The 57,671-nt window shown below is 33.2% G+C and carries 52 protein-coding genes, 1 tRNA gene and 1 pseudogene (2 of these 54 running past the window's edge); 29 read left to right on the forward strand and 25 right to left on the reverse strand.

Features of this window, described 5'->3' with window-relative positions; translation table 11 throughout:
- Both STERM_RS01750 and STERM_RS01755 read left to right on the forward strand, forming a co-directional pair.
- Positions 1-215, forward strand: partial view of a bifunctional metallophosphatase/5'-nucleotidase gene (locus tag STERM_RS01750; RefSeq protein ID WP_012859834.1) — the 3' portion only. 1,525 nt of this gene lie to the left of the window's left edge; 215 of the gene's 1,740 nt are visible here — the last part of the coding sequence; the start codon falls outside the window, past its left edge; its stop codon occupies positions 213-215.
- Between the two features lie 618 nt (positions 216-833).
- Positions 834-1,718, forward strand: a complete 885-nt coding sequence (locus tag STERM_RS01755; protein WP_012859835.1) for an SDR family NAD(P)-dependent oxidoreductase — start codon at positions 834-836, stop codon at positions 1,716-1,718.
- A 180-nt stretch (positions 1,719-1,898) separates the two neighbouring features.
- Here the strand turns inward: STERM_RS01755 and STERM_RS01760 are convergent, their stop codons facing one another.
- Positions 1,899-3,635: a carboxylesterase family protein gene (locus STERM_RS01760; protein ID WP_012859836.1), complete on the reverse strand. Its 1,737-nt coding sequence runs from the start codon at positions 3,633-3,635 to the stop codon at positions 1,899-1,901.
- A 315-nt stretch (positions 3,636-3,950) separates the two neighbouring features.
- Between STERM_RS01760 and STERM_RS01765 the strand changes: the two genes are divergently transcribed.
- On the forward strand, positions 3,951-5,072 hold the full coding sequence (locus STERM_RS01765) for a hypothetical protein (RefSeq protein WP_012859837.1): 1,122 nt from the start codon (positions 3,951-3,953) through the stop codon (positions 5,070-5,072).
- 134 nt (positions 5,073-5,206) lie between these two features.
- On the opposite strand, the gene STERM_RS01770 is transcribed toward STERM_RS01765, so the two are convergent.
- The 9 genes from STERM_RS01770 to yhfZ all read right to left on the reverse strand — a co-directional run bounded on the left by STERM_RS01770 (position 5,207) and on the right by yhfZ (position 14,148).
- Positions 5,207-6,415, reverse strand: coding sequence for a phosphopentomutase (locus STERM_RS01770; protein WP_012859838.1), 1,209 nt, complete (start codon positions 6,413-6,415; stop codon positions 5,207-5,209).
- A gap of 3 nt (positions 6,416-6,418) precedes the next feature.
- A complete protein-coding gene (locus STERM_RS01775) occupies positions 6,419-7,582 on the reverse strand; it encodes an alanine racemase (protein ID WP_012859839.1) in 1,164 nt (387 codons plus the stop codon).
- Between the two features lie 15 nt (positions 7,583-7,597).
- Positions 7,598-8,692, reverse strand: a complete 1,095-nt coding sequence (locus STERM_RS01780; RefSeq protein ID WP_012859840.1) for an aminotransferase class V-fold PLP-dependent enzyme — start codon at positions 8,690-8,692, stop codon at positions 7,598-7,600.
- Positions 8,693-8,729: 37 nt separating this feature from the next.
- Positions 8,730-9,770 (reverse strand): amidase family protein, encoded by a 1,041-nt coding sequence (locus STERM_RS01785; RefSeq protein ID WP_012859841.1) that lies wholly within the window; start codon positions 9,768-9,770, stop codon positions 8,730-8,732.
- An 81-nt stretch (positions 9,771-9,851) separates the two neighbouring features.
- Positions 9,852-11,153, reverse strand: coding sequence for a YhfT family protein (locus STERM_RS01790; RefSeq protein WP_012859842.1), 1,302 nt, complete (start codon positions 11,151-11,153; stop codon positions 9,852-9,854).
- Between the two features lie 28 nt (positions 11,154-11,181).
- A complete protein-coding gene (locus STERM_RS01795) occupies positions 11,182-11,547 on the reverse strand; it encodes a DUF2620 domain-containing protein (RefSeq protein WP_012859843.1) in 366 nt (121 codons plus the stop codon).
- A gap of 27 nt (positions 11,548-11,574) precedes the next feature.
- The gene (locus tag STERM_RS01800; protein ID WP_012859844.1) at positions 11,575-12,447 is read right to left on the reverse strand and encodes a phosphotriesterase family protein; all 873 of its coding nucleotides are present in this window, start codon (positions 12,445-12,447) and stop codon (positions 11,575-11,577) included.
- A 22-nt stretch (positions 12,448-12,469) separates the two neighbouring features.
- Entirely contained in the window at positions 12,470-12,820 is a 351-nt protein-coding gene (locus STERM_RS01805) for a PRD domain-containing protein (RefSeq protein ID WP_012859845.1), read from the reverse strand.
- Between the two features lie 416 nt (positions 12,821-13,236).
- Positions 13,237-14,148 carry a GntR family transcriptional regulator YhfZ gene (gene yhfZ, locus STERM_RS01810; protein WP_012859846.1) on the reverse strand — a complete coding sequence of 304 codons (912 nt, stop codon included), beginning with the start codon at positions 14,146-14,148 and terminating at the stop codon, positions 13,237-13,239.
- A gap of 322 nt (positions 14,149-14,470) precedes the next feature.
- Here yhfZ and STERM_RS01815 point away from each other — a divergent pair, with 322 nt between their 5' ends.
- Entirely contained in the window at positions 14,471-15,232 is a 762-nt protein-coding gene (locus tag STERM_RS01815) for a Cof-type HAD-IIB family hydrolase (protein WP_012859847.1), read from the forward strand.
- Between the two features lie 76 nt (positions 15,233-15,308).
- On the opposite strand, the gene STERM_RS01820 is transcribed toward STERM_RS01815, so the two are convergent.
- Positions 15,309-15,893 (reverse strand): lysozyme inhibitor LprI family protein, encoded by a 585-nt coding sequence (locus STERM_RS01820; RefSeq protein ID WP_012859848.1) that lies wholly within the window; start codon positions 15,891-15,893, stop codon positions 15,309-15,311.
- Between the two features lie 380 nt (positions 15,894-16,273).
- Between STERM_RS01820 and STERM_RS01825 the strand changes: the two genes are divergently transcribed.
- Positions 16,274-17,368 carry an ABC transporter ATP-binding protein gene (locus tag STERM_RS01825; RefSeq protein WP_012859849.1) on the forward strand — a complete coding sequence of 365 codons (1,095 nt, stop codon included), beginning with the start codon at positions 16,274-16,276 and terminating at the stop codon, positions 17,366-17,368.
- A gap of 129 nt (positions 17,369-17,497) precedes the next feature.
- Here the strand turns inward: STERM_RS01825 and STERM_RS01830 are convergent, their stop codons facing one another.
- Positions 17,498-18,154, reverse strand: a complete 657-nt coding sequence (locus STERM_RS01830) for an HD domain-containing protein (RefSeq protein ID WP_012859850.1) — start codon at positions 18,152-18,154, stop codon at positions 17,498-17,500.
- A 2-nt stretch (positions 18,155-18,156) separates the two neighbouring features.
- Positions 18,157-19,005 carry a zinc metalloprotease HtpX gene (htpX, locus tag STERM_RS01835; RefSeq protein WP_012859851.1) on the reverse strand — a complete coding sequence of 283 codons (849 nt, stop codon included), beginning with the start codon at positions 19,003-19,005 and terminating at the stop codon, positions 18,157-18,159.
- 208 nt (positions 19,006-19,213) lie between these two features.
- Here htpX and STERM_RS01840 point away from each other — a divergent pair, with 208 nt between their 5' ends.
- The 3 genes from STERM_RS01840 (at position 19,214) to STERM_RS01850 (ending at position 21,450) form a co-directional block, all read left to right on the forward strand.
- Positions 19,214-19,990, forward strand: coding sequence for an APH(3') family aminoglycoside O-phosphotransferase (locus STERM_RS01840; protein WP_012859852.1), 777 nt, complete (start codon positions 19,214-19,216; stop codon positions 19,988-19,990).
- A 125-nt stretch (positions 19,991-20,115) separates the two neighbouring features.
- Positions 20,116-20,931 carry a M48 family metallopeptidase gene (locus STERM_RS01845; protein WP_012859853.1) on the forward strand — a complete coding sequence of 272 codons (816 nt, stop codon included), beginning with the start codon at positions 20,116-20,118 and terminating at the stop codon, positions 20,929-20,931.
- Positions 20,932-21,249: 318 nt separating this feature from the next.
- On the forward strand, positions 21,250-21,450 hold the full coding sequence (locus STERM_RS01850) for a hypothetical protein (protein ID WP_012859854.1): 201 nt from the start codon (positions 21,250-21,252) through the stop codon (positions 21,448-21,450).
- Positions 21,451-21,490: 40 nt separating this feature from the next.
- Here STERM_RS01850 and STERM_RS01855 read toward each other — a convergent pair whose 3' ends face one another.
- A complete protein-coding gene (locus tag STERM_RS01855) occupies positions 21,491-22,120 on the reverse strand; it encodes a helix-turn-helix domain-containing protein (protein WP_012859855.1) in 630 nt (209 codons plus the stop codon).
- A 678-nt stretch (positions 22,121-22,798) separates the two neighbouring features.
- Entirely contained in the window at positions 22,799-23,389 is a 591-nt protein-coding gene (locus STERM_RS01860; RefSeq protein WP_012859856.1) for a hypothetical protein, read from the reverse strand.
- Positions 23,390-23,958: 569 nt separating this feature from the next.
- Between STERM_RS01860 and asnB the strand changes: the two genes are divergently transcribed.
- On the forward strand, positions 23,959-25,545 hold the full coding sequence (gene asnB / locus STERM_RS01865; RefSeq protein ID WP_012859857.1) for an asparagine synthase B: 1,587 nt from the start codon (positions 23,959-23,961) through the stop codon (positions 25,543-25,545).
- Positions 25,546-25,640: 95 nt separating this feature from the next.
- Complete coding sequence (locus tag STERM_RS01870) at positions 25,641-26,012, forward strand: nuclear transport factor 2 family protein (RefSeq protein WP_012859858.1); 372 nt, start codon at positions 25,641-25,643, stop codon at positions 26,010-26,012.
- Between the two features lie 609 nt (positions 26,013-26,621).
- Here the strand turns inward: STERM_RS01870 and STERM_RS01875 are convergent.
- Entirely contained in the window at positions 26,622-27,728 is a 1,107-nt protein-coding gene (locus STERM_RS01875; RefSeq protein ID WP_012859859.1) for an anaerobic sulfatase maturase, read from the reverse strand.
- 184 nt (positions 27,729-27,912) lie between these two features.
- Between STERM_RS01875 and STERM_RS01880 the strand changes: the two genes are divergently transcribed.
- Complete coding sequence (locus STERM_RS01880) at positions 27,913-28,680, forward strand: exodeoxyribonuclease III (protein WP_012859860.1); 768 nt, start codon at positions 27,913-27,915, stop codon at positions 28,678-28,680.
- A gap of 101 nt (positions 28,681-28,781) precedes the next feature.
- On the opposite strand, the gene STERM_RS01885 is transcribed toward STERM_RS01880, so the two are convergent.
- Positions 28,782-29,354, reverse strand: a complete 573-nt coding sequence (locus tag STERM_RS01885; RefSeq protein ID WP_012859861.1) for a tyrosine-type recombinase/integrase — start codon at positions 29,352-29,354, stop codon at positions 28,782-28,784.
- Positions 29,355-29,602: 248 nt separating this feature from the next.
- On the opposite strand from STERM_RS01885, the gene STERM_RS01890 reads away from it, so the two are divergent.
- The gene (locus tag STERM_RS01890; RefSeq protein ID WP_012859862.1) at positions 29,603-30,130 is read left to right on the forward strand and encodes a hypothetical protein; all 528 of its coding nucleotides are present in this window, start codon (positions 29,603-29,605) and stop codon (positions 30,128-30,130) included.
- Between the two features lie 56 nt (positions 30,131-30,186).
- Here the strand turns inward: STERM_RS01890 and STERM_RS01895 are convergent, their stop codons facing one another.
- From STERM_RS01895 to STERM_RS01905, 3 genes are all read right to left on the reverse strand, one after another.
- Entirely contained in the window at positions 30,187-32,802 is a 2,616-nt protein-coding gene (locus STERM_RS01895) for a tetratricopeptide repeat protein (protein ID WP_012859863.1), read from the reverse strand.
- A gap of 144 nt (positions 32,803-32,946) precedes the next feature.
- Entirely contained in the window at positions 32,947-33,936 is a 990-nt protein-coding gene (locus tag STERM_RS01900) for a 3',5'-cyclic-nucleotide phosphodiesterase (protein WP_012859864.1), read from the reverse strand.
- Positions 33,937-34,096: 160 nt separating this feature from the next.
- Complete coding sequence (locus tag STERM_RS01905) at positions 34,097-35,002, reverse strand: SAM hydrolase/SAM-dependent halogenase family protein (protein ID WP_012859865.1); 906 nt, start codon at positions 35,000-35,002, stop codon at positions 34,097-34,099.
- A gap of 199 nt (positions 35,003-35,201) precedes the next feature.
- Here STERM_RS01905 and STERM_RS01910 point away from each other — a divergent pair, with 199 nt between their 5' ends.
- The 7 genes from STERM_RS01910 to STERM_RS01940 all read left to right on the forward strand — a co-directional run bounded on the left by STERM_RS01910 (position 35,202) and on the right by STERM_RS01940 (position 42,708).
- Positions 35,202-35,618, forward strand: a complete 417-nt coding sequence (locus tag STERM_RS01910) for a hypothetical protein (RefSeq protein ID WP_012859866.1) — start codon at positions 35,202-35,204, stop codon at positions 35,616-35,618.
- 132 nt (positions 35,619-35,750) lie between these two features.
- Positions 35,751-37,196, forward strand: coding sequence for a UDP-N-acetylmuramoyl-L-alanyl-D-glutamate--2,6-diaminopimelate ligase (locus STERM_RS01915; protein WP_012859867.1), 1,446 nt, complete (start codon positions 35,751-35,753; stop codon positions 37,194-37,196).
- 306 nt (positions 37,197-37,502) lie between these two features.
- A complete protein-coding gene (gene kdsA, locus STERM_RS01920) occupies positions 37,503-38,348 on the forward strand; it encodes a 3-deoxy-8-phosphooctulonate synthase (protein ID WP_012859868.1) in 846 nt (281 codons plus the stop codon).
- 10 nt (positions 38,349-38,358) lie between these two features.
- Positions 38,359-39,441 (forward strand): pyridoxal-phosphate-dependent aminotransferase family protein, encoded by a 1,083-nt coding sequence (locus tag STERM_RS01925; protein WP_012859869.1) that lies wholly within the window; start codon positions 38,359-38,361, stop codon positions 39,439-39,441.
- Positions 39,442-39,514: 73 nt separating this feature from the next.
- Positions 39,515-41,245, forward strand: a complete 1,731-nt coding sequence (locus STERM_RS01930) for a phosphoenolpyruvate carboxykinase (RefSeq protein WP_012859870.1) — start codon at positions 39,515-39,517, stop codon at positions 41,243-41,245.
- A 183-nt stretch (positions 41,246-41,428) separates the two neighbouring features.
- Positions 41,429-42,313 (forward strand): prolipoprotein diacylglyceryl transferase, encoded by an 885-nt coding sequence (gene lgt, locus STERM_RS01935; protein WP_012859871.1) that lies wholly within the window; start codon positions 41,429-41,431, stop codon positions 42,311-42,313.
- 11 nt (positions 42,314-42,324) lie between these two features.
- Positions 42,325-42,708: a pyrophosphohydrolase domain-containing protein gene (locus tag STERM_RS01940; RefSeq protein WP_012859872.1), complete on the forward strand. Its 384-nt coding sequence runs from the start codon at positions 42,325-42,327 to the stop codon at positions 42,706-42,708.
- A 49-nt stretch (positions 42,709-42,757) separates the two neighbouring features.
- Here STERM_RS01940 and STERM_RS01945 read toward each other — a convergent pair whose 3' ends face one another.
- Positions 42,758-43,195: a VOC family protein gene (locus STERM_RS01945; RefSeq protein WP_012859873.1), complete on the reverse strand. Its 438-nt coding sequence runs from the start codon at positions 43,193-43,195 to the stop codon at positions 42,758-42,760.
- A 375-nt stretch (positions 43,196-43,570) separates the two neighbouring features.
- Here STERM_RS01945 and STERM_RS01950 point away from each other — a divergent pair, with 375 nt between their 5' ends.
- The 6 genes from STERM_RS01950 (at position 43,571) to STERM_RS01975 (ending at position 48,821) form a co-directional block, all read left to right on the forward strand.
- Positions 43,571-44,884, forward strand: a complete 1,314-nt coding sequence (locus tag STERM_RS01950; RefSeq protein ID WP_012859874.1) for an OmpP1/FadL family transporter — start codon at positions 43,571-43,573, stop codon at positions 44,882-44,884.
- A 40-nt stretch (positions 44,885-44,924) separates the two neighbouring features.
- Positions 44,925-45,001, forward strand: a tRNA-Arg gene (locus tag STERM_RS01955).
- Between the two features lie 283 nt (positions 45,002-45,284).
- Positions 45,285-45,551: a transposase gene (locus STERM_RS01960; protein ID WP_012859875.1), complete on the forward strand. Its 267-nt coding sequence runs from the start codon at positions 45,285-45,287 to the stop codon at positions 45,549-45,551.
- Positions 45,552-45,945: 394 nt separating this feature from the next.
- On the forward strand, positions 45,946-46,755 hold the full coding sequence (locus STERM_RS01965; RefSeq protein WP_012859876.1) for a Cof-type HAD-IIB family hydrolase: 810 nt from the start codon (positions 45,946-45,948) through the stop codon (positions 46,753-46,755).
- A gap of 59 nt (positions 46,756-46,814) precedes the next feature.
- Positions 46,815-47,591: a Cof-type HAD-IIB family hydrolase gene (locus STERM_RS01970; RefSeq protein ID WP_012859877.1), complete on the forward strand. Its 777-nt coding sequence runs from the start codon at positions 46,815-46,817 to the stop codon at positions 47,589-47,591.
- Positions 47,592-47,993: 402 nt separating this feature from the next.
- The gene (locus STERM_RS01975) at positions 47,994-48,821 is read left to right on the forward strand and encodes an SDR family oxidoreductase (protein ID WP_012859878.1); all 828 of its coding nucleotides are present in this window, start codon (positions 47,994-47,996) and stop codon (positions 48,819-48,821) included.
- Between the two features lie 583 nt (positions 48,822-49,404).
- Here the strand turns inward: STERM_RS01975 and STERM_RS22455 are convergent.
- The 4 genes and pseudogenes from STERM_RS22455 to STERM_RS02000 all read right to left on the reverse strand — a co-directional run bounded on the left by STERM_RS22455 (position 49,405) and on the right by STERM_RS02000 (position 52,842).
- Positions 49,405-50,501, reverse strand: a pseudogene (locus STERM_RS22455) (IS3 family transposase).
- Between the two features lie 189 nt (positions 50,502-50,690).
- Entirely contained in the window at positions 50,691-51,191 is a 501-nt protein-coding gene (locus STERM_RS01990) for a GNAT family N-acetyltransferase (RefSeq protein ID WP_012859880.1), read from the reverse strand.
- 10 nt (positions 51,192-51,201) lie between these two features.
- Positions 51,202-52,122, reverse strand: a complete 921-nt coding sequence (locus STERM_RS01995; protein WP_012859881.1) for a hypothetical protein — start codon at positions 52,120-52,122, stop codon at positions 51,202-51,204.
- A gap of 99 nt (positions 52,123-52,221) precedes the next feature.
- Complete coding sequence (locus STERM_RS02000; protein ID WP_012859882.1) at positions 52,222-52,842, reverse strand: Crp/Fnr family transcriptional regulator; 621 nt, start codon at positions 52,840-52,842, stop codon at positions 52,222-52,224.
- A gap of 689 nt (positions 52,843-53,531) precedes the next feature.
- Here STERM_RS02000 and STERM_RS02005 point away from each other — a divergent pair.
- The 4 genes from STERM_RS02005 to STERM_RS02020 all read left to right on the forward strand — a co-directional run.
- On the forward strand, positions 53,532-53,894 hold the full coding sequence (locus STERM_RS02005; RefSeq protein ID WP_049768963.1) for a type II toxin-antitoxin system PemK/MazF family toxin: 363 nt from the start codon (positions 53,532-53,534) through the stop codon (positions 53,892-53,894).
- Between the two features lie 649 nt (positions 53,895-54,543).
- Entirely contained in the window at positions 54,544-55,731 is a 1,188-nt protein-coding gene (locus STERM_RS02010; protein ID WP_012859884.1) for a hypothetical protein, read from the forward strand.
- Entirely contained in the window at positions 55,728-56,990 is a 1,263-nt protein-coding gene (locus tag STERM_RS02015; RefSeq protein WP_012859885.1) for a hypothetical protein, read from the forward strand. Before STERM_RS02010 ends, STERM_RS02015 begins: the two co-directional genes overlap by 4 nt.
- Positions 56,981-57,671, forward strand: partial view of a hypothetical protein gene (locus tag STERM_RS02020; RefSeq protein WP_012859886.1) — the 5' portion only. Its footprint extends 26 nt past the window's final position; the window shows 691 of its 717 coding nt (coding positions 1-691); it begins with the start codon at positions 56,981-56,983; its stop codon lies off the right edge, out of view. Before STERM_RS02015 ends, STERM_RS02020 begins: the two co-directional genes overlap by 10 nt.

Genomic DNA, 57,671 nt, shown 5'->3' on the forward strand with positions numbered 1-57,671 from the left:
TAAGAGACCTTATAATTAAATACATAACTGAGGAAAAAAACGGAAAAGTTACTCCTGTGCTCAAAAATAACTGGAAAATAGTAAATTATAATTTTAATAATCCGTTACTGGAAAAACTAAAAGAAAAAGTAATAAGCGGTGAAATAAAAATACCTGCTTCTTCTGACGGAAGAACATTAAATGTAAAATCAATAAAAGAAAGTGAAGTAAAATAAATAGAATTTAAATTTCCTCCGGAATTTTCCGGAGGATTTTTTTGTCTTTTTTAGACTGAAAATACTTTGTTTATTGAATTCAAAACTTTTTACGGTTTGCTGATTGACTATATTATGCTTTAGGAATATAATAGAAAATGATATCAATTTTTTTTTAATTATTATTGAAAGTAAGAGGTGTTGAGATTTTTAAAATCAGGGGTGGTTATACTGTGGATTATAAACTGAAAATTAATTTTCAGCCTGTAGAAATGCTGGAAGAAAGGGGATGATTTGATATCGCTGTAAACAGAGTCTATTATTATATATATCAGACTTTTCTGCATTATAAGGAGACTAAGAATTTAGAATGGGAGTTTTTAAAGTTTAAGAAAAGTCAGTATAAAGTATTTGGCAGATCAAAGTTGGAACATTTACTGGGATCACATGAAATAATGGATTTTTAGAGTTTAATGATAATTTTAGTATTTTGAAAAAAGCCAGAACACAGGCTAATTATAATCTGAATTGTAGATATAACAGAGAAAACTATAAAAAAAGTTTTGAAAAAATGGCAGAGGATTTAAAAAAAATAAGAATCTCGAGTATATGAAATCAATGGTGAAAGGAAGTATTATTATGAAAACAATAATTATAACAGGTGCAAATTCAGGATTAGGATTTGAATGTGCTAAAAATATACTTTTGGAAAATCCGGGATACTTTATTGTTATGGCTTGCCGAAGTATCGAAAAGGCTGAAAAATCTAAGTCAGAATTAATAAAAATGACCAAAAATGAGAATATTGCTGTAATGGAGTTAAACTTATCATCACTTAATTCTGTGAGAAAATTTGCTGAGAATTTCAAACAAGCCGGATATCCTCCATTATTCGGGATTGTGTGTAATGCCGGGATATCAAATAGCAATGTGGGTGTAACTGAAGACGGATTTGATATAGTTTTCGGGACTAACCATCTGGGACATTTTCTGTTAACTGTATTGCTTCTTCCGTTAGTAGAGGAAAATGGACGGATTACTGTTGTGAGCAGTGACATGCATAATCCGCCGAATGGTTTGACTTATCGGGGTGCAGAAGAACTGGCTCATCCTGCTTCCAAAATAAACGATATATATTCACAGAGTAAATTATGTAATTTATATTTTACATATGAACTAGCAGGAAGACTGTCTGAAATGGGCAGAAAGATTACTGTAAATGCTTTTAATCCCGGGCTGCTTACGGATACTAATTTTCATGTGAATAGTACCCGTAGTTTTAGTGAAGATTTTATGAAGAAGGTTGCAGACAGAATAGGATATTTATCAGAATCCGGAAAAGCACTGGCTGATATGGTAACAAAGCCTTATTATGGGGAAAATACCGGGAAATATAATGACAGAGGAGAAGAAATACCGTCCTCAGAGCTTTCTTATAATGCGGAAAATGCTAAAAAATTATGGGAAAGTTCTGTAAATTATACTAAATTACAGAAAAATGAGACTCTGGACGGTCTTTTATAATTACAGTCAGGCAATAGAAATTTACAGCAACTGCCCGTAAATAATCAAATATTAGAAAAAAACAATATATAGACTAATTCTAGTAATATATTGTTTTTTTACTTAAGTATTTTTCCAATAATCAATATGCCGGGCTTTTATTGTATTATATTATCGGGAAAGTAATACAGAATTTCTGTATTACTCAGGCCACAGCTGTTTATTTCTGTATTTTTTATCTAATCCTCCGCTAAACCATCTTCCGTTTAATACCTCTGAAATTATTTTCTTTTTGGCTTCTTTTGTTATGGTATTATCTCTATCCATTTCATTCAAGACATCTTTATATGTAAATTCCTTTTTCCCCATATAACTATATGCCTGCTTAGTATCAGCGTCCAGATACAACAGAGATTTTCCCAGTTTTTCGTTTTCTTTAGACCATTTATCCCAGTATACAAGGTTTTCTCCATTTGGATTCCCTGTTCTTATGAAGTTATAAAGATATTTTTTGAATATAAGGCTGAGCTCCTGTGCTCCGGCAGAGTTATAAGCGTCTCCTGCCAGCCATGTATAATTTTGGCTGTCAGTATCCAGCAAAGGAACAAATACCCCGTGGAAAGCTCCGTATAAAGCCATTTTTTCTCCGACTGCCTCTTTATTATCACCGAATTTTATTTCCATACCGTAAATGTCTGCTTTGTAGTTAGGGAACATTTTTTCCGTGGAATCTTCTACATTAAATAATCCATATAATTTTCCGCCGTATTTGCTGGCAAAATTGAATTCCTTAAGTCCTTTTCCGCTTATTTGATCATCTTTAAAATATTGCCCGAAATACGGGTCAAATTTTGCAAACATTGAAAATTCACTGCTGCCTGTTAACATCAGCAGAGGAACCGGATTATAGTTTTTTGTTTCAAAACCATTTTCAGGAATGACATTTCCGTCATTATAAAGATGTGGGAATACACTCATTCTGATACCGGCATTTCCCATAAGAGGAGCCAGTCTTTCTGCTTTAATTCCGTAAAGGTAAGTCTTTACAGCCGGATCTTTAGTGAGAAGCCACTTATATGCCTCCTGCTCATTTTTTTTGATATTATCCTGAACTGCTAAAGGTGCAATAGCTTTAGCAAAAACCTTTTCACTGGCAGCTTTGTCCGCTATTGTCATTCCGCCGCTGAATGACACAGCTTTTTGAAATTTTCCCTGAAATGTTGGAGAAATCAGCATAGCCATTACATCTCTTCCTCCTGCTGAAAATCCTGAAATAGTTATATTTTCAGGATTCCCCCCAAAATTCGCTATATTATTTTTTGTCCAGTCAAGAGCTTTGGCCATATCGAGCAATGCGTAATTTCCCGAATCTTCCTCATTATCTCCGGTATTCAGTGCAGGCAGGGGATTAAAGCCAAGAGGTCCAAGCCGGTAGTTTACAGATATAAAAATAGCGTCCAGATCATTTACTAATGCATTTCCTGTAATTTCCCCGGATTTCCCGCCCTGATTATTACCACCATGTATATATAAAATTACTGGAAGGTTTTTTGAATCGGTATTTGGACGGTAAATATCCAGATTCAGACAGTCTTCGGAACCGGTAATCCCGTCTCCGGATGCCTGAAGTGCAATATTTCCCGGCTTTTCGGTGTTCAGAATTCCTGACCACTTATCCGGATTTACGGGCTTTTTCCATCTTAATTCATCTGTGGGGGCTTTGGCATAAGGAACTCCTGTCCAGATCAGAACATTGTGTTCTGTATCAATTTTACCCTTTATTACTCCAAATTCAGTATTTCTGACAGTATTTTCCCTAAAAATGGATGTTTGCACATTAATAGTGCTTTTAGCTGATTGAGAGACAGTTTCGGCACTTGTAGCAGTAACCGACACTAATAACAATATTGCCAGAAGTTTTAAAAATTTTTTTTTCATGAGACCTCCTAAAATATTTTATTAATTTATTATACAAAAAGTAAAATATAGATTAATTACTATGGTTTATAAAAAGTTAATTTTTATAATATTTACTATATTAGTATACTCTTAAAATAACAGTTTGTAAAATTTTTTAGTAAATAAAAAAATGAAAAAAAGTATAATTGATTATGTGTGAACCTAATAAAAAGCGGCATTTATCCAAAAGGCAGATATGAAAAAACAGATGCAGCAAATTTATGTTAATTTGTTAAAAAGAAAAATATATTATATAATTTATATGATTAATGTAAAAAAATAAAGGAGAAAGCAATGAATTTTGAAAACGGAACAATTCTTGAAATAAAACCTTCAAACAGGAATAAAAATATATTTGCAGTATTTTGTGACAGTCAGGTACTATATTTAGCCGATGTTTCAAATGGAAAAACTGTTAAAACCGGGGTTTTTGAAAATATAAAAATGTTTTCAAAACCTGTAAATATGGATTTTTATTATCCGTATATATGTATTTCTGAAAAATACGGGTTAAATGCATCGGTAATTAATATAGAAACAGGAAAAATACAGAAATTTTCAAGAGAAGATTATCATGCTGATGTTTCAGTATATTCAACCGGATTTATTGAAAGAGACGGGAAAATTCTTTTGATACACCAGACTCAGTGGAACCGTCTTGATATAACAGATCTTGAATCTGGTGAAATTCTGACGAAAAGAGATATAAAAATAGAACTGACACCTGATAAACATAATAAAAAAACCGGAGAAATAATAAAGGGCAAGAGAAAATCAGAAAATTATCTTGATTACTTTCACAGTTCTCTTCATATTTCACCAGACGGAAAGAATTTCCTTTCAAACGGCTGGGTTTGGTCGCCAGTTGATAATATAAGATGCTTTAATGTGAGGGAATTTTTTTCAAAATATGAATTATGCAGTTTTGGTATAGAATATGCAAACGGCTATAATTGGGACAGACCCTGTACTTTTATTGATAATGATACTTTTGTGATAATTGCAGATGATCATACAAAGGAGCTTGATGAGGAAGAGCTTAAAGAATATGAATACAGACAGCTTCAGTTTTACAGACTGAATGATATAACTGATGATAAATGGCTGAAAAGCTTTAAAACAATAAAAACGGATATTTTTGAATGCGATCCTGTTTATGGTGAAGTAAACGGCGAGCTTTATTTTGACAAAAAATTAAATAAATTAGTGGCTTTAAATGACAGAGAAGCATATTTAGTAACTTTAGAGGGAGAAATTACAGAAAAAATCCCGGATATAAAATATGACTCAGCTTCAGATAAAAAAGAGGATATATTCAGAAATGCCAAAAGATGGAAGTACTCATCAGAGCATCATTTTTTCTACAGATTTTCAGCGACTGAAAATACAATGAAGATAAAAGAAATTATAATATAAAAAGGAACTCTTTTCAGAGTTCCTATGAAGGAGTTTATGAAGAAAAAATTATTTTCTTTTGATAGGTCTAGTATAATGGTCTACACTTAGTATAATCTTTTATTTATCTTTAGTTTTAGTTTGAGTAAAAATTTTTAGAGTTTATTAAGAAAGCTTTTTCCGTTTTGCGGCATTTTTATGTTAAAATATTCCGCAGCAGTGGCACCGATATCAGACAGGGAGTCTCTTACTCCTATAAATGTATTCTGCATATCTTTCTTGTAAATCAGCAGGGGAACATTCTCTCTTGTATGTCTTGAGTGTCCTATAGTAGGATCGTTGCCGTGATCCGCTGTAACTATAAGAATATCGTCATCTGTAATTTTTTCCATGATTTTTTCTATATATTTATCGGAAAGTTCCAGAATCTCTGCATATCTTGCAGTATTTTCAGCGTGACCTGCAAGATCTGTTTCCTGAATATTCACGCAAATAAATCCTTCATTTATTTTATCTATTTCATCAAGTGTAATATCAAAAATAGTTTTGGTATCAACCAGTCCCATATAACTTTTACCATGGTCATTTTCCACTATGTCAGCCACTTTTCCAATGAGTATAGCATTTTGCCCGTCTTTTCCCATAATAGTGGGAACCTGTGTTTCAGGGTCTATTCCGTAACCAAGATGTCTCACCATATAGCCTTTTTCATAAACTCTTGATTTTGGGGCATTTATTCCCATATAAGTTCCTTCTTTTTCCTCAGCGGCAGCTTTTATACTTTCAATGCTTGAATTTTCCCCGGCAAAAACTATTACTCTTGCCACCTCCACATTTTGACGTACGATTCTTCCCACTTTCAGTATTTCATCGAAAGTAAGCTCTGAAAGTGTAGAAGTAACATTATAGACCTGTCCGAGATCTGTTTCCAGATTATCGCCGACTGCGATACAGCCGTTTACGAGGAGGTATTTCAGGTTATTACCTACTTTTTCTACTTTATAGCCTTTTTCCAAAAGAGCATTATATACTTTTTCGAGATAAAAACTAAAAGGCTTCATTAACGGTTTTCTTGGAAGAGTTCCCATGATTTCCTGATGTCCGAAGAAGGTATCTCCGCCGTAGTGCATTAATTTTGCTTTTCCGTAAGTGCAAAAGCTGCTTTTTTTCATTGCTCCGACTTCTTCTCCAAGTGCATTCATAATTCCCAGTTTTTCCAGATTATCAAGCTGTAGCTTAGGGAATTTTTCAAGGATATGTCTGCATGTATTAGCTCCGATATCTTCCGGTCTTACCTCAGGAACATCATCCATATATCCCACGCCAAAGCTGTCCAGAACTATTACAATAAATCTTCTTTTCATAAATTACACCTCGATTCTCTCTCCTAAAGCTGTATATCTGCCTATTATTTGAGGTTTTCCGCTCTGTATTCCTTCTACAAGGATAATATCGCTTCTTGTAACAAAGAACTGAGTTCTGAAACACCCTAAAACAGTGTCACCTATTTTTTGTTCTTTTGATAAACCCAGATAATAATCAATATTATTGGGATCAAAATCTTCTGTATTTACTTTTGTCAGGTTTTCATATGAAGAGCCTGTAAGAACATTTTTCATATGTGACCTTCTATAATGACCGCCTGCGAAAAAATATGATTTTCCTCTGAAATTATGAGATATTTCGGAAACATATACATAAGCAGGCTTTTCTACAGCCTTTCTGTTAACATGAAATGGAGTAGTCCCGGTAAGTGCGTGTCCCGGTTCACCGTGAGTACCTTCATTTTCCTTTATCATTTTTATATTTTCAATACATGTAGAGGAAGGAAGATTCAGCTCCTTTACCTTGATATTGAATTTTTCTTTCAAAATATTATATGCTTTTAGTATTACTCCTATGTTTTCTGTTTTTTCTATAGTATTATTTGTCTCATTATATAAAAAACAAGGAAAAGAAGTAAGACCGTTAATTCTCACATTTTTTAAAGTCAGTATTTTTTTTGTAATATCCTCCAGATCACAGAGATCGACTCCGGCCTCCTGTCCGGGATAAATACTTGATTTTTCATCTAAAATCCTGAACATTATATCCTGTATTATACCCAGCTTTTCAGCTTCCTCTGATATCTCACAGGCTTTTTCAAAGGAATAGACTGTCATAATTTCAGTGCCGTATTTCAGGACTTTTCCAATCATTTTAGACGGAATCTGTACAAGGTGTCCTGTATTCCCCAGCTTCAGATTATTTTTCATCAATACTTCAGTCTCTTTAAAGTCTACGGCCACAGCACCTGAATACCCTAAATCTTCCAGAATTTTAGCAAGATAAGGATTTCTTCCAATTTGTTTTGTCATATAATACAGGTTTATATTATGTTTATCACTTTCTGCTTTTATTAGTTCTGCGTTTTCTTTAAATATATCCACATCAATAATATAAGAGTCTGGCATTATTGTCCCGTTAGTATGCAGTGATAAAGCTGTCTGTATAAGTTTGGGATTTTTTTCTATCAAAATATCTATAAACAAACCAAACACTCCTTTTTATAATTTTTTATACGCATTTTCCAGTATTCTTATTATTGTCTCAAAACCTGCTCTGTTTGGATTTATCCGAATCATTCGTTTAGCCAGTGCGGGATCACTTTTTAGAAAGGTTCCGGATACTCTGTAAAACAAAGGGGCTATTTCATATTTGGATTCGGCACCTACCGGATTAGGGAGAGCACCTAGTTTTTCTGCTTCTGTTAATAACTTTTCTGCAATTTCATCGTAAAATTCTATAAGAAGCACTTTAGACTGTGCATTAGCGAGAAAAGCTTGTTTTATATAAGGATACTTAAGATTATTATTCAGCTCGGACACAAGCTTTTCATTTTCTTCGGCCTGAATTGCCAGTGCAACAGGTGCGTATACAAGACCTCTCAATACTTCCATTGCCTCGTGTCCCTGTACCTGTCCTCCGCCGGAGTAGTTTTTACTTCTGATTTTATCTATTAATTCTTTTTTTCCGATAAGACATCCGATACCTTCGGGGCCTAATAGCTTAAACATAGAGAAGGCTGAGAGATCAGCTCCTGAATCAATGCCGTTTTTTTCTGTTTTCAGTATGGCATAGTTGTCGTCAATAATAACAGTAATATTGCTGTCTGCTGTTCTGATGGTTTTTATCAGCTCCGCCAGATTATATGAATCTTCGGGTTTTTGTCTTGTATGCTGTATTAAAACCATGTCTATGGAATTTGATTTAATCATATTCTCTGTTTCTTTATAATTATTAAAATCAGTCCGCAGTACATTAAGACCCATAGATTCAATAGTAGTTTCCGTAGTAGGATAAACAGGCGCATCATGGACAAGCAGTGTATCTCCGGGGTGCAGTATAGTCAAAAAACCCCATCGCAAAGCATTTGTGCCGGCTCCTCTGAGAAGGATACAGGCTTCGGCTGAGAAAAACTCTGCCAGTATATCTTCGACTGTTTTTGTTCTCATGGGTTTATTAATTCCCTGAGTTACTCCTAGATCACCGAGAGTCAGGGATTCTGATCCGGTCATATGTCTGGTAATAATATCTACGAGTTTGAACTGTTTCTTTTTTGCTTCTTCTAAATTAATTGATTTTAAAGGAAAAGTCTGCATAGCTTGTCTCCTTGTAATTTGTTTTTATCTTAATTCTTTATTCAAAGATAATACTGTCATTTTCCAGAAAGTCTGAAAAATATCTTTTAAAAAGTTGATTTTCAGAACCTTTAAGAATAGCTGCAGCTTCAAATAAAGGCTTTATATATTCTTTCCCTGTTTTAGCAATAATAATAAATCCGGATGATAATTCATCAGATGGAACGGTAATGGCTGATAAATTCATCATATTTATTACCTTTCCTGCCCTTTTATTAGACAGGAATTGATATTCTTTTGACTTTTTGCCAAGATTTCCCATTATGGAATCTCCGTAAAAGGTGATATCTATTAATTCTTCCCTGATTATTAAAATATCATATTTTTCAAATACCTTTTGAAATATAGACATCAGTTCTGTTCTGTCATCTGTATTTTTAAAATGATCTGTGATAAATTCTTTGTTTTTAATATTTTCAAATATGGCATAATTTTTCAGATCCTCTGTGACTGCTATTTTGTAATCAGAATATGAAGAAATAATATCAGCATCCAGCAGTATAAGGACAGCTGTATGTATAGTTTCCAGATCTCTTGCCAAAAATCCTATACCTGCGGAAAATGTAAGGCCGTCAGTAGAATTTTTGATTTTTTTTGATTTCAGCCCGGTACCGCTTCCCGCAAATGAATAAAGATTCAGGGAAAGTGCGGGGTAAATAACTGATCCGCCGCCGTCTGTTCCTATTCCGAGATCATTGATTCCCAGAAAAACATTTATTGCAGTCCCGCTGGAAGAACCTGTCATAGCTCTTCCTGTGAGCGGGTTTGTCAGATTGGTATCGACAGCACGTCCGTTATCTGCTGTTTTATCTATAGTATGCCAATAAAATTTTTTACTTTTTGTAAGTTTTTGTATTATTTTCCTGTCAATATCAGATGTATTTTTTACTCCCAATAATTTTATTTCTTCATTATTTTCACACAGGGTTTCAGTTATTTTATCTATAATGGATAAGTTTTGTATGACTACACTTTTGCCTGTATACTCTTTTCCTTTTAAAAAAGAATAAAATAATTTTTTCAGATATTCTTTTTTCAAATATAGTCACTTCCTGTCAATAATGGATTTTTATTTTGCTGTCATTGATACATATTCTTATTTAACAAAAATAAATACAGCTTACGCCGGTGTAAATAAGTGTGCATAGAAAAGAAGATTCAGCACTATTCCTGTAATGATAGCACCTACCGGTCCTATTGCCATTTTTATTATTTTTCTTCCCAAAACTTCATTTAGGAAGTAAACTACTACAAATATGAAAAAGCCGGTATATCCTCCCATTTTGATTACTGCAAATACAGAACCTATTAATAAGGATAAATCCATAAGATTTTCCATAGATGTTCTGATATTATCAGATGCATGTCTTATAGACGGAAAATGTTCAAGAAACTTTCCGATTCCCCTAAGGAGAAGAACTTCCAGTGTAATGACAACTGCACCGCCGATTCCTGCGATAATCCAGTGAGGAGCAAGATATCCCACAGGGAATATAAATGTAAGTCCTACTACACCATAAACACCGGTAGCAAGAGCAGTAGTGGCAATTAATGGCACAAACCCCAGTCCTCTCAGGAAGTCACCAAGTGCAGCCTGATGTATAAGATCTTTGGCAACAGCCGGATCAGTGGCTTTTGCCGCTTCTGCAAGAGGATAAATAGAAATTTCCGAACCGGCAAAGTACCCGAGATTAGCAATAATAGCAATCAAAGCACCAATTACAGCCAGAACGGGAAGATTTTTGAATACTCTTTTTGTTCTCTGTTCAAATATAGATTCTTCATCCTCATCTTTTTCTACCTGAACTTTATTTTTAGAATCTTCAATAATAGCAAATGCAAGAAGCATAACAATTCCTATGAACATTTCTATAGATTCAGGGTAAAGCTTTGTATATTTTACGACTAATACTCTTGTTAATAAAACTACAACAGCTGCAATAAGTCCTTTTTTCCACTTGAACTGATAAAAGATGGCAAGTATAGGAAATAATGCAAATGCTGCTATAACCGGTGTTCCAATTTCACCCAGAGCACCTAAAAAGTCAACCGGCAGTGCAGTAAGACCTTTATTTACGATGTCAAGGCTGGTAACTACCAGAATACCCCATAATGCCCCGAGTCCGAATGATATACTCTTTTTCGGAGAAGCGACTCCTATAATGTCAGTTGGCAGAAATAAAAGCCACGGATTCAAAAGTCCTGTTGTCAGTGTAAATGAAATACCTATAGATGCGATAAAACCTACGCTTAATCCAAAAGCGATTGATGAAGCTTCGCTTCTTTTCATTCTTCCCTCTGTAAGCTCAGGGAGTATAGGTCTGATTCCGTCATGAAATACTGCTTTGGCAGTATGTGCTGCAAATGATGTGAAGCCTGTTAATAAGGCTACAAATATGATTTTATAAATATTGATAGTCATATTTTTCTTCCTCCTAAAATAATCTTTCTTATTTACTCTCTAAAATACTTTCCAATAAAACCGGAACTGTTTTTTCGATATTTTCCACAGACATACCGAAAGCTACTTTACCTTCAGCAAGAAGCTTTTTGATCTGGTCTTTGTCAGGTGCACTTCCTCCGGCTTTGGCAACAGTGGAACACTTTCCGTAGCCTATCATACCTATAAGGATGGAGATCGCAGCTCCTCCTCCGCTGTTGCAGGCTCCGAAATAGTAGTCAAGCTCTCCCTTTTTGATTTTTTTTGCTGCATCCATATCAGTAGTAACTAATACTTCAAAATTTCCGTTTCCGTTTTCAATTATTGTCTTTTCCGTAAGATCCTTTTTTAATCCGGCAACTCCAATTCTAATCATTGTAATCTCTCCTTTTATTATTTGTATTTATGAAAAAATATTTTCCGGGTTTGTAATAAGCATTTTATTAATGTCAGCTTTGCTGATTCCTGCTTTTTCCATCATAGGGACAAATGTATCCAAAAGATGTGAATACCCCAGTCCTCCGTTTTTTTTGAAATGTGATTTTCTTGTGATATCCATAGAAAGTACTATTTTATCGCCGTATCCTCTTTTTATCAGTTCTTTTATTGCTTCTGCCCTTTTTTCATCAAGAAGATAGCTGTTTTTTCCTATAGTATCAAATGCAGTGTATACACCGTAGTCAAGCAGTCTTAGCATATAGTCCAGATCATTGCTGAGATCAGTATGTCCTATAATTACTTTTTCAAAATTAACACTGTATTCCTTCAGAATTTTTATCTGCTCAAGTCCCATTGAACCAATGGAGGTATGAGTGGATAGTACCTTTCCTGTTTCATTCTGAGCTATTCCTGCTGCCTGAAATAATTTTTTTTCTGTTTCTGTAATGATATTCTGCGAGCTTCCGATTTCTCCTATTACTTCCGGTTTTATTCCCGTACCGTCAATTCCGTTTTTGATTTCATTAATCATAATTTGGGCAAGTTCTTTATCAGTTTTTTGAAATACTGTTTCCGGAAAAAACGGCTCGATATAAAATCCTGTAGAGTAGATAAAATTCAGCCCTGTTTGTTTTCTTACATCCTCCATATATTCCATATTTCTTCCCATACCGATATTAGTGACCTCTACGATGTTTCTGACTCCTTTTTCTTTTATTTCCCTGAGTTCGGATATCATTGTTTCCTTATCATCAAGCAGAGTATCATCACTGTTTTTGATTTTTGAAAGATCTATGTAGATATGTTCATGTATATAAGTAATTCCTTTTTCGAGCATTGCCTGCACCTCCTTGGTAATATTACTGTTCCATTAATAAACAACCGTTAATGACTAGATATTCCTTTTCATTTTTCGGAATTTCATGTTCAATGATATTTTCTATGATTTCTGCAAATCTTAAAGCATTTTCAAAGTTTTCACTTTCCTTGATTTCCTCGAAGATTGCATTCTCTACATCAGTAGTGGCTTCATTGTTTTTGATTCTCATAATTGCCATTGAAACATGGGTAATAAACATCTGTCCTGATTCTGTACTCAGATCCAGAGTAAATTCTTCGGATACTTCATTCATAATTCTTTTTACTTTTTCATAAGTTTCCTGATCAATAAGTTCTGCTTCGACTAAAATATCCAGTCTTTCCGTTTCCATAATTCCTCCTAAAATATCTTAATATTACAGTATTCGCGAAAACAGTTAATACTGTCCGGAATACACACCTAAAAACTAAAATTATATATAATAGTAAAGTTAGTGTCTAAATTTACATTTTGAAGAATGAAAAATACAGTGAGAGTATAAATTTTCTTACTTCCCTTGGTATAGTTTCAATCTTCATTTTTTTGAAAATTCATTTTTAAAAAAATATAATTAATATCATGCGCAGATAGCTAAAATTTTACACAGATAAAAAAGCTATATTTTTAGCGATTCAGCAAAAATGTTTTCTGCCGTTTTCTAATAAAGTTTCGTTCTTTAATTTTCATTTTTTTGAAAATTGATTTTAAAAAATATATTCGATGTTTTATACAATAATTAAAATTTGGCATAAACAAAGGGCTATATTTTTAATAGCTTGGGTAAAGTTTATCTTCTAATATATCTTTCTGCATTTGCAGTATAAATTCTCTTTCAATAACTTTATCGGCTATATTTTTCAGTGCGCTGTCATTTTGCTTTACTACGAGTACAGCTTCATTTGCAAGATTTACCTGTGTTTTATTTTTCAGCTCTTCATATTGAATATTCATATTCTGCTCTTTTATTTCATCCAGATTCCACACAGTAGCATCAATAATACCTCTTTTCAGCAGTTCAGGAATCTTGTTATAATTTATTTTTACCAGCTCAATATCATCATTACCCTTGAAATAATCCTTAGTCAGCAGGTACTGATCTTTGGAATCAGGATCAATTCCTACTTTTTTTATGACAGTATTTTCATTTTTGAAAAGAACGTGTTTATCCACATAGGTATTTTCCCCGAACTCATAAGCAATTTCTATTTTTTTTCCGGATTTTATTGCCTGATTTGCTGCAAGCTTTGATACTATGGCAAAATCATAAAGTCCTTTTTCCAAAAAATTAATTCTGATGTCAGCTCCGCCCATATGGGCAAAGTAAAAAGGAATTTTTTTGTCTGAAAAGCATTTTTTTAGCCCTGTAGCCAGTCCCTCATATCTTTTGGAATAAGGAAGCGGCATAACACATACAACAGTGCTGATACCTGCATAATTTAAAAGCTTTTCGTATTTTATGTTTTTTACCGTAGTTCCCATATGACCTTTTCTTTCAAGAGTCACCATCTTTTCGTCTTCCAGAAATTTAATAGCTTTTTGGATAGTACCAACCGAAAGTTCAAATTTTTTAGAATATTCAGGTATGGAGTCCATTCTGTCTCCGATATTTATTTCGAGAAATGCTTTGGCAATGTTAATGATTGCCTGTCCGTTTTTCTTTAAAAGTACTATTTCCTTCATATATAAGCCCCTTTAAAATTTATTTTCATTTTTTTGAAAATTGATTTATACTATATGATACCATAATTTTTGAAATTGTCAATATTGAAATATAGTTCCCTGAATTACTGTAAAATTAAGATCAAAAAAAATAAGGATGCTTAAAATGCCGGATTAAAACATAAAAAATCAGAATTTTTTGATAAAAAGGAAGAATCAGGATAAAATTTTAGATTTCAGCATTACAGGCGAGAAATTAATTATCATAAAAAGATAAAATGTGTTATAACTTAAATGTGAAAGTCTGAATATTCATAATTTATACTTTTAGGGAGTGATTTAAGTGGAACTATTTGTGACAGATCTTGACGGGACACTGCTGTATAAGGAAAATGAAGTGAAGGAGTCAACAGCGGAGCTGGTAAAAGAGATGCAGAAGAACGGAATTAAGGTGGCAACAGCAACGGGAAGAATTCTCAGAGGGGTGAGATTTCTTAAGGAGGAGCTGGGGCTGAATCTGGATTATTATGTACTTGGAAACGGTTCTGTGATAACAGACAGCAATTTTAATATTATATATAAAAGAACTATTGATTATAAAATAATAAGAGCTGTATACGAATATCTTGAAAATATACAGCTGAAAGGGTTCAGAAATGCTTTGACAAATGAAAATGTCTACTGTCTTACAGGTAAGCCTGAGAATGACAGACCGTTTTTTCATGAGTCCAGTATAGATGAGATAGCAGACAAAGAAGTAGTTTCCTTTGTGACTAACTATGAAGGCAGAGATATGAAAGCTATAGAAGAAATAGCTGCTGATATGAAGCAGAAGTTTACTGAAGTGGAAGTATTTCAGAATAAGCATTTTATAGATGTGGCACCAAAAGGGGCTTCTAAGGCAGCGGGTATAAAAACTGTGATGGAAAAGCTGGGAGATATAAAAAAGCTTTATACAATAGGCGACTCATATAACGATATACCAATGCTGAAGATGACAGAAAATTCCTTCACTTTTCAAAGTTCTCCGGAAGCAGTCAAAAATAGAGCGGGAACTGTAGTAAGTGACTTTGATGAGTGCATAAAAAAGTATGTCTTGAAATAACAGGATTTTTTATATAACGGTATAAAAAAATACGGATATGATAAATTATTTATCAAAATCCGTATTTTTATTATATTTATTTTACTTTATCGTATAATTCTGCGAGTTCGTATGTTCTGTCCATAGTAAGGTTATAAAATAAATCTGCATTAACAAGATGGTCTCCTGATTCATTCAGCTTAGCATCTCTCTGCTTTATCCATTTTCTCTGTTCAGTTCTCAGCTCTTCCTGCTGTGAAGGTGTAAGTTTTTTCATTAAGGCTTGATATACGGCATTTAATTCATCATCCCATGCACCGCCCCATTCATTAATCTGATCGGTATTTTCATAATCAAGATCTCCGCCGGTATATGATCTGTGTATAGGTTTCATACGGATTGCTAAATTATCAGAATATTCATTATTCTTAGCTTTTTTTTCTTTCAGCTCTGCCAGAGTAACTTTGCTTTCCTTTGGCTTTTCTGTTTTCTTCTCTGTCCTTGCAGTATCTCCTGTTTCTTTATCTTCCTCATCATCCGTTTTTTCACTTTTGGCAGTTTCGACAGCTGTGGTCTTAGAGCCATTTACAAAAACTGCGTAAGCGAGGCTCCCTACTGCTAAAAGAAGAAATAAAAAAATACCTGCTATTATTACAATTAGTGCAGTATTGTTTCTTCTCATTCATACTCTCCTTAAAAATAGTTTTTTATTATTATATGAAAATATAATTCATATAATTATATCACATTATTATACAGAATCAAGAGAAATTTAATATAGATTATTAAAAAATGTAAAATGCGGCAACGATGAAAATGATCAGGGAGTAAGAAAAAATTTCAAAAAGTTAAATAAGAAATTTTTTTAGAAGTTAAACAAGAATAGTTTGTATAGTCTTTTTAAAAAAAGTAAAAAAAGTTATGCGAAAAAGGATACAATTATTCTGAAAAAATTTTTTTTCAAACTATAATTATATTGAATTCAGAATATTAAGAGCAGTTTATATATTTCATATGAAGAAAGTATATTTATAGTATGTGAAGATAACGGAGGTTTAGAATATGGCAAATGTAACATTAAAAGGGGTAGAAAAACAGTATCCAAATGGATTTAAAGCAGTACACGGGATAAATCTTGATATTAAAGACGGGGAATTTATGGTCTTTGTTGGTCCCTCGGGATGTGCTAAATCAACTACGCTTAGAATGGTAGCAGGTCTTGAAGAGATCACGGGAGGGGAAATATATATCGGTGATAAGCTCGTTAATGATGTGGCACCAAAAGACAGAGGAATAGCAATGGTTTTTCAGAACTATGCCCTTTATCCGCATATGAGCGTTTATGATAATATGGCTTTCGGGCTGAAGCTAAAGAAAACACCGAAAGCAGAAATAGACAAAAGAGTAAGGGATGCAGCAGAAAAGCTTGAAATAACAGACCTGCTGGACAGAAAACCAAAGGATATGTCAGGAGGGCAAAGACAAAGGGTAGCACTTGGAAGAGCAATAGTAAGAGAGCCGGAAGTATTCCTTTTTGACGAGCCTTTAAGTAATCTTGATGCAAAGCTGAGAGTATCCATGAGGGTAAGAATAAGCCAGCTGCACAAAGAGCTGGGGTCGACAATGATTTATGTGACACATGATCAAGTAGAGGCAATGACAATGGGAGACAGAATATGTGTCTTAAGAGAAGGAAAGATCATGCAGGTGGATACGCCGTTAAATCTGTATAACCATCCAGCGAATAAATTCGTAGCAGGCTTTATAGGATCACCGACAATGAATTTTTTGAACGGAGTAATAGAAGAAAAAGACGGGAAGCTGTTAATGAAGGTAAAGGGAACAGAGCTGGAATTTCCGGAGAGCATGAGAGAGAAGATAAAAGGACATACAGGAAAAGAGGTGTCATTTGGAATAAGACCGGAACATATCTCACTGGGAAAAGAAGGAGAGCAGAATGCACTGAGAGGGAATATACTGGTAAAAGAACAGATGGGAAATGAAGAGATAGTGTATTTTGAGAGTGAGGGAAACCAGATAACGGCAAGGCTGACGCTGAATCAGGAGGAAAGTCTGAGCCTGAAGGAGAGCGGAATATTTAAAATAGATATGGAAAAATGTCATTTATTTGATATAGATACTGAATTAGCCTTTTAAAACTAATAATATTATAAAGGAAAAGTTCTCCAAATGAGCAAAAGGACTGCGTTTAGCAGTCCTTTTAATTAATCCGGAAATATTTTGTTTTATGTTAATTAATTAGTTATTATATCAAAGCTTTCTGATCTAAAGCTCCCCGTTCCATTCGGAATAAAATTCATCCAGAAAGGAGCGCATAAACTCATGACGTTTTTCAGCCTTCTCTTTTCCAGTTTTTGTATTCATTTTATCTTTTAGAAGCAGTAATTTTTCATAAAAATGATTAATTGTACTTCCGCTTTTATTTTTATATTCTTCAAATGTATTGTGTATCTCATGTGAAACATCAGGATTATACATTTCTCTTTTCATAAAACCGCCGTAGGCAAATGCTCTTCCGATTCCCATAGCTCCTATTGCGTCCAGTCTGTCTGCATCCTGTACAATCATACCTTCTTTTGTAGTAATTGTATTTTTTACGTTGGCACCTTTGAAAGAGATGTTTTTTATAATATCTGAAACATGTTCAATGATTTTTTCGTCTACATTTAGATCGGCAAGAAAGATCCCGGCTATTTCGGAACCCTTATCGAGATTTCCGTCATTAAATTTCCAGTCTGCTATATCGTGGAGCAAGGCCGCAAGCTCTATAATGAAAATATCGCAGTTTCCCTCTTTTTCGGCGATGTCCAGTGCATTATTATATACTCTCAGAATATGCCACCAGTCATGTCCCGAGCCTTCATCTTCAAGCTTATTTTTTACATATTCTTTTGTTTTATCTATAATTTCTATATTAGTCATGATTATCTTTCCGCCATCTGTTCAAGTCTTTTTATTCTTTCGCTTGTAGGAGGATGTGTTCTAAAAAGATTTGCAAAGGCAGCACCTGCATTAGCAAGAGGATTTACAATAAACATATGCGAATATGAAGGATTATTATGCTGCATAGGCACTCTTCGCCCGTATGCCTCCAGTTTTTGAAGGGCGTTTCTCAGATAGAGAGGATTCCCCGAAACCTCTGCACCGAATTGATCAGCAAGAAACTCTCTTTTTCGTGAAATACTCATCTGAACGATCATGGCTGCAACCGGAGCAAGTAAAACAAGAAGGAATGCAAAAGGATTCGCTCCCCTGTCATTGTCAGAACGTCTTCCGCTGCCGGAGTACATGGCAAATCTGCTCATGATAGAAATAGCACCTGCAAATATTGCGGCAATAGTACTGATAAGAATATCCCTGTGCTTGACATGCCCGAGTTCATGACCGATAACTCCGCTCAGCTCGGCATCATCCATAGTTTCCAAAAGACCCGCAGTGACAGCAACTGCTGCATGCTCGGGATTTCTTCCCGTAGCAAAAGCATTTGGCTGCATTTCAGGTATAAGATAAATCTTAGGCATAGGAAGATCAGCATTTCTTACAAGCGATCTTACTATATTGTATACTCTCGGATTGCTGTTTTCAGTGATCGGCTGTGCATTGTAATTGGCGAGAACCATCTTATCGCTGTTCCAGTAACTGAAAATATTGATACCCGAAGCAAGAACAAGACCAATGACTGCTCCGCTCTGACCTCCGATAAAATCACCGATAAACATGAAAATTAATATCAGAATAAACATCAAAAAGAATGTTTTTATTTGATTACCCATATAGAGACTCCTAATCTTAAATATTTTATTATATTATAATCCATAATTGAATCCTAAGTCAAGACAGATGAAGAATTAAGTAAACAAAAAATAAAACCCTGTCAGACCTATTATATTTTTATAAACACGGTATTGAATGTGTATATTTCATATGCTATAATTTTATAAAGATTCATAAAATTTAGTAAATATAAATTTCGGAGGTGGTTTGCTGAATAAAGAGAAATTGCCTTATGATTTGAGAGAAAAAATTTCAGATATGTTTTTTACCCGGATTGATACTGGTGAATCCGGTGCAAAGGTATTTAAAGTATCATCTGATACAGCTTCTTATTATCTGAAAATAGAAACAGCCGCTGGAGAGCTGGAAGAAGAATATCAAAAAACCAGATGGCTCCAGGGAAAGCTCGAGGTTCCGGATATTTTATATTTTGGTGAAGAGAACAAAAATAAGTACATGCTTCTGACTGAAATAAATGGAAGGATTCTCTGTGATAAAGAACACATTAGGAATCCGGAAGCAGCAATAAAGTTACTCGCTGAAGGACTCGTGAAACTTGGCGGAGTTGATACAGACAGCTGTCCTTTTGATAACAGGCTTGAAAAAAAACTGGAGAAGGCTGCGGAGAATGTGAGATTAAACAGGGTAAACATGACAGACTGGGAAGAAACAACAAAATTTTCCAATCCTGAATCTCTTCTGAATTACTTATATAAAAACAGACCGCCGGAGAATGAAGTTATATTTACTCATGGTGATTACTGCCTTCCCAATATTATTGCGGAGCTGGATGAAATTACTGGATTTATTGATTTAGGAAGAGCGGGTATTGCAGATATATGGCAGGATATAGCATTATGTATGAGGTCAATGCACCGCAATTTTGGAACCCGGAAGTATGAAGAACTGCTGCTGGAATATCTTGGGAGAAAACAGGATAAGGAAAAGCTGGAATATTATATTCTGCTGGATGAGATGTTTTAATTTGCATATTATCTAAATAGTGAAACTACAGGTATAAAATGCGGGAGGAACAAAATTAAAGATTGACAAAAGCAGTAAAAAATAATAAAATATTAAAAGAAAATAAAAAATCAGGAGGTATATGAGTGAAAAAATTTAAATTATTATTGTTAACACTAATAAGCGTATTTGTATTGATATCATGCTCAAGTGCGCCTATTACAGGAAGACAGCAGCTGAAGTTTGTTGATGACGAGAAGCTTGCTAGTGAATCATCGGCCGCTTACAGTGAATTTATAGCACAGGTAAAACAGCAGAATCTGCTTGCCAATAGTACAAATGACGGAAAGAGAGTAACAGCTGTAGGGAATAAGCTGGCAGTAGCAGTAGAGAAGTATCTGAGAGAAAACGGACAGGCTCAGAAAGTGGACTACTTAAATTGGGAATTCAATTTAATAAAGTCAGATGATGTAAATGCATTTGCTATGCCTGGCGGGAAAATAGCATTTTATACAGGAATTATGCCTATAGCAAAAAATGATGCAGGAATAGCAGCTATAATGGGACATGAAATAGGTCACGTTATTGCAGGGCACCATGCTGAAGGGAAAAGTAATGAAACTGCAGCAGGAATTGTAATGATTGGAAAACAGGTAGCAGATATAGTAACAGGAGGAGCAACATCAGTAATAAGCAATGATTTGGTTGGTCAGGGGCTTAGCCTTGGACTGCTAAAATTTAACAGAACACAGGAATATGAAGCAGATAAATACGGAATGATTTTTATGGCAATGGCAGGATATAATCCAGAAGAAGCTCTTGCTGTATGGGAAAGAATGGCAGCCGGCGGATCATCAGGCGGTCCTGAAATACTTAGTACACACCCTAATACTGAAAACAGAATCAAAAAAATGAAAGAATTTTTACCGGAAGCAATGAAGTATTATAATCAAAGTAAATAAATAAAAAAAGCCGTTTACAAAATATTACAATTTTGTCCAGCGGCTTTTTATTTAATTATTATAGGGGATTGGACACATATAACTACAGTTTTAAAAAGTTTATAGTGTATATACAAAAACAAATAAAAAACAAAAAAATAACTAAGAGGTTAAATGTTATAATTCATTCAATACAACAGAGAGGAGGAAAATTTTTTAATTTGTCTGATGTGTTGCAGCTGGATGTTTTGAAAGCATGAACAGACAGAGGTAATATAAGACACTGGTTTAAGAACGACTTTTATGCCTTTAATGATATAGATTAAGAAATCAAAAAAAATGAAAAAGCTAGATGATGGAATAAGAGAAATTTATGAAGTTTTAGAAACATTAAATGAAGGAAAGAAAGAAAAATTCAATATATTTTCCAAAGACGAGGATATCGTAGTGGAAGAATTGGAAAAACTGAAATTCAGTTACTTTAAAAAAGGATTCCTTGCATGTTTGTTACATGAAGAGGAAAACTCTGTTTCAAAATAAAATTTTAAGATAAAAAAAATGGGCTGTAAAAAGCTCATTTTTATAAATTATAATTAATTATAGCAACAACTTTTCCCAGAATTTTTACATCATTCAAATTATTGAATACAGTAATTTTTTTATCAAAATAGTTTATTAAAACAATAGTTTTATCTTTTTTGTAATAATTGCTTATAAAGATATCATCCTGATTTTTAAAGATACCCACGTCTTTAATATTAAGAATTTTTATTTCAGGATTAAAGATGACAACATATTCCTTGTTTATTTCCACAGCCTTGCAAACTTTTGAAACATAAGGAAATTTAAGAAAATCCTTTGAATATGTACTATTGATACTGTTAAACTTACTGAAAGGAATTATTTCGATTTCCTCCTTTTCAAGTTCTTTTTTAGTCGATAGGGTAGTATAGTAATTTAAAATATCGTCTTCTGTTATGTAATTGATTAAATTATATAAAGTTAAAAGATTAATAGAGTAAAAGTCTGCAAGAGATTTTAAAATCATGGGATTAATACGCAGAATGGTCCCTTGCTCAAGTCTGCTCAATGTAGCAGAGTCTACCCCTGTAGCCTTCTCAAGCTCTTTGAAGGTAAGCTCTTTTTTATGACGTAATTCTTTCAAAATATCCCCTAATTTCAAAGCATCGTTATATGTAACCTTAAACATAGTAATTCCCCCTGTGACGCAATATTTATTAAAATATAACATTTTAAGTGTTGTAAATAATCAATAAAAACATAAAAAAAGATTTTAGTCAATCGAAAAAGAATAATTAATATAAATTAATAACAATGATAATTTTTAAATTATTTTATATAAATGAATTTGTTATACAAAAATTTAGATAATACTCAAACAAAATAAAAAAAATGTTTTTGATCATTGACAAAAAAAGAAAAAAAGGTTATAAATTATTTAGCAGCAAAAGAAAAAAATTATATTTTTAAAACTGAAATAAGTTAAATTAAGTTTTATCCGTGCATAATTTATTTCATTTTTTATTAACAAATTCAGAAAAGAATTCCAGCATATAATTTTTTTATTTAGTAAAGAAAGCCTCCGAAATTTAATTAATATAGTATTGAACTAAAGTCAGGCTGGAAAAAGAAAAATAAAGTGTTATAAAATAACACTTGTAATATATTACTTAATTTTAGTAAGGGTTATGAAGATTTTGTAATACATAAAAGCGGATAAAAAATTGCAGCAAATAAAAATAGAACCGGAAAATAAGGTTCTGTTTTTATTTTACTATAATCTTTGTTTGAAAATAAAAAAAGACACTTTACTTTATGGTAAAATGTCATAACAGTTCATAGTAAAATATTTTTCCGAAAACAGAAATTACTGAAAAAACTTTCTGTCCTGAATAACTGTAAGCTGGTCTTCGGAAAGAAGCCCGGCAATTTTATCATTTCTTGCTCTTTTTAGATTATTATATTGATCTGTAAAATCATCATTTGCGGGATTCTGTTCAATAAGGTCATCTATATTTCTCTGGAATTCATTTTCATATCTGAGAATACCGGCCTTCTGATCATGTGTAAGATTAAGCGAAGTGATAATATCAGCAATTTTGTTGTTTCTTTCTTCGAATTCAAGTCTTTTTTCATTCATAAAAGCATTATATTTCTTTATCTGGTCATGTGACAAAACCTTGTAAACATCTTCTTTTCTAGATGTTCTTATAGAATTCAGCGAAGATACTTTTTTAGTATAACTGAATGGCTGGTTCGCCACCTCTTCTGCTTTTTTCTGATATTTTGCGAATATTTTATTTAGTTCGTTCTGCTGTTTATCAGAAGCATTAACAGCTGTGAAAAGCTCTGTTTTATTTATTTTCAGAGTATATACTTTTTTATAGTAATCAGAAAGTGAAAATGAAATATTAAATAAAAAAATAACGATTAATATTCGAAATAAAATTTTTCTCATTTTAGCTCCTTAACAATAATATTTTACATAATTATAGCATAAATTATGAAAAAAATAAATTTATTAGAAAAATTATCACAAAAATAGAAGACCTTTGAAAAGAGGAAATAGTTTTAGAAAAATTAAAAATAAAATAAATCAATTGTATAATAAACGTATATATCTATTATCTAAAAAATATATCATTACATGATTGACATATTAATAAAATAGAACTATAATAGATTACAATCTTAAATAAAGGCTGAGAAGAGGAGAGTAACTTTAGTCAGAAGCTTTGAGCGAATTAGGGATGGTGAGAGCCTAATTAGCGGAGTCTAAAGTGAAGAACACCTTGGAGCTGTCTACCGAAAACATATTGTTAGTAGGCTAGGACGTAGACCAATGACGTTAGAATTGGCGGGTATCGAGTACTCAAAGAAGTATTTCCGTACCATGTAACTAAATATAACAGAGATTATTCTGTTATTTCTATAAATGTAGATTATTCATTTTAGTTATATAGGTGAACCCGCGATGCGGGTTTTTTTGTATTCGATGCATAAATTAAATTACAGGGAGTGATCAGAATGTGTGGATTTGTATTTACGTCATATGAGGGGACAAAGCAGAAAGAATTTGATAAGGGATTTCAGAAGATATATCACCGCGGTCCGGATAATGAAAGTGTAACAGTACAGAGGGGCGGTATATGGGGCTTCCACAGGCTGGCAATTATGGATCTGAGCAACAGGGGAAATCAGCCGTTTATGCATAACGGCAGTGAATTGATGTGCAACGGAGAAATATTTAACTATCAGGAGCTGGAAAAATTAGTAAAGGATATATATGAATTTCATTCAGAAAGTGACTGTGAAGTACTTCTTCCGCTTTATGAAAAATTCGGAATAGAGATTATGGTAAAAATGCTTGATGCAGAATTTGCAATGGTATTGTATGACGGGAAAACCGGAGAGGTAATGGCAGCAAGAGATCCGATAGGAATAAGACCTTTATTTTACGGTTTTGAAAAAGAGACAGGCAAAATTTCATTTTCAAGTGAGGCAAAAGGTCTTATAGACTTTTGCAAAGGTGTAAAGCCGTTTCCTCCGGGACATTATTATAAAGACGGTGAGTTTCACAGTTACAATGACATAGCTGATCCCAAAGTAATAGTTGATGAAGAAATAGAAACCATAACAAAAAAGATAAAGGACAAACTGGAAGCTGCAGTGATAAAAAGGCTTCACTCTGATGCACCTATAGGCTTTCTTTTGAGCGGGGGGCTGGATTCGTCGCTGGTGTGTGCAATAGCACAGAAGCATCTGAAAAAACCGATAAAAACTTTTGCTATAGGTATGGAAACAGATCCGATAGACTTGAAGTACGCAGGAGAAGTGGCAGAATATCTTGGAACGGAGCATACGGAGGTAAGAATTGCCAAAGATGATGTCTTGGGAGCGTTAAGAGATGTAATATATCATCTTGAAAGCTGGGATATAACAACAGTAAGGGCAAGTATTGGAATGTATCTTATATGTAAATATATACATGAAAATACAGGTTTAAAGGTTCTGCTGACAGGAGAAGTAAGTGACGAAATTTTTGGATATAAATATACAGACTTTGCTCCAACACCTGCAGAGTTTCAAAAAGAAGCACAGAAAAGGATCAGGGAGCTTTATTTATATGATGTATTACGGGCAGACAGATGTATTGCTGCACATTCACTGGAAGCAAGAGTGCCTTTCGGGGATATTGATTTTGTAAATTATGTAATGAGTGTAAATCCTGAAAAGAAAATGAACAAGTATAATAAAGGAAAGTACCTTTTAAGAAAAGCTTTTGAAGGGGAGGGATATCTTCCAGACAGTATACTTTACAGAGAGAAAGCAGCTTTTAGCGATGCTGTGGGACATTCTATGGTTGATTATCTGAAAGAATATGCCGAAGCGAAGTATTCGGAGGAAGATTTGAAAAATGCTGCGGATAAATATCCTTACAAAACACCATTTACGAAAGAGTCACTTTTATACAGAGAGATTTTTGAAGAATTTTATCCGGGAAATGCAGACTGGATAAAAGATTTCTGGATGCCTAACCGGGAATGGGAAGGGTGCAGAGTTGACGATCCCAGTGCAAGAGTTCTGTCAAACTACGGAGACAGCGGAAAATAAATCATAAGAAGACATCTGAATTTATAAACTTTACAAATAACGGAATTTTAAGTAAAATATCAGAATGGGAGATTATAATAATCAGAGGTGGATATATGAATAAAAAAGAACAGATAATAAGAAGATATTTTGATTCATGGATAACAGGAGAGGTTTCTGTATTATCGGAAACTTTTAGTGAAAATGCTGTTTATATAGAATCATACGGTCCTTTGTACAGAGGACTGGATAATATTATCAAGTGGTTCGAGAACTGGAATGAGCATGGTTCTGTTTTGGAATGGAAGATATTTCAGTTTATACATAATGATAAAACAGTGATTTGTGAATGGTTTTTTAAATGTGTATATGACAATAAGGAGGAGGAATTTAACGGTATATCCGTTATTTCTTTTGACTCTGAAAACAAAATCACATTATTAAAGGAATACCAGTCAAAACTGCCTAATTATGAACCGTACAGATAAGTTTTTACAGTAAAAACCGGAATATGAAAAAACAAATTGCTTATAAGCTTGAAAGTTGAAATAAATAAAATATAATGTATAAAAAAAGACAGGTCTAAGAGAAAAGACCTATAATTATATCAAGCTAATAAGAATAATAATTTTTTCATATACCCCCTTAGCTGTCTCAAAATACCGAGTTTGAGACAGCTTTTTTATTTAATGGAATTTTTAATGAAATAGGCAAAACTTTATTGACTAGCCTGAAAAAATTGTACAATTTGAAAGACATAAATAAAAAGCTGAAAAATGTCATATTATAGTGAGGAGAAGGTTAATGGAAAAGAATAAACTTGTTCAAAGGATAAGAGAGGATGCAGAAAATCCGTTCAGAGCAGGGTCGGTTTCTTATAAATATAAAAGCTGAAATAAATAAAAGATAAGGTATAAAAAAAGAAAAAGCTAAGAGAAAAGACTTATAATTATATCAAGCTAATAAGAATAATAATTTTTTCATATACCCCCAAAGCAGGCCGCTTGTTTTAATAGAACGAGCGGCCTGCAAATTTTATTGAAATAAAAATTTATTTTTGTAAAATATTTTTGTTTATGATACTGTCGAAGAAATAATTACATTCCGGCAATAGCTTTCATTCTTTCCAGTGAATAAGAGAAGAACTCTTTATATGAATCACAAAAATAATTTAGTCCGATAAAGCTTTTTCCGAAAGAGTTTTTTTGTTCTCTGTATCTTCTGCAGCCCCCTCTGCATATATAAAGAAACTCACATCCGGTGCATTTTTTATCCAAAGTATGTGACATCTGTTCGAACTCTTTTATTTTAGAGTTCTTTTTTATGTCTGAATAAGAGTTTTCTGCAATACTGCCTATTTTCCATTCATCCAAAACATAAAAGTCACAGGGGTATACGCTTCCGTCAGCTTCCAGAAGATAGTAAAATTCACAGCGACCTTTCATGGCACAGTTTTCCGGAGGATAACCTTTCAGCATATTGATATAGTTATTAAAGTCCCGGATACTGATATAAGTGCCTGACATGAAATCTTCATACCATAAATCAAACAGTTTTTTCAGAAAAAAGCTGTAAGAAGAAGGACTTAAAAAGGGAGCTTTATCTGAATCAAAACTATTTATTGAGGGTATAAACTGGAGATACCTGAAGTTATTTTCCTTAAAGAAATTATAGACATCTTCAGCCGCAGCAGCAAGCTCGTCTGTGACTACTGTAAGTATATTATACTCTACATTGTAATTATTAAAAATCTCTATATTCTTCATTATTTCAGTAAATGAGCCTTTGTTTTCAGTATTAATTCTGTGGAAGTCGTGTGTATTCTTATTACCGTCAAGTGAAATTCCCACAAGAAAGTTATTCTTTGCGAAAAAAGCTGCCCATTCTTCATTGAGAAGATATCCGTTTGTCTGAATGGAATTATATATATTAAGATTTTTATAGTTATATTTTTTTTGAAACTCGATAAGCTTTTTGTAAAAATCCAATCCTGCAAGTGTAGGCTCTCCGCCCTGAAAAGCAAAAGAACAATAGCCGTCAGCTTCGGAAAGTGTTTTTTTTACTATTATTTCCAAAAGCTCTGTTTTCATAATTCCGTAGCTCTTTGTTTCACGGCAGGCAGCCACATCAAAGTAAAAACAGTACTTACACCGTAAATTACACAGGCTGGAAGCCGGTTTTATAAGTAAATTTATTGGTTCCATATTTTTCTCCTTAATTTTATACAAATATAAAAAAATCTGTATACTTTCATTTTATCATTTTCTAAAATTTTACTCAAATATAAAAAGTGAATGTGACAATGCTTATAGACATATGCAGGACTTATTGATATAATAGATATAAATTAATATGGGGAATTATAAAACAAAATTAAGGAGCTGTGGAATGAGAATATATTCGTGGAATGTAAATGGAATCAGAGCATTGTACAATAAAGGAGAATTTTTTAAGTTATTTGAAGAAGAACCTGAGATAGTTTGTATTCAGGAAACAAAGGCACAGGCTGAACAGCTGTCAGAAGAGCTCTTAAATATAAACGGGTACAGCTCTTTTTTTGAGTCTGCCGATAAAAAAGGCTACAGCGGTGTGGCTGTTTACAGTAAGAAAAAACCGCTTATGGTAAAGAAATTTGATATAGAGAGATTTGATTCCGAAGGAAGATATATAGAGCTGGAATATGAGGATTTTATACTTATAAACTGCTATTTTCCAAATAGTCAGGAAAAAGGAAAAAGGCTTGATTATAAAATCGACTTTTGTGATGAGATTCTGAATTACCTTGAGGAAAGAAAAAAAAGCGGAAAGGCTGTAATAATAACAGGTGATTATAATATAGCACATAAGCCTATAGACCTTGCCAGACCAAAGGATAACGAGGAAAATCCGGGATATCTGCCTGAAGAAAGAGAATGGATGACAAAATTTATAGAAGCCGGCTATGTAGACAGCTTCAGAAAATTTTACCCTGAAGAGGTGAAATATACGTGGTGGTCATACAGAACACGTGCCAGAGAAAAAAATATCGGATGGAGAATAGATTATTTTTGTATAAATAAAGAATCGGAAGGTATATTAATTGATTCTGGAATAAGAAATGACGTGTTTGGATCTGATCACTGTCCTATATACATTGACATTAGTGTTAATAATTAGTACTTTGATAAACTCAAATTTAAAGTAACAATCATAAAATGTATTGGAATATTTATACCCTGCTTGATAAAATTAACCATAAAACTTTTGAGATCAGGGTACTAAATATTTAAAATTGCCTTACTGCTGATTTTTTCGAGATCTATATCTGAAATTCCGAGGTAACGCTGAGTAACTGAAGTATTGCTGTGGTTCAGAAGGCGTCTTACCAATTCTATATTGTTTTTACTCTCTTTATATTTCAGTGTAGCAAAGGTCTTTCTGAAGCTGTGTGTGGAAATATCCCTTAGTTCCAAGTACTTTATTACCACTTTTAGATTTTTTTGCACAGTTCTTACGTTCAGATTATCGAATAAAAGGTCATCATATCCGATACAGTTTTCCTTACAGTATTCCTTAATTGCGTTGTAAGTGTTTTTCGGGTAAGAACGGGACAAATTTTTTTTTGTTTTCTGTTCTGTTATGTTAATCCGGGAATTCAGTATGTCTTTTCGTCTAAGCTGTAAGATATCTCCTACCCGTAATCCGGTGTTTACCTGAAATAACAGCAGATAATAAATTTTCTTCTTAGCTCTGAAAGTCCGGACTTTTTGATCTTCTTTATAATGAAATCCGTATTTTAACAGATCTAGAATACTGTTTAGTTCCTTAAAAGTTAACGCTCTAGTTTTCATAACTCCTCCAATGCTTGTTACATCTAATATAACTATAATAGCATATCTTTATAAATATGCTTATATATTATAATAATAATAATTTAAATGTATTGATAAAATTTATTATAGAAATTATTTCAAAATTCTAAATTAAGTTAAATTGATTTTCCGAAGAATTTAATTACAACATTGACAATACGCCATTTTCAGAGATTAATTTATACGCTGCAGTCTTTTTAAATACTGTAAAAAACGAAAGGATACTTATGAAACAAATATTTTTAGCAATAACAGTAATATTTTTTATTTCATGCACAATACTTGAAGCAGATACAGTTTTGAATGAAACACAGCTGCTGAAAGACAGTAAAGAAATTTATTCTCTTATGGGAAATCTGAATAGGGCTGTAGTAGATAAGAATTCTAAAAGGATAAGAGATATTGCTGATCTTGATTCTAAAGAAGCAAATGTAAAAGAAACTGCGGATTTCGCATTAAAAATTCTTGCAAATACAGATTATCAGCTGTTATTTCAAATGGTAAACACTGATAGTCTTAATACAAGTCTTCTAAAAGAAAAAACAACTAAAATATATGAAATAAGTATGGTAGACAAATCAGATTTTACCTCTAACTTTCTTATAGTGAACAGATACAGTAATGACAATTATACGTTAATTGTGGTAAAAAGCAAAAAAAATAATAATTTTAATGAAGTAAGCAGAATATCATTTGAAATAAAAAGAAAAGGAAAAAAGTTCAAAATAGCTAAAATAGGACTTTTTTCTTCGTAAAATTTAAAAGACCCTCTATGATAATCTAAAATATCACAGAGGGTCTTTTTTAGTGTTTAGTGTATGGAAAAAACGGTATTTGTTTTATCCTTCAGCTCGTTGTTACTTTCTTTTATTTTTTCTATAGTTCTTATTTTGTCTTCTGTAAGATATTTTGCGTAATCAGAGTCCAGTTTTTTTATAATATCGTCTCTGCTGTTTTTTTCAAGATTTTCTCTTATATTTACCAATATCATACTGGGAAGAAGATTGAAGAAATCTTTATAATCTTTATTAAAATCTGTTTTAGAGAAAAACTGATTCACAGCATCCCCTATTTTGGAGCTTTTATTTTTCAGGACAGTTTCATCTGTGTCTTCATAAAGATCTTCCTGTTCCAGAATATCATTTATATGTGAGAATTCCTTTACATATTTATCGCTGAAAAATAAAATTCCATTTTCAAATATCTGTCTTCTTGAATAAGTAACGACCGGATTTTCACTGCTGTCTAATGTTTTCGTTTCCACGTTCCATTCTTTCAAAAGCATAGAAAGCATAAAATTACTGTCCGGATTACCGGGGTAAAATGAAATCCCCTTTTTATTTTTATATAAGTTTTTATAGGATTTTTTGAACTCTTTTTTTAGTGTATTGTCACTGTATCCCAAAAATTTGTTTTTAAATGAATCACTTAAATTAAGTTCTTCAGAATACTGTTTTACAATATAGAGGGCAGCAATTTTTACTGAATTCAGATAATTTTTTGAATTATCATGGGAATTATTTGTAAGAACCAGTACTTCGTCTATAAAATTTTTGATATCACTGTAATCCTGATATTTTAATGTAATATTCGCTGTTTGTTCGCTGTTTCCAAAAAAATCTGCATTTGGAAAAAGTCCGAGAACAAGCGGGATAAAATTAAGAGCTTTCAGAGTTTCATTTTCTCTTTTATCATCAAGCAGAAGTTTTTTTGCCTGATCAAAGTCTCCGTTTGAAGCATAATAATCAGCAAGTGCCTGCTTCATTCCGTGATCCTCAAATGAGAAAAAACCTGCACTTTGGGTAAGCTGTTTTTCAAGCTCTTCATATTCCTCTTTGTCATTAGTCTTTTTATAAATATCAAGCAGATAAATCTTGTCAGGATAATAAAAAGAGTCCTGGTTATGAGATGAAACACCGTAGTCATAGGAGTTTGACAAAAAAGAATAAAGAGTTTTTGCTTTATCAAGATCTCCGAGTTTGTAATATGCATAGGCACCTAATCTTATCATAGAAATATTATAGCCGTAAGAATCATAGTCATGATAATCATTCGAAGCCTTCGGCTCTTCATTCAGATCAATACCGCTGTCCTGAATTAATGCCAGAGTTTTATTATATTTTTGTGTTCTGTTATACAGGTCGACTATATTCAGATTAATATTGTTATTTTTAGAAGGAAGCATGCTTTCATAAATCGAAAGTGCCATTTCTGTATCTTTTTTTTCTGTATATATTTGTGCAAGAACAGGCTTTGCCCTGTTTATTCCCTGTGTGATATATGCTTCATAAATAGGAACTGCTCTGTCTTTTACCATTTTCCAGTTTTCGCCAAGATAATAACCGTCACTGATAAGGTCGTCAATAAAGGTATTTAGTTTTTCTTTCTTGTCATTTAGATAATATAATGATAATAATTCATTGACAGCATCATAATCATCAGGATTTTCAGTTATTCTGTCCAGATATATTTTCTCATTTTCTTCAAAAGAAGTTTTTAGTATGGGAAGATCAAAATCTAAGTCATCTTCAGCTTCATCATCATCAGTTTCGGAAAGGACAGTATTATCATCCTGTACAGTCTGGAAATTATTTTCACTGTACTCATCTTCAGCATCAAGTACATTGCCTTCCTCAGCTTTGGACAGATATTCTTCGAGAACTTCTTTCGCGCCTTTGTCACCTCTTTTAATATAAGGGGCAAGCTCTTTTTTCAGGTCTTCTTTAGAATAATATTCGCCGAAAATAGTAAAAATTTCCATACTGCCCTTTGAATTTTTTAAATATTTTTTATAAGAATTAACTGCGTTTTTATAATCATTATACGCTGAGTATAAATCTCCGAGTTCTTTGTCTGCTCTTGTTTTTCCTTTGGCAGATTCAAGCTTTAACAAATCTACCCTTGTATTATAGCTGTACTGGCTGATCATATAGAAATAAGCGTCCTCATCTCCGCTTATGGCAAGATCACGGTAAACAGCGGAAGCTTTCTCTTCATAACCGTTTTCCGCATATATGGCAGCAAGCAAATCCATGTCACTGCGGCTTTTTTTATTAAATAATTTTATCAGCTTATCTTCGGAATTATCAGCAAGATAAAGAGAACCAAGCATGTGCAGAGCCTCTTTATTTTTTTTGCGTGCGAGCTCTTCAAGTATAACTGTGCTTTTTTCATCCTGAATATCATCAATATAATATTTGGCGAGCTTTAATTTTGCCTCGTCACTTACAGGACTGTATTTTTCATATATTTCCTTAGCTTTCAGAATTTTATTGCCGTAATAATAGTCATCAGCAAGTTCCAGTTCTTCATCTATTTTTTTTGTGTCAACAGAATTTTTGATATTTGTCTGACTGGTTTTTTTCGCAGATTCTGTTAAAATGCTAAAGTTAAGTAATAACAATGTAAGAATAATAAATTTTTTCATGATACCTCCTAAATTTTAATTATTATATCATTTTCGTGTAATTTTTCATAGAATAAATTATTTTAATGCGCAGAAAAAATAGACAGAAATAATATAATAAAAAACCCCCGTTAAATTTTCGGGGGGTATATAAAAATAAAATATTTAAAATTCCATACTATCTCCCTGATCCAGCATTATGAAATTCACTCCGAGAGTATTTCCGTTTTTCAGCTGTCCAAGAATTGAAGAACGTATATCGGTATTTTTGTTCAATGTGGGTTTAACATGGCTGATTATTACATTCAGCCCTTTCAGCGAGCCTTTTCCGCCGCTGTATTTTTCCAGATTCTGAAGCTCTTTCAGGAGCCATTCGGGAGTAAGATGTCCGAATAAATCCTTGTCGGCTATTCCGTTTTGATAAGAAACCTCGATTATTATACCTTTAAGATTCTTGCTTTTTACCTTTGGTCCCAGTGTTTTCCAGACAGTATCCAGATGCGTAGATTTCTCAACAGTATCAGGACCTGTATCTCCGAAAAAAGCGAAATAATCTTTATTTTTTCTGACAAGGATCATAGAAGACTCGTAATTACTGTGGCTGAGCGGCAAAGCGGCGCCGAATAGTGAAGTTCCCTCTATTGCAGTTTCTTTACCGGGGTCAAGCACTTTGTAAGTGTATTGTCCAAGCTTAAAGCCTTCACCTGATGTAGAAAAATTAGGCCATGTTTTCCAGTTAAAGTAGTTATTTGTCAAAACATCAACAACTGACTGCAATGCATAGATATTTTTCTTAGAATCATCTGTAGAGCTTATAACAAGTCCTGAAACATGATCCAGATGACCATGGCTGATAAAATAACCTTTTACGGCATTTTTAAAGACATAGCCTTCCAGCGTAAGCGGTGAATCTGCCGGGACAGCAATATTTTTAAATGCACCTTTGGCAGCGGCTTTTTCTATTCCCGGAAGAAGAGTTCCCGCATCCAGTGCAAGGTAGCTGTTTTCGTCAGTGCTTCTGATAAGATATGAAGTTATATTTCCGTCAATAACGCCGCCGTTTACACCCAGAGCTACTATTTCAAAAGAAGTTTTGGCAAAAGCGGAAACAGAAATAATAATACCGAATAATACTGTAAAAAATGTTCTTTTCATAAATCCCTCCAAAATATAATTTAATGCTGTGCTTCTATTCATAATCAGGCAGTTTCGCCGGAAAAATCCGGCACGGTCTGCGCAAAGGATGAGTAAGACGCTGCATTGGTTATAAAAACGGAAGATTATTTACCAAATGATAAAAATCTTCCAGATATATTTATTTATAAATTTTTACACTCCAGTCTCCGCCGTACTCTATTTTATAAGTAGAAGCAAAGTCACCCATGTTTACAGCAAAAGATAAAGAATCTAAGCTGTTGTAATACATAAGGTTTTTACCCTCAGGCACATCTCCGAAACTATTGGCAAAAGGCATCTTGTCCTTGAAGATAAGCTTGTCTTTATTGTAGATTTCCACTGTAAAGATATCGCCTTTTTTAATATTCATTTTACTTGCAGTATTACGGTCGATGTTAGTCCATATATTTCCATACTGTACATCTAAGATAGGTATGTTTCCTACAAGTGTATTTTTTTCATATTTTGCTTTCTGATAGCTGATCATTTCCACTTTAGAAGGAAGTTTTTTTCCTACCTGCTCAAAAGTAATAGCACCTGATGCAAGTCTTGCACCTGTATAAGCATATACATCACGTCCGTGGAAAGTATATGATTTTTCAGAATCCTGACGTCTGTTTACAGCCTCGTCAATTTGTCTAACTTCATCAATTCCGAATTTTTCTGCTACAAGAGCTAAAGTTCCGTTATCAGGAGTAACAAAATATTGTCCGTTTTTTGTTTTTAAAACAACGGATAATCTTTCGGTACCTACACCCGGATCTACTATAGATACAAATACTGTACCGGCCGGCCAGTATTCTGCCGTCTGATATAAACGGTATGCCGCATCCCATATACTGTAAGCAGGAATGTCATGTGTAACATCATATATTTTCAGATCCTTGTCGATTCCTATAGCGACACCTTTCATTGCAGAAACTGCCCCGTCCTTAAGACCAAAGTCAGACTGAAAAACCAGAATTTCAGATGCTGAAAATACAGAAGTTGAGAAGATAATAATACTTCCGACAGTTAATAAAAATTTTTTTAAAAATTTTTTCATATATCTCTCCTTAATAAGATTTAGTCACTTAAAATATATCTTTATTATGTAAAAAAGTCAAATATATTATATTAATCGGAAAATGTCCGTATAATAAGCAATATAAGGGAATGTTGCCGAATTTGTTTTGAGAATATGTTCTTTTAATTGAACTAATAATTTTTTTATGGTATTATGAAAAAAAATAAAGGAGGAATACATGAAAAAAGTCGTTTTATTTATATTTTTAGCATTAGGGATTATTTCATTTTCAGCAGATTATTCAAAGGGAGCTGCCGCAGAATTAAAGCTTGTTCCGATCAGCGGCAGTGAATACGGGTTTGACATTACATATTATCCTGAAAAGGACGGAACAGGGAAAGATGAGCCTTTGAAAGCAAGAGAATCAAAGACTGAAATAGGAATCGCAGTAAAAAAGGGGAACACATATTATTATGAAGGTGAATCATACGGGGAGCTATGCAAAATTGAAATAACTGAAAATGCAAAAAAAATGACAGTAAAAACCAATAAAAACTGTTCGGGGTATGATAATTTTGACGGGACTTATCAGTATAAAGGCGAAACATCGGCAAAGAATACCAAAGATATAAAGGATAATGCCGGAGGTTTTTAGCCAGTACTAAAAATACTTCAAAAAACAGAACTTTTTTAGATAAAGAATTTTTGTATTTATCTGAAAGTAGTTCTTTTTTTTATTGTATGATTATGATAAAATTAGTTAAATAAACAAAGGGAGAAGACGATTATGTTCGAAATATTTGAAAATGTAGAATATGAAGTTATCAATAAAGGAAAAGACTTTGTCATAGGGGATATTCATTATGACTCCAGAAAGATAAAGGAAAATGATGTGTTTTGTGCTCTTATAGGAGCAGTCACAGACGGGCATAACTATATAGAAAAGGCCGTGAACAGCGGTGCTAAAATGGTAATCGCGGAAAAAAAGGATATTACTGTTGCTGATAAGGATGTAACCTACATTTTTGTGGATAATCTAAGAAAACATCTTGGGGTAATAGCTTCCAATTTTTTCGGCTGGCCTCAGAAGAAACTGAAAATAATAGGTATTACAGGGACAAACGGTAAAACTACATCAAGCTACATACTGGACAGTATGCTTGAGAATACATCAAGAATAGGAACTATAGGCTATAAAATACTGGATGAGGAAATAGAAGCACCGAACACTACTCCCGAATCACTTGATCTGGTAAAAATGCTGGATAAGAGCCTGAAAAAAGGTGTGGAGTATTTTATAATGGAAGTAAGCTCACATGCTTTGGAGATAGGACGGGTGGATATGCTTGAATTTGATTCGGTAATGTTTACTAATCTTACGCAGGATCATCTGGATTATCATGAAAATATGGAGAATTATTTTAACGCTAAGTTTAAGCTGTTTTCCATGCTCAGAAATAAAGATGCTGCAGCTGTAAATATAGATGATTCCTACGGGGAAAGAATTTATAATTCCAATAAAAGCTATAAATCTTATTCTATAATAAAGGATTCGGATCTGAAAGGAAAAATAGAGGAATATCATAACGGAGGAATGAAAGCTTCTGTTATTTTTCAGGGAGCGGAATATTTCTTTGATACGAAGCTCGTGGGAGACTATAATCTGTATAATCTTCTGGGTTGTATCGGAGTGCTTCTGAATCTCGGTTTTGATATCAGGGATATAATCGAAAGGGTGAAAAGAGTAGGTTATGTACCGGGAAGATTCGAGCTGGTAAATGAAGGACAGGATTTCAGAGTAATAGTGGACTATGCACATACAGACAACGGACTTGAAAATATACTGGAAACTGTGAGAAAAATAACTGAAAAGAGAGTAATAACAATATTCGGGGCAGGCGGAGACAGAGATAATACCAAAAGACCAAAGATGGCAAGGGCAGCTGCAAAGTACAGCGACTTTGTAATTATAACTTCTGATAATCCCAGAACCGAAGATCCGGCAGAAATAACAAGGCAGGTAGAAAAAGGACTCACAGATATAGATTTTCCAAAAGATAAATATACAGTAATTGTAGACAGGGAACAGGCAATAAGATATGGAATAGAAATGTCAGATGCCAACGACAGCCTTCTTATAGCAGGTAAAGGGCATGAAGATTATCAAATACTAGGGCGTGAAAAGATCCATTTTGATGACAGGGAACAAGCCAGAAAATATTTGAAGAAATAATTCAAAATTGTGTAGTAATACCCGAAATAGTCCAATTGACAGTTATATATGGAGAAATTCTATAAGACACCAGGAAATACAAAAATATAAATTATATATATGTTTTATAGAAAAATTATATATATAGTTTATGTAAGTAAAATAAAGGATTGCCTATTTTGTCAAGGGGGTATTTAACAAATAGGCTCTTTTTTTTATTGTTTGAGTATGGTAGAATTATTACAGTGAAAAATACAGATATACAGATTATATTTTAAATATAAATAGCAGGAAAAGGATAATAAGATTTTAGAGGAGGAATTTAGTGTGGAAAATTTACAAAAAGTAAAAGAAGTAAAAATAAGTGATAAAATAACAATAGGAAATTCCAGAATAACCCTGCTTGCAGGACCATGCGTTATCGAATCGGAAGATCTGGTTATGGAAGTAGCGGCAAAACTAAAGGAAATTACTGATAAATTAGGTATAAATTTTGTGTTTAAGTCATCGTTTGACAAGGCTAACAGAACATCAATACATGGATTCAGAGGTCCGGGGATAGAAAAAGGACTGGAAATACTAAATAAAGTCAAGGAAAAATACGGAGTTCCGCTTGTAACGGATATTCATGAGCCATGGCAGTGTGAAGCAGCGGCAAAAGTAATAGATATTATACAGATACCGGCATTTTTATCAAGACAGACTGATCTGCTTGTAGCTGCTGCCCAGACAGGAAAAGCTGTTAATGTAAAGAAAGGACAGTTTCTGGCACCTTGGGATATGAAAAATGTAGTAAGCAAATTTGAGGAAGCAGGAAATACTAATATTATGCTTTGTGAAAGAGGAGCTTCATTCGGATATAACAATTTGGTGGTCGATATGAGAAGTCTTCTGGAAATGAGAAAATTCGGATATCCTGTTGTTTTTGATGCTACACATTCGGTACAGATACCGGGAGGTAAAGGAAGTGCGACAGACGGGAACAGAGAATATGTTTATCCGCTGATGAAGGCTGCTGTATCAATAGGAGTAGATGCTGTATTTGCAGAGGTTCACCCTGATCCTGACAAAGGAATGTCTGACGGACCAAATATGCTGAGATTAGATGATATGGAAGAGATACTTACAAACATTTTGAAGATAGATGATTTAGTAAAGAACCAAGAAATTTAGGAGGAATAAGATGAAAAAGAAGGTATTGCTGACACCCGGTCCCACTAATATTCCGGAAAATCTTCTCGGAGTACTGGGGACTGACATAGTACATCACAGAAAAGTAGACTTTCATAATGTTATGAAAGAGCTGAATGAAAATTTAAAGAAGATTTTTAAGACCAGAGAGAATGTATATGTGTTGACGTCATCCGGAACCGGCGCAATGGAGGCAGCTGTAGTGAATTATTTCTCCAAAGGCGAAAAAGTACTTGTGATAAATACCGGGTACTTTGGCGACAGATTCAGGAAAATAGCCGGAATCTACGGACTGGAACCGATAAATCTGGAATATGAGTTTGGTGAATCATATAAATTAGAGGATGTAAAAAAAGCTTTGGCTGAGAATCCCGATATAAAAGGAATTTTTATGACTCACAGCGAGACGTCCACAGGAGTTCTCAATAATGTAGCGGCAGTGGGAGAGCTGACCAAAGATACGGATATTCTTCTGGTAGTAGATACTATCAGCGGACTTGTGGCAAATGAATTTGACTTTGACGGCTGGAATATAGATGTAGCAGTGGCAGGAAGCCAGAAAGCATTTTTGATACCTCCGGGGCTGGCATTTCTTGCAATGAGCAAAAAAGCAGGAAGAGCTGCAGAAAAGTCAGATATTCCCAAATATTACTTTGATATAAAACAGGCTGAAAAAGCTTTTGAAAGTAAAAGTGAAACTCCTTATACCCCAGCTATAGGTCTTATAATTGCAGCAAATGTTTCCTGCAGAATTATAGTGGAAAAGGGAGTAGAGAATATAGTAAGGGAAAAATATGAACTTAGAAAGTATATTGAACAGAAGCTTTCTGAACTGGACTTCAAAATTCTTGTAAAGGATGAAGAAAACAGAAGCAATACTTTGATCTCTGTGGTAAAAGACGGCATAAAGATAAAAAATGTAATCAGAAGCCTCGAAGAAAGAGGTTATACAGTGACAGGAGGAAAGGGAGATTTCGAGGACAGTCTTATGAGAGTAGGAATACTCGGGGAATTTTCCAGAGAGGATATAGATGAGTTTCTTGCTGTTCTTATTGAAGAGCTGGAAAAACAATGATCTTATCTAAACAGGAGCTTTTGAAAAAAAGCATAAGTATATTAAATAAAAACAAAAAATAAAGGAGAAAAATATGTTAAATGAATTTTCGCTGAGCAGAGGAAGAGCAATGATAAATTTTACTCTAAAATACTGCGATACATCAGAAAAATTACTGGACAGCTACGGGTTCAGAAAAGTAGTAGAAGTTTTTGTAAGAAGACTGAAAAAGAGAGAAGGGTTGATATACAATTTTTATCTTGATGCATTTCATACGGATGATGCTTTGAGTGATGCAATGATAGAAGTATTTAAGCTTCTTACTGTTTTTGATATAGAGGAAGTCCTGAAAGTAGATAATAAATATTCTGTATTCTTTGAGGATAAAAGTCTGTTTATAGAATTAATAGAGTTGCTATACGGATACTGGAGAAGACTGGAAAGATTTACTATTGTAAGAAACAAAAGACTGGGAGAAGGACTGCAGAGTGTAAGATTTTCACAGGCTAATAATAACTTTAACGAACTGGTACTGGCAACATACAGAAGAATAGAAGAAACAGTAATGGGTTACAAACACAGGGTTTACAGACAGCTTAACGCAGGTGCTAACGCAGGTCTTACATTAAACGATATAAGCTGGAACTGTCCTATAGAGTATAGAGGACTGAGCAGAATTCCTTTTATAGGCTCTGTAATACTTCATCCGCCTTTTATTTCTTATTCAAAAAGAAATACAAGAGAAGGTTTATTTCAGAAACATAATAAAAATCCTCTTGAGAATATAGTTTTGAATGAGGATGACTGGTTTGTTTATCCTGCTAAAGTAGGAGATCTTCTGACATTTGTCTTTTTTCACAAAGATTTCATGGCACACGGTCTTACACTTGCCAACTTATTTGAGCTGGCAAAAGAAAGTGAATACATCGGGAAAAAACCTGATATGATTTATCTCTTCGGATATCCTGACGGAGAAAATGAAAAAAGAACTTTTTATCATAAAGATACAAAAAATGATATCTTAATAGGATATGCTAATTACACAGATGAAATAGATTATTTCGGATATATGAAAAAAATGCTTTTAACTCTGCATAATATCAAAAAAATTGACGAAGGCGATCTTCCGATACATGGAGCTATGGTAAATATAGTTCTTAGAAACGGTAAAGAGTCTAATATAGTAATTATGGGAGACAGCGGAGCAGGTAAATCAGAGAGTCTGGAAGCCTTCAGAACACTGAATGAAAAATATATAAAGCATATGAGAATAATATTTGATGATATGGGATTCCTGAAACTGGAAAATGACGGGAAAATAAAAGGGTACGGAACAGAAATAGGAGCTTTCGTGAGGGTAGATGACCTTGAGTCAGGTTATGCATTCGAGCAGCTTGACAGAGGTATATTTACTAATCCTGACAAAATAAATGCCAGAGTTACTATTCCTGTATCTACATATGAAATAATCTCAAAAGGTTATGAAGTGGATATAATGCTTTATGCTAATAACTATGAGGATTCAGAAAAGAAAATAAAATTCTTTGAAGATGTAGATCAGGCTATCGACGTATTTGAAGCCGGGGCAAGAAAAGCCAAAGGTACTACAAGTGAAAAAGGTCTTGTAAAATCATACTTTGCAAATCCTTTTGGAGCTATACAGGAAAGAGAAACAAATGAAAAGCTTGTTAGGGAATATTTCCATAAAATGGCTGAACAGGGAGTCCAGATAGGAGAAATTAATACATCGCTTGCAATAGAAGGGAAGGAAAAGGACGGACCTAGAAATGCTGCGGAAGAATTATTTCAGCTTATAAATCAATAATAAAATATAGTAATAAAACGGCTTTTACAGCCGTTTTGTTTTCTTTGCAGCAATTTCTATGACAAATAAAGGCTTTAAGCTATAATTACGGTATTCTGATAAAAGATATAGCTTAAAAAATTAGATTTTTTGTGATATACTAAGATGAAAAAATATCAGACTGACTTTAGGATGGGAGACAAAATGAAAGCATATATAGATCTTGGTTTTATAAAAATACACTATTACAGTATTATGTATATTATTGCGTTTTTTCTTGGAATATTTATAGCCGGAAGGGATATAGTAGCCAAAGAAAGAGGAGTAAAGGATAAAAAAACAATTGAGGATTTTGCATTTTGGGTGATGATATCAGGCTTGATCGGAGCAAGAGTATATTATGTTTTATTTAAGCTTAGTATGTATAAAGATAACCCGCTTTCTGTTTTTGCAGTATGGGAAGGCGGACTTGCGATACACGGCGGAATTATAGGGGCATTTATAGGTGCCTGTATATTTGCCAAAAGAAAGAAAATGAATTTGTGGGTACTTACGGATATGGGGGTAGGACCTTTATTAATAGGACAGGCAATAGGAAGAATAGGGAACTATGCCAATGGTGAAATAGAGGGAGTTCCTACATTTACACCATGGAAAGTTATTTTGAACGGAAATTTTGAACAATGGTGGGCACAGTATCAGTCTATGTCTATGGAGATGCAGTCAAAGTTTAAGGAACTGGTACCTTGGGGAATAGTTTTCCCGAGCGGGACTTCTGCAGGTGACAGCTTTCCGAACTTTCCCCTGCATCCGGCTATGTTTTATGAATCTATCCTTAATGTAATAGGTTTTTTGCTGCTTTGGTTTTATTTCAGAAAAAAGAGATATAATCCGGGTGTACTTTCGATGATTTATCTGATTATGTATGCTCTGATAAGAAGCTTTGTGAGTTTTTTCAGAGTGGAGGATCTGTCATTTTTCGGAATCATAAGAGCACCGCACCTGATAAGTATAATAATGTTAATCCTGGCAGTGATAGGAATAAAGTATTTTAATAAGGATAATACTAAAAAGGATTCATCGAAATAGGAGAGATAGCTATGAAAAAGCAACTGGATAAGGTTTCTGAATTTCACAGAACATTCAGACTGGGAATCGAAAAACAGCCTGTTTCTACGCTGGAAAACGGTAAAGCCAGATTAAGATATGAGCTGATGAAGGAAGAAAATAACGAATATATAGAGGCGGCGGAAAACGGTGATATTGTAGAAGTAGCCGATGCTCTCGGAGACATGCTTTATATCTTATGCGGAACAATTATAGAACACGGCATGACAGAACTTATAGAAGAGGTATTTGACGAGATCCACAGAAGCAATATGTCTAAACTGGGAGAGGATGGAAATCCGGTATACAGAGAGGACGGGAAAGTTATAAAAGGGCCTAATTTCTTTAAGCCGGATATTGCTAAGATAATTAAATAATAAAATATAGAAAACCGGCAGTCAGCCGGTTTTTATCTTAAAATATAAATTATTCTGTAATTACAAGCATATCATTCTTATCAAAAATCCATGAATCAGCATAAGCAACTTCCCAGTAATAACCATCCAGATCGGTAAAGTATCCTCCGTAGCCTCCCCAGAATGTATCATGAGCTTTTTTCACCACTTTTCCTCCCAGATTTTCTATTTTATCAAGTATTTCATCTACTTCCTCTTTTGTTTTGGTATTATAGGCAAGAGTAATTCCCGGAAAAGCCGAGCCTCTGTGTTTTAAATCAGGAACATTAACATCTTCCGCTAATCCTGATAAAGGATACAAAGCAAGCTTTGTTCCGCCGTTATTGAAAAAAACAATAGCGGGATTTTCTTCATTTACAGGAGTTTTAAAGCCCAGACCATCTCTGTAGAATTCAAGAGATTTTGATACATTTTCTACACCAAGGGTAATTATGTTGATTCTGTTCATAAATACACATCCTTTCAAAATTTAGGCTTTTCTTGTAGATCATTTATTCTATAATATAACATAAAGAAATATATGTAAAGTAATAAAAAAATAATATTGATATTTTACTCATTTTTTATTTAAAAAAAATAATATATAAGAATATTAATTTGTCATACTTATTTTTATATTTATATTATTTTTAGTATAGATAAAGCGGAATACTGAATATTTATTCCAGAAGTAATTAATTTTACCATGAAATTATAATGTATTGTTAGATAAGTCTGTATTGGATTTTTTATAATTTTTCTGATGATCAATATTTTTTGTTTGCATTTCAAGAAAACAAGTGTTATATTACAGTAGTATTTTTTAAATTTTTAAGGAGAAGAAATGAAAAGAATTTTTTTATTTGTACTTGTAATTTGTACTTCGATGATAGTGAATTCTGCAAGTATTGATTACTTAATGAATAATTCGGCTGCATATCTGGGAAATCCTTCTCAGGCAGGAATTATTTCAGTAGACGGAGCTTTTTATAATCCGGCAGGACTTACACAGCTTGAAGACGGTACATATATTAACATAAACGGACTTTTTTCCGGAGTGGAAGAGTCTATGAATTTATCCGATAAAAAATTTGATGCCAAAGATTATCCGATGGCACCAAGTTTTAATCTTGTGTATAAAAAAGATAAAAGTGCATTTTATCTTAATACCAGCGTAATTGCCGGTGGTCCGCATCTGAATTTTAAAAGCGGGGTAGCCGGTTTGGAGCTTGCTGCACAGGCTTTTAACAAGCTTGATCCTTTGGCAGGAACAGTAAGAGCTTTAGATGCAGAGCTGAAAAACGGAGATTTTGAGGGAGAAAACAGGTATTATCAGGGAATCATAGGCGGAACATATCAGCTAAACCGTGTACTGTCAGTATCTCTTGGAGGGAAGTATGTATATTCTGTGAGAAAGCTGGAGGGAGATGCCGAGTATTCTTTTTATAAGGGGAATCCTATAGGGGCATCTATAAACGGAAATGAGCTCCATATAAAGTCTAAAAGGGAAGCAGACGGATTTGGAGGGGTACTGGGATTAAATATAAGAGTAAATGAAAATCTGAATATAGGAATGAAGTATGATACGCCGGTAAAGCTCACTTTCGATACCAATGCCACTGAAGATAAGAAAATGTATATAGGAGCTTTGGGGAAAAATCTTGGTATTTCTGATTTTTATCCTACTTACAAAGATGGCTACAGTGGAAGAAGAGATCTGCCGGGTGTGCTGTCTCTTGGCATTTCGGGAAAAGTGAACAGGTTTACTCTGATGGCCGGATATAACCGTTATTTTAACAAGGCCGCCAATATTGATAATGTGGATTATGATGACGGAAATGAGGTCAACTTTGGTTTGATGTATGATATAAATGAAAAGTTTACATGGACGGCAGGAGTTAATTTTGCTGATACCGGAGCAAAAAAATCAAGCTATAACGATGTGGAATTCTCATTGAATTCTCAGTTTTACGGAACAGGGGTTATTTATAAGCATGATGAGAAAAATGAATTTACTTTTTCTGTTTCATACATACATTATGATTCGGAAAATGGTGAAGATGAAAATTTTCTTGCCGGAACAAAGCTTGAAAAATCAAAGGTTACCTATAAAAAAGGGATAATTGGTATGGGTATCGGATATACTTATAAATTTTAGTATTGAAAATAGTGTGAAAAATTGATATGATAATAGTGTTGCACTCGTAGCTCAATAGGATAGAGCATCTGACTTCGGATCAGAGGGTTAGGGGTTCGATTCCTCTCGAGTGCGCCACTTTTTAATCCAATATCTAAAATTAGAACTGAATCTCGATGTTATCAATATTTTTGATAACTTTTTTTATTATTAAGTTCAATATTTCTTTCAATTCATCTATATATCCGTCTTAGAGATTATTTATGAGATATTCTAATGTTGTGATATGATCTTCAGTTATTTCTTTTTTTTCTTTTCTTCTATTTGAATTTTTATATTATCTTTTGATGGTGTTACACTAAAAACCTGGACAAAAATAGCTTGCTGATGTAAGATAAAAAATTAAGGAGCTGAGTCCAAAATGAGAAAACAAAAGAATTATGATAATGTATTTAAACAGACGATACTAAAATTACATGAAAATGGGAAGAGTTTGAAAGAATTATCACGTGAATATCTTGTTTCTACACAAAGTATAGGAGCTTGGAAAAAAGCATCAAAAAAAATAGGAACAGAAAAAGGGAAGGGTATAGCATACGAAGAATTACTGGAATTAAGAAAAAAAGCAAAAGATCTGGAACGTGATAAAGTACTAGACTTATATCACTGTTTTTTATATAATATTTAGTGTGTACAAAATAAAAATAGGGATGAGAAAAAACAGCACAAATGTTTATTTTTCATGCTTTTATGATACAGGAAATTCGTTCTTCTATTGAAATCTTTGACGTTACAGAAAAGTATGCTTTATGGAGAATTTTATTAAGAATGCAGTATACGATGATTATGACCGTCTGGTACAGTTGTGTGATGTGCTGGTGTTACCGACTGGTTTCTACATTCTGGAAAAGCGGTTTGTAGATATAACGATCCGCTATGGTGTTTATTCTCTTATACCGTTACTTGCTGGAAGAAAATTTTAGAGGTCAAAGCGGATTTTGAGGCAAAAAAGACAGTGTTCTATTTATGACCTGCTGCCGAGAGTAATAGAAAACAGTTTGAAATAGAGGAGGAAACTAGCTATGAATTATGATATAAAAATGGTTGCTGTTGATATTGATGGTACGTTTGTTCATTCTGATTACACTTATGATATTCTACGGTTCCAACGTATCTTATCCCGTATGAATGATGCTGGATGTCACTTTGTAGTTGCAAGCGGAAACCAGTATTATCAGCTGAGAGATTTATTTCCGGGATATTATAACGAACTATCCTTTGTGGCTGAAAACGGCGCATTTGTAAAAGATGGACAGGAGCTTATCTTTACTGCAAATATACCAAAAGATACTGTTGATGCCGTAATTGATGTTTGCAGGGATTATCCAGAAATATCAAATGTTTTGTGTGGGGTGGAAAGTGCTTACTGCCAGCGTGGTACTGTAAGCCAGGAGTTTTTTGACCTCACAGCTATCTATTATCACCGCTTGAAATGGGTGGATGATTTTAAAGAGGTAAAAGATCAGATTCTGAAATTTGCTCCGACTGTTCCGGAGGAAAAGACATATTTTTACTATGACATCTTCTGCGAAAGGCTCAAGGGGAAAGTAGAGCCTACAACTAGTGGACATGGATCAATAGACCTGATTGTTCCAGGATGCCATAAAGCATCTGGTCTCAAACGGCTCACAAAACGATGGGGTATCTCGCCGGAACAGTGTGCCGCATTTGGAGATGGCGGCAATGATATCGAAATGCTGAACTACTGCGGATACAGTTATGCGATGGAAAATGCCTCAGACAGTGTGAAAGCAGCGGCAAAATTTGTGTGTCCTTCCAATGAAGAAGATGGTGTACTTGCCACGCTGGAGGAGCTTTTTGGTTTGATTTAAAACTGGAGGAAGTTATATGATACAAGATTTATTATAAATAACCTTTGAGGAGACATAGAATGAAAAAAATAAAAATTGCGTTTTTTGATATTGACGGAACTTTAATTGATATGAATACGAAGAGGATTTCTGAAAAAATGCTGGAAACATTGGTGCGGCTGAAAGAGAACGGGATAATTCTCTGCCTTGCAACCGGAAGATCACCAATGGCATTGCCCCATTTTAAAAAAGTCGAATTTGATGCGTTTTTAACATTTAACGGCTCTTATTGTTTTAACTCCGAAAAAACTATTTTCAGTAATCCGATTCCAACAGAAGATATTAAGCAGTTAATTAAAAACGCAACAGAAATAGGCAGGCCGATTTCTGTTGCAACAAAAGAACGACTAGGAGCCAATGGAGCGGATCAGGATTTGGTTGATTATTTCGCACATGCAAATCTGGAAGTGGAAGTAGCTGATGACTTTGATACCCTGCTTCAGGAAAAGGTCTATCAGGTAATGATGGGCTGCTATGAATCAGATTATACATATATGATGAAAGATATCAGAAATGCCAAAATTACTGCTTGGTGGAACAGAGCAGTAGATATTATTCCGGCTGATGGTGGAAAAGGAAAAGGAATCGAAAAGGTGTTGGAATATTATCATTTTGATAAATCCGAAGCGATTGCATTTGGAGATGGCAATAATGATATTGAAATGTTGCAAAGCGTTGGAACAGGTGTGGCGATGGCTAACGGTTCGGATCAACTAAAAGTGGTGGCAGATGATGTATGTGGGTATGTTGCGGAAGATGGAATTTATCATTATTGTTTAGGACATGGATTGATTTAATATGTTTCAAAATAAATTTTATACGGAAGTCAGTAACTATGCCATGCCGGTTTGCCGGAAGTGAAGTTTAAATACCAATTAATAAATGAACATTGTAGAGGAAACGTGTAAAGATTCGCACAATCCGCCGTCTGGTGATATCTGCCAGTGAGCGGATATTTTTTTGTGTTAGTTCAATCAAAATTCTGTGATTTTTTTTAATAACGTCTTGACAATATCTGAATTCAGATTTTGGAATGGCAACAAAAAAGTTAGACAGTTTTTTTAGTTTATTTTTTAAAAATAATAATTGTAAAAAGTTAATTGAAAAGCTCATATGAAATATAATTTTAAAATTCTCTTGACATAAACCAGACTTGATAGTGTACGATAAGTATAAATCTAAAAAAAGGAGATATAATAATGACTAAAAAAGTATGGTTAATAACAGGAGCATCGAAAGGAATAGGTTTAGCAGTGGCAAAGTTTTTATTGAAGCAAGGTGATTCAGTTATTGCTACAAGTCGTAATGAAAAAAGGCTGATAGAAAAGATTAGTTCAGAAATAGATAATTTTTTACCATTGAAATTAGATATAACTAATAAAAATGATGTTTTTGAAGCTATAAAAACTGGAGTGAAAAAGTTCAAAAAAATAGATGTTTTAGTAAATAATGCTGGTTATTTACAAGCAGGTTCCTTAGAGGATACAAGCAATGAGGAAATTCGTAGTGTATTTGAAGTTAATGTTTTAGGAACAATAAATATGATAAAGGCTGTAATACCAGAAATGAGAAAACAGGGAAATGGTCATATTATTAACACTTCATCAATTGCTAGTATAAGATCTATGGCGTATGAAACGATCTATTCTTTAACAAAATTTGCTGTTAATGGGTTAAGTTCAGGACTTCATGAGGAAGTCAAACGTTTTAATATAAAAGTAACTAATGTTTTACCTGGTTTCATAAGAACTGAATTTTTAGAAGATACATCCTATAAAATAGCCAATATTGAAAATTCTGTTTATGATTATAAAGAGGGGTTAAAATTTCTAAAACAAATGAATGGGAGACAGAATGGAAATCCATTAAAAATTGGAGAAATTTATAGAACTCTTGTTGAAATGGAAAATCCGCCTATTGAATTGATGATTGGCACAGATGCTGTTGATATAGCTATAAAATATTCAAATGAGCGTATTAAAAATACAAAAAGGTATAAAGAATTGTCAGAATTAGCTGATTACTAGAAAAAATTGAATTAACTGAGTTTACATTAGAAAAATCAAAAGATATAAGACTACTTAAGATAAAAGAATGTCCAATTCAAATAGAGGTAAAAGTAAGTAACATAAATATAAGAGATTGGTATGCAATAATAGAACTTAAAGTGTTATCAGTATATGCTGTTGGGAGTATATTAGATGTAGAAAATTATATTGATTCAGAAAAATAGTTTGAAAATTTATAATTATGAGATGACTGATAAAAAGTACGGCTTCCCCAAGTCCGTACTTTCGCACCATGTATACCCGTGCAGTTTTTATTTAAGATAAATTTTAAAGGCTAGTGGAGTCCTATTTAGAATAGTAATTCTTTCAATTAAGAGTTTAAATAATTTATAAAAATCCTCACGATCAGAATCCTCCATGTTTTCCAGAACAGATTGGAGGATTTTTAAATTATTTTCTTTTTCCTCTGTCAATTTCTGATTTTCTATAACATTTTCTAGGTTTCTAGCTTCTTTTGTAAAGTAATTTATTTTTCCATCTATTCCTTCTATAAAGCTTCCTAAATCTTTTTTGGAATGGCAACAAAAATTTAGACAGTTTTTTAAAGTTTGTTTTTCAAAAATTCTACAGGGCTTAAATATCCTAATGTAGAATGTATTCTATAATTGTTAAATCAATTAATGTAGTCTTCTAATTCATTTAAAGTACTAAATATACTGTTATTAATAAATTCTGTTTTAAATATTTTAAAAGTAGACTCTACTACTGCATTATCATATGGATTTCCTTTTCTACTCAAAGACCGTGATATTCCAAAGGTACCAAGGGCTTCATCGATAATGTGATTATTAAATTCACTTCCTCTCTCTCTATGAAATATCTTTATCTTTTTCAAATTCACTTTTATCCTTGCCTGAGCTCTGTATACTAGTTCTGCATTCTTTTTTCTTCCTACACTGTATCCAACTATCTGTCTGTTAAAAATATCAACAAAAAGACAAATGTAGTTCCATTTGCTGTTTACCCTAACATATGTGAGATTACTTACCAATATTTCTGGAGGTTTTTTACTTTTAAATTCCTTATTCAAAAGATTACCAGTCTCATTTTCCGATATTTTGATATTAACAGGTTTGTAACTGGCTTTTGTATAGCTTGATACAAGACCTGATTTTTTCATTTTTCTACTGATTTTTCTTCTTGAAACTATATATTTTAATCTAGAAAGTTCAATTTTTATCTTTCTAGTCCCATAATTATTTCTACTATCTTTGAATATTTTTTTTATTGTCTGTTATAAAATATCTGTATCTTCTTTTTTTACTGGTTTATAACAGTAAGTACTTCTTGACATTTTGAGGACACAGCACATTGCTGATACTGAATATTTATGTATATTTGCTTTTATTACACTTATGCTCAAGCCAAGATCAGTGCTGCTTGCTTTATGATATCATTTTCCATTTCCAATTCTTTATTTCTCTTTTTTAGTTGGATATTTTCCAGTTCATTTCTGTTTTCTTTTTCTTTAAAGGATCCGCTATTGTCATATTGACTAAGCCATCTCCCTATTACCGATACAAGAATATCATATTCTTTTGCTATATCTGATTCGCTTTCTCCGTTCTGGTACAACTGGACTATTTGTTTCTTAAAAGTAGATGTGTAATTTCTTCTCTTTCTTTTTATCATAATCATTTTATATTAACTTATTTTTTCTGTCCAGTTTAATGTAACCCATCCACAAAAAGAAAACGGCGGATTGAAATTTGATGTTTCAAAACCGCCGTAAGGCTACTGTATTTTGTTTTGGCGCATAGACACTTGCTCTCGCCAAACAACGTTTTTTTATTTCCCGTTATCGTGAGCAAGAGTAACACACGTGTATTATTCCCGCAACAAAGCATATAGTTTGCTGTCATAGAGGTGACCATTCTTATATACCGCCTTTTTTAGCACGCCCTCTAATTCAAAACCGTTTTTTTCAAGAAGCCTGCATGAACCCAAATTATGAGAAAAGACGGTTGCATATAATCGGATGATATTGCGATTTTGGAATGAAAGCTGCACCATCTGTTTTACAGCTTTTGTCATGATCCCTTTTCCCCAGTAATCTTCTCCAAGCCAGTATCCAAGTTCTGCGCTTTTCTCATAAATATCAGAACCTACTGTAATACCGATACCGCCCACCGCTTGACCGTCAATGACGATTGCAAGGTTGCGAATTTTCTGTAAATCTTGCGTTTGGCAAAATTCAATAAAGTGCACAGCATCTTCTTCCGTATAGGGGTAGGGAAAGATATTTCCCAAATTTCGGGAAATGATCTGGTTATTTGCATGATGTACCAAGTCGTGAACATAGTCTAAAGACCATTCTTTTAATTCCATAAATTTTCTCCTAAAGCAATAATAACCTTTCCAAACCAAGACCACTTATTAAACACCGATTTTTTTTACTCCCAGTCATTTTGCTAATCCAATCAACAAAACCACCATCGCCGATCTCAATTTGCTCGTTATCTTTTTGCATATAAATCTTAAAATTGATTCCTTTGTAGTAGTTGTTGTTCTCACTATCTAGAACAACAGAAATAGGAGTGTCAGGAAACATCTCTTTTGTAGCAGAGTACATTTTTTCAAAAAAGTCCTCATAGGCTGTATATCCAGTTCGCCGTCTTAGCACAATCGTCATTTTACGATGGTATCTTGTCTGTATTAAATTATCATAGAATTGAAGATGGTGCTTTAACAGCTCCTTTTCACACAGATAAGAACCCTTATCCTGTGCGGTGGATACAATGCAAAAAATCCCAAAATGTGCATATTGATTTTCGCCTTCCCACTTCTGACCTCTAACTACGCGTGTCGTCGTTGCATAGTGTGTACAGCGGGTATGGTCAATTTGGTTGTTCAATATATCATTGGAAAGCATGATTGCCAGAATATTAGACGGATCGGAAAGCACCTCAACATTCCGTACCGCACTTAATACATTGTTTTGGTTTACACAGCCAAACACACTACAACTTCCAATCGGTGCAACCGGGGACAATAATTTGTTTGTAATTCCGGCTTTTGATGTCATTGATAATAGTTCAAGTTCCAATTGGTGCAGTTTAATCGGGTCAAAGCTGCTCGGAGCAACAAAGCGATTTTCCCTGAATGTATGCAGGACTTTTTGTGGTGTGGATTTCGCTGTTCTTAGTGAAAACAGTTTCAATAAAATAGAATTGAAGTCTGCTGTATTCAAAGAACAAATTCTGTCGAAAAAGTCCTGTATTTCTATTTTTTGTAATATTCTTTTGCAAATTTTGTCCATGAAAATCTCTCCTTTTTTTACAAATTTTATTCATGAAAATCTCTCCTTTTTTCAGTATAGCAAAAGTGAGAAATTCTATCGAGGTCAATTGACCCGCCATTATAAATATGGCACACTTTTTTGGAGTTTTGCCATATCCTTAATCAAAAATGTGTTGTTACTATATGAAATTATCCCCTCGCTCTCACAAGTGCTGATAGCCCTATTTAAACTCCGAATAGGGGTGTTAATTTCCTTTGACAAATTTGCTTTTGTGAGATTTTGCAAAGTGCCTCGCCGATAATGTAATAGAATACTTCTCAAAAGTCTTTCTTTCACGGTAAGGCTTAGTAAATGTTCTACCAATTCAGTGTTTATTATCAATTTATTTGCTAATTCCTTAATTAAAAATTTAGTAGCCTCAAAATCAGATTGTAACCATGATAGGAAGTCTGTTTTATAAAGTCGTTTGGCAATACATGATGTAACGGCTGTAATCTCAACTGGTTTCCTTCCATCGTAGAATGGTTCTATTTCACCAAAAAAACTTCCTTTTTCATAAAAATACAGAGTAGCAAATGTTCCGTAAGGGCTTTGAATATACGCCTCAGCAGTGCCCTCTATCAAGAAATAAATGTAGTTGTTCTCCTGCTCTGCAAATAATATTGTTTCATTGGGATTATACATTTTAGTTTCCAACTTCTCTTTCACACGGTTAGGTATAATATCATAAAAAAACATTGTACTCTCCTCTTGTTATTCAAAAATATTACCATAAATATTGGTGTAAAGAAAACGCCTAAATTATCTTCAAGCAACCAATATTTTATTCGTATTTTAACTTTTTTCTTCTTCCATCACTGGGCTTTTACGCGTCTTTAGGCCTTGGTTCGTTTGGTTGTTTCATATAAAACCCTTTTCTATAATAAATATATTATATCACGGAAAATTAGAGTACAAAGACAGCTGAAAATATCAATTGATTTTTTTAATTTTATTTTATATAAAAATCATTATGGAACTTAGTCTTATGAACATTTTTATAAGATAAAAAAATGAATTCAATGTCTAAAGTATTTTGACTATGTCGGCCAGCTGTAGCCTGGCATATGAATTTTTATTCCTGAAGAACTTTATTATTTAATTTAAAACTAATCAAAAAATGAAAATAAAGTTGACATCCTCGGTGTTTTATTATGTAACTAGTTATAACATGTTATTACGAAAGGGTGGTTGAAATGTCTAGTATTATAAAAATAGGTAATTCTTATGGCACTTTAATTTCAAAAAAATCTTAGATTCTCTTGATATAAAATTAGGTGATGAAATAGATTTAGAGGTTAAGGATGAGGGGGTTTTTATAAAGAAGCATGAAAAAACAGCTTTTAGAGAAAATTTTATAAAAAGCTTTAAAGAGAACGGTGTAATAAATGACGAAAAAGAATGGTCAGATTGGCAGGGGTTTGAAGATGAGTTATAAAAAATATGAAATATTGTTAATTAATTATGACCCGTTTGTAGGAACGGAAATAACAAAGACTAGACCGAATATTGTTATAAGCTCAGATATTTATAACAAATTATCAAATCAGTTGATTGCTGCCCCTATTACAAGTGTTCACAGACAATGGGGAACAAGAATTGACATTGATACGAAAAAAACTAAAGGACAAATTGCATTAGATCAAATGAGAAGTATAAGCTCTGTTAGAATAGTCAAGAAATTAGATACCCTAAAAGATGAAGAAACTAAGAAGAAAATAACAGAAACACTTGAAATAATTTTTGAATGAGGTGATTCAATGCTTTAAATAAATAGTGCGGTAGACAAATTTCCGAATATATTCACGCATGTTCGGTAGTTGATCTAAATTCAAAAATGAACTAAAAAAATGACAAAAGTGAAAATATTTGAAAGTTTCATTCACAGCTCTGAAGAAATATAAAACAAAGCATGATGAGATGGTGAGATAATAAAGTCTTATAAGTGTGAAGGATACTAGCTATTATAAGAATAATTATTGCAATAAGGCTCATCATGATGTGTTCCTCCAAATTTATGGATGACGGCTCGCTCTAAAACTATAAAAAGGCCAGAAACCATAACTATTATGGTCAAAGGTAGGGAGGAAACAACTAATGTTGTATGTATGGGATCATAATAATTATAGATAAAAGACCATGCTTTGTCATAGTCTTTTTATATAACCATAAAATAAAAAAATCTATAAATTAAAAAACTATAATATATAATCTTCACATAAACTTCATATGAATATGATATAAAAAAGAAAATTTTATTTAAATAATTAAGTATAAATATTTAATATATATTATTTGTGTGATATAATAATTAAATTAATAAATATAAAAATAATGTAATATTATGTAAATAATTTTAAAAAATAAAATTATAAAAGCGGTATAAATGAAAGGGAGTTTATGAAGGATGAGTTTGTACAGGAAGTAATAAGGTATACTTTGGGAGAAGTAAATGAAGAATTAAACAGAAAGTTTTTTGATTTACGTAATAAGATATTTAATTCTGTGGAATATTCTTATGATGAATATAATATTTACGGGACAGTAATCAGTAAGGATGAATTAAAAATATTTGAAAATAATTTTTATCCTGTAATTCCGGAAGATTTAAATGTGGTTGATCTTTTGGAAGAGATAAATTTTTCAAAGGGGAAGATTTTTGTAGAGAATCTTTTTTTGAAAGAATCCTTGGGTGAGATAAAAGGGCTGGAAAACAGACCTGTCAGTGGTGTGATAAAAACTGACACGGGGGAATATAAAGCAACATTTCGTTTAGTTTCAGACAAAAGGTATTTTAATAAAATGGAGACATTATTCAGGATAACAGAAAAGAACAAGATAAACTATAAAGTAATAAATATACCTTACATTTCAAAATTTATGTCAGTATATCTTACTGACTATGATAAAGATATTTTAAAATCTTCAAAAATAAAAGAGATAATATATAATTTGGATGTTCCTGTATTAAGGGGGCATATTTTGTGTTGGAATATAAAAGAAAAGGAATTCGATAGTGAGGAGTATATAAAACCAGCAGAGGAGATACTGACATATGAGTATAAGGTTAAGATCCCGCTGGACAGGAAATATCTTCTTAATATAGAAAAAGGAGAGCTTATGCTTTCTTATCTTGAGGATCATGAAACTCTTGTTTTTGTGACGGGCGAAAAGACAGGGCACAGGCTGAAAATCTGGGAGATACTGGATAAAGCAGACAGTGAAACGGAAAAGTATCTTTCATATAAGGTGTACTCAAATGAAATGCATCTGCAAGACAGCGGGAATATACTCTACTATAAGGAGTCTGTAGCTGAATTTGTTGATAATCTTGGAGTAAAAGATGATATTGTTTTATCTGATATAAAATTTGAGCTGGGGGAAAATGAGAGAGAAATGGAACTTTTGAATTTTATGTCTTTTTTGAAGGAAGAGTTTGAGATGAAGAATAAAAGAAGCAAGGTATATTTGAAATTTGATTTTGTGGATGACTATTTAAAAACAGAGATAATAAGCTATATTATCACAGCTTTGAATTATCAGAATAAGGATTTTGAGTTTTCAGTACTTGAAGAGGTGGATGAATGAAATACATAAAGTCTAAGATAATAAAGGAAACATTGAAAAAATTAGATTTAGAGGAAGAAAGAAAGTTTTTGAGAGATTTGACATCAAACGGGATTCAGTATATAGAGAATAATTTTGAGCTCCAGCTTCTTGAAATGGAGAAAAATATAGAAAACAGATATCTTGAGAAGGAGCAGGATTATACAATCTATTCTATGCCTGTAAACATAGAGATATATAATAAATATTCAGAGATATTCTTTCCATTGGATAAAAAAGATACAGAAAAAAAAGAAGAAATATTGAAAAGAAGCGGAAACAGGGTATTTTTAAGAAAAATATATTTAGATGAAGATTTAGGTAGAATAGATGAGTTTAAAAAGCAAAGTTTCAGAGGAAATCTTAAATTAAATGGAACTTCATATAATTATGAAATAAGCGTGGAATATGAAGAAAAGTATCTAAATCAGGAAAAAGAGATATTGAGTGTATTTGGTAAGAATGGTATAAAGTGGCGGGTACTTTATACACCATACAGCAGAAGATTTTTTAATCTTTATATCAGCATGCTTCCGGATAATATAGGATTTGATAAATTAGGAGAAGTAAAGATTAATTATGGTGAATTTACAGAAAGTGTGCATGAGAACTATTTTTTGGTAAGTAATATTCAGGAGAAAAGTATACTTTTGGATAAGGCAAGAGGAAAAACTATTGACGGGAATATGTCAAGATATAAGATTTATTCCAATGAGTCTAAAACGGATCTTGTGAAAATTACTGACGGAAAGATATATGCCATAGAAAGATTTGAGAATTTTCTGCATATTTATACAGATACTGAGCCTGAAGACGAATGGAAGCTTTGGAATATAAGAAAAATAGACAAAATGGAGAAATATTCAGATCTGAAATTTATTCCGAAAGGGAACAGGAAGAAAATAGATGTTCTGGGAGCTTTGAAGGAAAACTCGAAATCAAGGACAAGAAGTGAAAGCGAAGTGTTTGAGATAATAAAGAGTTATTCTGAGATAAAAGGTGTAAGGCTGGCAAAGGTAAAGCTGAATGAGTATGTCGGTAACCCTGTGCCAGGTTACGATTCGAACATAGCTTTTAATAAAACTGTGAGTATACCAAGGAAGAAAGAAGATACCTTATTTTTGTATTTCAAATATGAAAAACAGGATAAGTATTTTTATGATGAAATAAGCTTTCTGCTCGCCAGTGTGGAGTATAAGTTTCCTGAATATAATGTGAAGGGGGTATTGGAATGGAGATGAAAAAAGAACAGTATCAGTATATCTGGTATTCGCTTCATAAACTGATAAGTGAGGATAAAGATACTGAAAAGATATATTTCAAAGTATCGCCGAAAATCTCGCCATATATGGAACTGAATATGGAAGAGATAAATTACGCTGCTTTGGATAAGGAATATATATTGGAGACTAATCCTTTTTACAGATTTACTCATGTGTTTAATGAGTTTATGAATCCCGATCTTCCGATTGGCGAAAAGCTGAAGGGGGAGATGGTTAATATACTTCTTCATATGCTTGGAAATCTGGATTTACAGGAAGGACTGAATAAGAGGATAATTCTGAACAGGATAATAATAAGGGAGCTGGAAGAGGGAAGATACGGAGAAGAGATACAGAAGTGTTTTAGTGTTTTGAACAGAAGGGAAAAGATAGCAATAGCTGACGGGATACAGGATAAGTATAGATATGACAGGGAATGGGAGATATTCAAAAAGGTAATGTCAAAGATATATAAGGATTCTATAATTTATGATTCTATAGATGAACAGGAGAAAATAATAATTTATATAAATGAGAAGAAGAGTTCCGAGAATAAGAAAAAGGAACTTTTGATAGAGAAGCTTTTTATGCCTTTAGGACTTAAGAGCAGATGTTTTTGGGGTGCACATTTTCCTGTATTGGGAGTAGATGAAGTGATGA

The sequence above is a fragment of the Sebaldella termitidis ATCC 33386 genome (assembly GCF_000024405.1).
In the GTDB taxonomy this organism is placed as follows: domain Bacteria; phylum Fusobacteriota; class Fusobacteriia; order Fusobacteriales; family Leptotrichiaceae; genus Sebaldella; species Sebaldella termitidis.

Excerpts from the sequence above, each read along its gene's own strand:
- STERM_RS01965 (WP_012859876.1), top strand. The coding sequence starts at position 45,946 with ATGAATTATGATATAAAAATGGTTGCTGTTGATATTGATGGTACGTTT.
- STERM_RS01880 (WP_012859860.1), top strand. The coding sequence starts at position 27,913 with ATGAGAATATATTCGTGGAATGTAAATGGAATCAGAGCATTGTACAAT.
- STERM_RS02015 (WP_012859885.1), top strand. The coding sequence starts at position 55,728 with ATGAAATACATAAAGTCTAAGATAATAAAGGAAACATTGAAAAAATTA.
- STERM_RS01870 (WP_012859858.1), top strand. The coding sequence starts at position 25,641 with ATGAATAAAAAAGAACAGATAATAAGAAGATATTTTGATTCATGGATA.
- STERM_RS01830 (WP_012859850.1), bottom strand. The coding sequence starts at position 18,154 with ATGACTAATATAGAAATTATAGATAAAACAAAAGAATATGTAAAAAAT.
- lgt (WP_012859871.1), top strand. The coding sequence starts at position 41,429 with ATGAAAGCATATATAGATCTTGGTTTTATAAAAATACACTATTACAGT.
- STERM_RS01910 (WP_012859866.1), top strand. The coding sequence starts at position 35,202 with ATGAAAAAAGTCGTTTTATTTATATTTTTAGCATTAGGGATTATTTCA.
- STERM_RS01765 (WP_012859837.1), top strand. The coding sequence starts at position 3,951 with ATGAATTTTGAAAACGGAACAATTCTTGAAATAAAACCTTCAAACAGG.
- STERM_RS02005 (WP_049768963.1), top strand. The coding sequence starts at position 53,532 with ATGACGAAAAAGAATGGTCAGATTGGCAGGGGTTTGAAGATGAGTTAT.
- STERM_RS01930 (WP_012859870.1), top strand. The coding sequence starts at position 39,515 with ATGTTAAATGAATTTTCGCTGAGCAGAGGAAGAGCAATGATAAATTTT.
- STERM_RS01925 (WP_012859869.1), top strand. The coding sequence starts at position 38,359 with ATGAAAAAGAAGGTATTGCTGACACCCGGTCCCACTAATATTCCGGAA.
- STERM_RS01990 (WP_012859880.1), bottom strand. The coding sequence starts at position 51,191 with ATGGAATTAAAAGAATGGTCTTTAGACTATGTTCACGACTTGGTACAT.
- STERM_RS01850 (WP_012859854.1), top strand. The coding sequence starts at position 21,250 with ATGAAAAAGCTAGATGATGGAATAAGAGAAATTTATGAAGTTTTAGAA.
- STERM_RS01790 (WP_012859842.1), bottom strand. The coding sequence starts at position 11,153 with ATGACTATCAATATTTATAAAATCATATTTGTAGCCTTATTAACAGGC.
- STERM_RS01970 (WP_012859877.1), top strand. The coding sequence starts at position 46,815 with ATGAAAAAAATAAAAATTGCGTTTTTTGATATTGACGGAACTTTAATT.
- STERM_RS01960 (WP_012859875.1), top strand. The coding sequence starts at position 45,285 with ATGAGAAAACAAAAGAATTATGATAATGTATTTAAACAGACGATACTA.
- STERM_RS01755 (WP_012859835.1), top strand. The coding sequence starts at position 834 with ATGAAAACAATAATTATAACAGGTGCAAATTCAGGATTAGGATTTGAA.
- STERM_RS01895 (WP_012859863.1), bottom strand. The coding sequence starts at position 32,802 with ATGAAAAAATTTATTATTCTTACATTGTTATTACTTAACTTTAGCATT.
- STERM_RS01860 (WP_012859856.1), bottom strand. The coding sequence starts at position 23,389 with ATGAGAAAAATTTTATTTCGAATATTAATCGTTATTTTTTTATTTAAT.
- STERM_RS01770 (WP_012859838.1), bottom strand. The coding sequence starts at position 6,415 with ATGAAAAGAAGATTTATTGTAATAGTTCTGGACAGCTTTGGCGTGGGA.
- STERM_RS01800 (WP_012859844.1), bottom strand. The coding sequence starts at position 12,447 with ATGCTCGAAAAAGGAATTACTTATATACATGAACATATCTACATAGAT.
- STERM_RS01875 (WP_012859859.1), bottom strand. The coding sequence starts at position 27,728 with ATGGAACCAATAAATTTACTTATAAAACCGGCTTCCAGCCTGTGTAAT.
- STERM_RS01940 (WP_012859872.1), top strand. The coding sequence starts at position 42,325 with ATGAAAAAGCAACTGGATAAGGTTTCTGAATTTCACAGAACATTCAGA.
- htpX (WP_012859851.1), bottom strand. The coding sequence starts at position 19,005 with ATGGGTAATCAAATAAAAACATTCTTTTTGATGTTTATTCTGATATTA.
- STERM_RS01805 (WP_012859845.1), bottom strand. The coding sequence starts at position 12,820 with ATGGAAACGGAAAGACTGGATATTTTAGTCGAAGCAGAACTTATTGAT.
- STERM_RS01995 (WP_012859881.1), bottom strand. The coding sequence starts at position 52,122 with ATGGACAAAATTTGCAAAAGAATATTACAAAAAATAGAAATACAGGAC.
- STERM_RS01950 (WP_012859874.1), top strand. The coding sequence starts at position 43,571 with ATGAAAAGAATTTTTTTATTTGTACTTGTAATTTGTACTTCGATGATA.
- STERM_RS01825 (WP_012859849.1), top strand. The coding sequence starts at position 16,274 with ATGGCAAATGTAACATTAAAAGGGGTAGAAAAACAGTATCCAAATGGA.
- STERM_RS01975 (WP_012859878.1), top strand. The coding sequence starts at position 47,994 with ATGACTAAAAAAGTATGGTTAATAACAGGAGCATCGAAAGGAATAGGT.
- STERM_RS01915 (WP_012859867.1), top strand. The coding sequence starts at position 35,751 with ATGTTCGAAATATTTGAAAATGTAGAATATGAAGTTATCAATAAAGGA.
- STERM_RS01945 (WP_012859873.1), bottom strand. The coding sequence starts at position 43,195 with ATGAACAGAATCAACATAATTACCCTTGGTGTAGAAAATGTATCAAAA.
- STERM_RS01900 (WP_012859864.1), bottom strand. The coding sequence starts at position 33,936 with ATGAAAAGAACATTTTTTACAGTATTATTCGGTATTATTATTTCTGTT.
- STERM_RS02010 (WP_012859884.1), top strand. The coding sequence starts at position 54,544 with ATGAAGGATGAGTTTGTACAGGAAGTAATAAGGTATACTTTGGGAGAA.
- STERM_RS01780 (WP_012859840.1), bottom strand. The coding sequence starts at position 8,692 with ATGCAGACTTTTCCTTTAAAATCAATTAATTTAGAAGAAGCAAAAAAG.
- STERM_RS01905 (WP_012859865.1), bottom strand. The coding sequence starts at position 35,002 with ATGAAAAAATTTTTAAAAAAATTTTTATTAACTGTCGGAAGTATTATT.
- STERM_RS01855 (WP_012859855.1), bottom strand. The coding sequence starts at position 22,120 with ATGTTTAAGGTTACATATAACGATGCTTTGAAATTAGGGGATATTTTG.
- STERM_RS01820 (WP_012859848.1), bottom strand. The coding sequence starts at position 15,893 with ATGAGAAGAAACAATACTGCACTAATTGTAATAATAGCAGGTATTTTT.
- STERM_RS01885 (WP_012859861.1), bottom strand. The coding sequence starts at position 29,354 with ATGAAAACTAGAGCGTTAACTTTTAAGGAACTAAACAGTATTCTAGAT.
- STERM_RS02000 (WP_012859882.1), bottom strand. The coding sequence starts at position 52,842 with ATGTTTTTTTATGATATTATACCTAACCGTGTGAAAGAGAAGTTGGAA.
- yhfZ (WP_012859846.1), bottom strand. The coding sequence starts at position 14,148 with ATGAAGGAAATAGTACTTTTAAAGAAAAACGGACAGGCAATCATTAAC.
- asnB (WP_012859857.1), top strand. The coding sequence starts at position 23,959 with ATGTGTGGATTTGTATTTACGTCATATGAGGGGACAAAGCAGAAAGAA.
- STERM_RS01760 (WP_012859836.1), bottom strand. The coding sequence starts at position 3,635 with ATGAAAAAAAAATTTTTAAAACTTCTGGCAATATTGTTATTAGTGTCG.
- STERM_RS01795 (WP_012859843.1), bottom strand. The coding sequence starts at position 11,547 with ATGATTAGAATTGGAGTTGCCGGATTAAAAAAGGATCTTACGGAAAAG.
- STERM_RS01890 (WP_012859862.1), top strand. The coding sequence starts at position 29,603 with ATGAAACAAATATTTTTAGCAATAACAGTAATATTTTTTATTTCATGC.